The following is a 57,671-nucleotide window of genomic DNA, read 5'->3' as shown; positions in this document are numbered from 1 at the left end:
TCAATTGAAAGACGTCAAAAAAAGTTTTGGCCGGTTGAACGATGAAATCCTGGCGGTGGATAATGTTTCCCTTACGATCCAAGAGGGTGAAATCTTCGGTATCATCGGTTATAGCGGTGCAGGAAAAAGTACGTTGATCCGCCTTTTGAATGGGCTTGAAACTCCGACGACGGGAACAATAAAAATTGGAAACCGTGAAATATCGGCATTCACTGGCAAAGAACTGCGTGAAGCAAGGCAAAAGATCAGTATGATTTTTCAACATTTCAATTTACTTTGGTCCCGTACGGTCAAGCAGAACATAGCATTTCCTCTTGAAATCGCGGGAGTGAAAAAAGCGGAGCGAGAACGGAAAGTGGCCGAACTAATCGATCTCGTCGGACTAAGTGGCAGGGAGAATGCATATCCATCCGAGCTTTCCGGCGGCCAAAAGCAACGTGTCGGAATCGCGCGGGCGCTTGCAAATGATCCAGAAGTGCTTCTATGCGATGAGGCGACTTCCGCACTTGATCCGGAAACGACAGATGCCATCCTTGATCTGTTGACAAGTATCAATGAACGGCTCGGGTTGACGATTGTCCTGATTACACATGAAATGCATGTCATCCGGAAGATCTGCCATCGTGTGGCGGTCATGGAAGCCGGGAAAGTCGTGGAAATCGGTCCTGTACTGGACGTGTTCCAGTCACCGAAAGCTCCGATTACGAAGCGATTCGTAACCCAAGTGACGGAACCCTTGGGAACTGAACAGGCACTTGCCCATTTACCGGGGGGCACACTCATAAAGCTTATCTTTGTCGGGGAACGGACTGAACAGCCCGTCTTGGCGAGCTTGATCCGACAATTTGAAATCGATGTGAATATTGTCCAAGGGAATATATCCCACACGAAAGGCGGCGCTTATGGCTCGCTCATTTTACAGCTTGTCGGTATAGAGAAAGATATTGACGGGGCGATTGCCTATCTACATGAACAAGGTGTACAGACAGAGGTGATCGGCAATGATTGAGAATTTATTACCACATGTAAATTGGGATAAGATGTGGGAGGCAACTATTGAAACGTTATATATGACAGGGCTATCCACTCTATATACATTCGTATTCGGACTGGTTCTTGGCATACTTTTATTCTTATCAAGCCCCGGCCAGCTATGGAGAAATAGATTGGTATACGGCGTCACTGGAGCATTCGTTAATATATTCCGCTCCATTCCTTTCATAATATTAATTATCCTAATTATCCCGTTCACTACGTTGCTCGTTGGAACGATCCGTGGTCCGGAAGCGGCCATCCCGGCCCTTGTCATTGGAGCAGCACCGTTTTATGCGAGAATGGTCATGATCGGCCTTCGTGAAATAGACAGAGGTGTTATCGAAGCTGCAAGATCGATGGGTGCTAAAACAAGTACGATCATCTTCAAAGTATTGCTGCCCGAATCGATGCCTGCCCTTATTTCAGGGCTTACAGTAACTTCAATCGCACTTGTCGGATATACGGCAATGGCCGGAGTCATCGGTGCTGGAGGGCTCGGAAACCTCGCGTACTATGAAGGATTCCAACGAAGCCGGACTGACGTGATGATTGTCGCCACTATTATTATTTTGATTATCGTATTTGCAATCCAGATCATCGGGGACTTTGCGGTGAAGAAATTGGACAAGCGATAATTTAATTCAGCGTAAGTCTGCTGAATTTTAATTATAAATATCATCTAAGAATGGGGAGAGAAATCATGAAGAAGGTATTATCTGCACTACTATTGACGGTTCTCGTGCTTGCTTTGGCAGCATGCGGGACAAAAGATAAAGAAGATGGAGCTAGCGGAAGCAAGAATGCTGATGGCGGCAATAAGCAAACGACGAAAATCGTAGTCGGCGCTTCCAATACACCGCATGCCGTCATTTTAGAAAAAGTGAAGCCGTTGTTGAAGGAAAAAGGAATCGACTTGGAGATAGAAACATACCAGGAATATATATTGCCTAACAAGGACTTGGAATCAGGCCTATTGGATGCGAACTATTTCCAGACCATCCCTTACTTGGAAAGTCAAATTGCTGATTTCGGCTACGACTTTGTCAATGCGGGAGGAATCCATATCGAACCGATGGGTGTTTATTCGAAGGAATATAAATCATTAGATGAATTGCCGGACGGTGCAACAGTCCTTATGAGCAATTCGGTTTCGGATCATGGTCGTGTACTTGAAATGCTTGAGGAAAATGGTTTGATCACACTTGCTGAGGGTGTTGATAAAGTGAAAGCGGAACTTACAGATATTGTGGACAATCCGAAAAACCTGAAGTTTGAACCGGATTACGAAGCAGCACTGCTTCCAACTCTTTACAATAATAATGAAGGCGACGCAGTATTAATCAACTCTAACTATGCAATCGATGCGGGCTTGAACCCACTTGAAGATTCAATCGCGATTGAAAAAACGGATTCTCCTTATGTAAACGTCATTACGGTCCGTTCTGGAGATGAAAACAACGAAGCGATCAAAGCGCTTGTAGAAGTATTGACTTCCGAAGAAATCCAGGAATTCATTTTGAATGAATGGGGCGGCTCTGTCGTTCCTGTTAACTAATTGAGTAAAGCCGTCTGTTTCCGCTTCATCGGAGACAGGCGTTTTTTGTTTTTTGTCCTCCAGAAAGTAGTAAAATCGATAAAGGTGTTCCCATTTTTTCTTCGCTATGGTAAAGTGGGTTTATTGTTTTTGTAAACATTTGTACTTTTGAGGAGGACATTTTATGAAGAGGAAGATAGGCCTCATATGGCGAATCATTATCGCCATAGGGCTTGCGGTGGGCATAGGTTTGTTGCTCCCAGAAATACATGAAGGTTTTGCGCAATGGTTCACTAGGTTATTTGCGACGTTTAATATGATTTTCGGCGGTTTTCTAAACTTTGTTGTACCGTTTATTATCATTGCATTTATAGCACCTGGAATAGCGAAACTTGGTAGCGGTTCTGGAAAATTATTAGGAATGGCTACTGTGCTTGCATATGCATCTACCATTGCAGCGGGAATTTTAGCATACTTTGCTGCAACGACAATTTTGCCGAATTTCATTAACGGCATCGGCTCTCAATCTGTTGAAAATGCAGGGAAATCCCCAGCGGTAACGTTTTTTGAACTTGAAATGACACCGGTGATGGGCGTAATGTCGGCATTACTTCTCGCTTTCATTTTCGGTATCGGAATGGCATCCATCAACAGCAAAACGATGCTGTCATTCTTTGGAGAATTGAATACCCTTATTGAAAAAGTTATTTCATTCGTCATCATTCCGTTATTACCATTTCATATCTTTGGTATTTTCCTTAACATGACGTACAGCGGACAAGTGGCGAAAGTGTTGTCGGTCTTCTCACTCGTATTCGTCATGGTCATCGCCCTTCATATAATCATGTTGACGATTCAATATACAATCGCCGGAACGCTTTCGAAGAAAAATCCGTTCTTCCTCATGAAAACGATGGCGCCTGCCTATATGACGGCACTCGGTACGCAATCATCGGCTGCTACAATTCCCGTAACGCTGCAACAAGCGAAGAAGACAGGGGCCTCTGAGAAAGTGACGGACTTCACGGTACCGTTATTCGCGACGATCCACTTATCCGGAAGTACGATTACGCTAGTGTCCTGCTCCATCGGCGTCCTGCTCATGAACGGCATGCCATTCAGCTTCTCGGACTATCTGCCATTCATCCTCATGCTCGGCGTAACGATGATCGCAGCACCTGGAGTTCCAGGAGGGGCAGTTATGGCGGCAGTAGGCTTGCTCAGCACAATGCTAGGATTCGACGAATCAATGGTCGCATTGATGATCGCACTATATATGGCACAGGACAGCTTCGGCACTGCCACGAACGTAACCGGCGACGGAGCCCTAGCCATGATTGTTGACCGCCTCACTCCAAAAGTGAAAGGCGTAGAAACGGAATAACGTAAAAAGTAGAAGGAGGAATATTACAATTCCCTGCCTTCTATTTTTTATTTATAAATAAAGCTATATTCATTGATTCTCAGTAAGCAGTCGATAATTGAAAATGGGTTTCATTTCAAACAAACTAACAAAACGTTGTAATACTCATATTTTCCCCATAAAACGATAATAATTCTTAATGATTTGCAACAACGTGCAGAATGAGCTAAAATTAGAATGATACTAAATAGAGAATGGTTTATCCCGTTCATCTTTATCATATTGGAGGTATTGGAATGGCAACTTTGGAAATCAAAGACCTTCACGTAGAAATTGAAGGTAAGGAAATATTGAAAGGCGTCAACCTAACAATCAATACAGGTGAGATCCATGCGATTATGGGACCTAACGGAACCGGTAAATCGACACTTGCATCAGCAATCATGGGCCACCCAAAATATGAGGTGACTTCCGGATCTGTCTTGCTTGATGGCGAAGATGTCCTTGAAATGGAAGTGGATGAGCGCGCTAAAGCGGGACTTTTCCTTGCAATGCAATACCCGAGTGAAATTAATGGAGTGACGAACGCGGACTTCATGCGCTCTGCAATCAACGCGCGCCGTGAAGAAGGCGATGAAATATCCCTTATGAAATTCATCCGTGAATTGGACAGCAAGATGGACGTCCTTGAAATGGATCAAGATATGGCGACTCGTTATTTGAACGAAGGATTCTCCGGCGGAGAGAAAAAACGCAATGAAATCCTTCAATTGATGATGCTGCAGCCGAAATTTGCAGTACTTGATGAAATTGACTCCGGACTCGACATCGATGCATTGAAAGTCGTTTCAAAAGGAATCAATGAAATGCGCGGAGAAGGATTCGGATGCCTGATCATCACTCACTACCAACGCCTTCTCGACTACATCACGCCTGACTTTGTACACGTTATGATGCAGGGCAGAGTTGTTAAATCCGGCGGAGCAGAGCTTGCGAAACAGCTTGAAGAGGCTGGTTATGATTGGATTAAGGAAGAATTAGGAATCGAAGATGAAACAGTAGGACAAGAAGCATAAGAAAGGGGACGATTCAAAATGACGGTTGAAACAAAAATGGCATTGACCGAACAGGACGTCCGCTCTTTCTCCGCAAGCATGAATGAAGCCGATTGGATGGCAGATTTCCGCGCAGATGCGTTAGCTAAAGTGGAACAGCTTCCGATGCCAACACCAGATAAAACAAAAATCGACAAATGGAACTTTGTTGAGTTCCCGGTACATGCAGTCGAAAGTTCGACATTCGCGACGCTGGCAGACCTGCCTGCAGAAGCGAAGGAGTTGGTCAACGATGATCAACAGAACATTTATGTGCAGCATAATAATACACCTGCATTCCTTTCCCTTTCAGAGGATTTGAAAGCGAAGGGTGTTATCATGACTGATATTTTCACTGCTTCACGTGAGCATGCCGATCTAATGAAGAAATATTTCATGACGGATGGCGTGAAAGTTGATGAACATAAACTAACAGCGTTGCATGCGGCACTTATAAATGGCGGCGTATTCGTCTATGTGCCGAAAGGCGTCGAAATCGCAGAACCGCTTCAAGTTCTGTTTTTACACGACGACGCACAAGCATCCCTCTTCAACCATGTCATCGTCGTAGCTGAGGCGAACAGCTCTTTGACATACGTGGAAAACTATCTGTCTACAGTCGAAGAGGCTGCAGGACAAGCCAATATCGTTGCGGAAGTATTCGCAGGCGATAACGCGAAAGTCATCTATGGCGCAGTAGACGTCCTTGCAAAAGGATTCACGACATACGTCAACCGCCGCGGAGTAGCTGGAGCGCAGAGCCGTATCGAATGGGCGTTAGGATTGATGAACGACAGCGATACGATTTCTGAAAACATTACGCATCTCGTCGGAAACGGCTCTTCAAGTGATATGAAGACTGTCGTTGTCGGCCGAGGAAACCAAAGGCAGAACTTCACATCTGAAATCGTCCACTGGGGACTTGATACAGATGCATTCATCTTGAAACACGGTGTAATGAAGGAGTCGGCTTCATCTATCTTTAACGGCATCGGCAGAATTGCAAAAGGCGCTACAAGATCGAACGCTGTCCAAGAATCACGGATTTTGATGCTAAGTGAAAAAGCCCGTGGTGATGCGAATCCGATCCTGTTGATCGACGAAGACGATGTTACTGCCGGTCACGCAGCTTCTGTAGGCCGTGTAGATCCGCTTCAATTGTTCTACTTGATGAGCCGCGGAATTTCGCAACAGGAAGCAGAACGCCTTGTCATCCATGGTTTCCTTGCACCTGTAGTTAGCAAATTGCCGATCGAAGGTGTCAAGAAGCAATTGACGGAGGTTATTGAAAGGAAAGTGCGCTAATGCTCAGCAAAGACATCCGCAAACATTTCCCAATACTTGACCAGGAAATCAACGGGCACCCGCTCGTCTATTTAGACAGTGCCGCGACTTCACAAAAGCCGCGGCAAGTCATTGAGGCAATCAATGACTATTACGCGTACGATAATGCGAACGTCCACCGAGGTGTCCATACACTTGGCAATAGGGCAACCGATCATTATGAAGGAGCTCGTGAAAAGGTCCGCAAGTTCATCAATGCGAAATCCACGCAGGAAGTGATTTTCACTCGCGGAACGACAACAGCCCTCAACATGGTAGCCCAAAGCTATGGACGTGCGAATGTCGAAGAAGGCGATGAAATCGTCATCACCCATATGGAACACCATTCCAATATTATTCCGTGGCAGCAATTGGCGAAGGAAAAAGGCGCGGTCTTGAAGTATGTCATTTTAGAAGAAGATGGCACACTCTCTCTTGATAAAGTTCGTGAAGCTGTAACTGATCGCACGAAGATCGTCTCGATCATGTATGTATCCAATGTGCTTGGTACGATGAACCCGATCAAAGAAATTACAGAGATTGCGCATGCTCATGGCGCTGTCATGGTCGTCGATGGTGCGCAGGCTGCTCCGCACTTGAAATTGGATGTCCAGTCATTGAACTGCGATTTCCTCGCTTTTTCAGGCCATAAAATGTGCGGTCCTACGGGGATTGGTGTCCTTTATGGAAAGAAAGAGTTATTGAACGAAATGGAGCCAGTTGAATTCGGTGGTGAAATGATCGATTTTGTCGGTCTATACGAATCAACGTGGAAAGAGCTTCCGTGGAAATTCGAAGGAGGCACGCCGATTATTGCAGGAGCGATTGGGCTCGGCGCTGCCATCGACTTTTTGGAAGAAATCGGTTTAGATCAAATTGAAAAGCATGAACACGAGCTTGCAGGTTATGCGATGGAGAAAATGTCATCCATGGACGGTCTGACGATCTATGGACCGCGTGATCCTGATAAACGTGCGGGCATCGTTACATTTAATCTGGATAATGTCCACCCTCATGATCTTGCCACGGTACTAGATATGAACGGAATCGCAGTGCGGGCAGGTCATCATTGTGCACAGCCGCTTATGAAATGGCTCGAATGCTCTGCGACAGCCCGTGCAAGCTTCTATGTGTACAACACGGAAGAAGATGTTGACCGTCTCGTAGAAGGACTCCAGATTGCAAAGGAGTATTTCCAATAATGCCTACAAATAAATTAGACCAGCTATATCGTTCAGTCATCATGGATCATTATAAAAATCCACGGAATAAAGGTGTGCTGGAAGAGAACAATATCACAATCGACATGAACAATCCGACGTGCGGAGATGTCATCCATCTGACCCTCAATGTCGAAGATGGGATTGTGCAAGATGCCAAGTTCGAAGGGGAAGGCTGTTCAATCTCCATGGCATCCGCGTCAATGATGACACAAATGATCAAAAACAAAGACATCGACACGGCTGTAAAATACGCCCATGTGTTTTCGGACATTATGCTTGGTAAAGAAATTGATGAATCCATCGATTTGGGTGATCTCGAAGCCCTTTCCGGAGTCGCCAAATTCCCTGCGCGCATCAAGTGTGCAACACTTGCATGGAAGGCGATGGAAAAAGGCCTCGGGTCAGAAACCGAGCAATAATCCGAAAACGGTTCCCGGCGATAAGTTGCATGCCGGGCAACTGGGGTAAAGCAATACAAATGTTAGAACGGAGGAATAATGATGGCTAAGAAAATGCCTGATATTGGCGATTACAAATATGGTTTCGCGGATAAAGACGTATCTGTTTTCCGTTCGGAGCGTGGGTTGACACGTGAAATAGTTGAAGAAATTTCGGGTATGAAAAATGAACCTCAATGGATGCTGGACTACCGTCTGAAATCCCTTGAAATCTTCTACAGCAAACCGATGCCTCAATGGGGCGGAGATTTAGGTTCACTGAACTTCGATGAAATCACATATTACGTAAAACCTTCCGAAGCGACAGAGCGTTCGTGGGATGAAGTGCCTGAAGAGATCAAGCGCACATTCGACAAATTAGGTATTCCTGAAGCTGAGCAAAAATACCTTGCTGGTGTTTCTGCACAGTACGAATCCGAAGTTGTTTACCACAACATGAAGGAAGAGCTCACAGATATGGGCATCGTCTTCAAAGATACAGACTCAGCATTGCGTGAAAACGAAGAGTTGTTCAAAAAATATTGGGGAACAGTCATTCCGAACACAGATAACAAGTTCGCTGCACTGAATTCCGCTGTATGGTCTGGTGGTTCATTCATCTATGTACCGCCTGGCATCAAACTGGACACACCGCTTCAAGCTTACTTCCGTATTAACTCGGAAAACATGGGGCAATTCGAACGTACGCTTATCGTTGTAGACGAAGGCGCAAGCGTCCACTATGTTGAAGGATGTACTGCACCTGTTTACACTACGAACTCACTCCATAGTGCGGTCGTTGAAATTATCATTAAAAAAGATGCGTACTGCCGTTACACAACGATTCAAAACTGGGCAAACAACGTTTACAACCTAGTTACGAAGCGTGCAATATGTGAAGCGAACGCAACAATGGAATGGATCGACGGCAACATCGGTTCGAAGCTGACGATGAAATACCCTGCATGTATCCTTAAAGGTGAAGGTGCACGTGGTATGACATTGTCCATCGCTTTGGCTGGTAAAGGGCAGCACCAAGATGCAGGAGCAAAAATGATGCACTTGGCGCCGAACACGTCATCCACAATCGTTTCTAAATCGATTTCCCAACACGGTGGTAAAGTTACGTACCGTGGGATCGTCCACTTCGGCCGCCGTGCAGACGGTGCACGTGCGAATATCGAATGTGACACGCTCATCATGGATAAACTATCGACATCTGATACGATTCCATACAACGAAATCTTTAACGACAACATTTCACTCGAGCACGAAGCGAAAGTTTCGAAAGTCTCGGAAGAGCAGCTCTTCTACTTGATGAGCCGCGGAATTCCTGAGCTTGAAGCGACTGAAATGATCGTTATGGGCTTCATCGAGCCATTCACAAAAGAATTGCCGATGGAATACGCAGTAGAAATGAACCGCTTGATTCGCTTCGAAATGGAAGGCTCAATCGGTTAATATAGCAACTAGAAAAACCGCCTCATTGCAGGCGGTTTTTTCTGTTTTCAAATCCTGCGCTCATAACATGCTGCATCGCGCTCATAACATGCGGGATCGCGCTCATAACATGCCGCATCGCGCTCATAACATGCTGCATCGCGCTCATAACATGCCGCATCGCGCTCATAAACACGGCCCCTGCGCTCAAAGCCATGATGCAAAATGGCGGAATCCCCGCATTGACATATGATATGATGAAAATATTCATCTACGAACGGAAAAGAGGGATCATATGATACACGTCGGATTGACAGGATGGGGTGACCATCCGGATGTCTATTCCACAACCTCCAAAAAAAACGAAAAATTGATTGATTACAGCTCCCACTTCCCAATAGTTGAGCTGGACGCATCCTTTTATGCAATCCAGCCGGAGCGTAATATCCAAAAGTGGATTGCCGAAACACCAGATGACTTTCAATTCATCGTAAAAGCGTATCAAGGAATGACAGGCCATCAACGAGGAAAGCTGCCGTATTCATCTCCTGAAGAAATGTTCCAGCAGTTCAAGCTTTCTGTCGATCCGATGCGGACCGCCGGGAAGCTTGCTATGATTCTCGTTCAATTTCCGCCTTGGTTTGATTGCAAAAAGGAAAACGTGGACCAAATCAGATATATAAGAAGTCAACTCGATGGCTATGACGTGGCAATCGAGTTCCGCCATCAATCCTGGTACGTTCCCTCTATGCAGGAAAAGACACTGTCATTTCTCAAGGAGCTGAATTTCATTCACACCGTCTGTGACGAGCCGCAAGCTGGCGCAGGAAGTGTCCCGCTCGTTGCTGAAACAACCCGAAGCGATAAGGTGTTTGTCCGCCTGCACGGTAGGAATGTAAATGGCTGGCGAAATACGACTGGTGACAATGAAGCATGGCGCAAAGTACGGTACCTCTATAATTATTCAGACGGAGAACTAGAAGAAATCCGTCAAACGACCCGAAAATTGGAGAGCGAAGCGGAGAACGTATTTGTCATTTTTAATAATAATTCTGGTGGCCATGCAGCTGAGAACGCAAAACGCTTTCAAAAAATGATGGGCATTGACTTCCAGGCACTCGCACCTAAGCAGCTTGATTTTTTTGAGGAGGAATAAGAATGGCGTTTCTGTTGTTAGCAATAATCGGTGCAATATCCGGCGTTATGGGGTCCATCGTCGGACTCGGAGGCGGAACAATTCTCGTACCGCTGACGCTATTGGTTGGCATCAATTTTGGGTGGATTCCAGGCATCACTCCCCAAAGTGTAGTAGGGATTTCCGTCATCATGATGATCTTTAACGGCCTATCTTCCACTATTTCGCATATGAAAGTGAAAACCGTGGACTACCGAACCGGATGGATTTTCTTCGCAGGCTCCATACCAGGAATGATTCTCGGGGCATTTGTGAATAAAGGGATGGATTTACCATCATTTAATTTATATTTCGGCATACTACTCATTGTCCTTTCCATCCTTTTGCTTGCACGCAAGTACTTAAAACCGATCCAATGGTTTGTTGAGCACGGCAAGACGAGGACATTTGTAGATACGCATGGAGAGTCGCATGTATATGGCTATCCGGTATGGTTTGCGCTCATATTGACATTCGTCATCGGATTCACTTCCGGTCTTTTCGGAATCGGAGGAGGAACAATGATTGTACCGGCATTAATTTTGCTGTTCCTATTTCCGCCGCATGTTGCTGTCGGTACATCGATGTTCATCGTATTTCTATCCGCCATCGTCAATTCGATCACGCATATCTCATTAGGGCATGTACCTTGGCTTTATGCACTTTCCGTCATTCCTGGCGCCTATATCGGCGGCATGATCGGAACGACGCTAAATAAAAAGATGAGCTCGGAGACATTGGTCCTCGTACTACGGATCATGCTGTTATTATTCGGAATAAGGTCAATCATTGAGGGGATTTGGGGTTGAGCCATGCAACGTAATCTAGAAGCAATCCATATCTATCATACGAATGATATCCATAGCCATTTCGACAGTTGGCCGAAGATCAGCAGATATCTCCACTCACAGAGACAGCTGCATAATTCCACACAGGAAGCCTGCTTCATTTTTGACATCGGTGACCATGTCGACCGCTCCCATCCTTTCACAGAAGGGACATCCGGCAAGGGCAATGTCGCATTGTTGAACAGGGCAGGATATGATGCAGTGACAATCGGCAATAATGAAGGAATCACTATGTCCAAAAGAGCATTGAGTACCCTGTATGAAGGTGCTGATTTCGATGTTATCCTTTGCAATTTATCGGAGACGGATGGTTCACTCCCAAAATGGCTCAAGCCTTACCAGATTTACAAAACGGCTAATGGGCTTACCGTTGGGGTTATAGGAGCTACGGCGATGTACACGGACTTTTATGCGAACCTAGGTTGGCATATCGAAGAGCCGAGGCGGTTAGTGGAAAGTGTGGCCGAACAAATCCGGCATAGCGCGGACGTCATTGTCTGCCTTTCGCATTTAGGTGTGAATGAAGACAGGCGTCTTGCAGAAGAAAGTAATCTGATCGACGTCATTTTAGGTGCGCATACCCATCATTTATTCCCGGAAGGCGAAATGGTGAATGACACCCTATTAGCAGCCACAGGAAAGTTCGGGGAGTATGTCGGACATGTTGAAATCCAGTTCGATGTGGACGAGAAAAAGGTCATAGGAAAAAAAGCGGGAGTTGTCCATGTGAGCGGGCTGGAAAGCCGGGAAGAGGACATACAGGAAGTGAATGACCTGATCCAAGCAGGGAATGAATCGTTGGAGGAAAACGTCTTCTATACAAAGATGCCGTTAAAGCAACAGCTCTTCATGGATAGCCCGATGTCCTCATTCTTCGGAAGGGCGATGATTGAGTACACGGGTGCCGACTGTGCCATGTTCAATGCCGGGATATTCCTAGGGAGTCTTGAAAAAGGTTGGGTGACAAAACGCATGGTGCATGCCTTACTGCCACACCCGATCAATCCTTGTACGGTCACATTGGATGGGGCGGAATTGTTGGAGATTTATAGGTTATCCAGTAACGAATCATGGCCGGAAACGGAAATCAGAGGGCTCGGTTTTCGTGGGACGTTCATGGGCAAAATGATTTTTGAAAGGCTCTTTCGGACAGATGATGGGGAATTGTATGCCGGGAATCGAAAAGTGGAAGTTGGAAAAACGTACAAGGTGGCAACTCTGGATATGTTCACATTCGGCTTCTTTTTCCCGTCATTGGAACAAGCGGAGAAAGAATACCATATGCCCGAACTGATTCGGGACGTCTTTATCTGGTATGGAATGAAACGAGGCAGCCGAACCGATCCGGGTGTGAGCAATGAACGTTATAAACAAGAATGAACGGCCCCGTTCCTGCATAATATTAAGCAGGAGGGGTCGTTTTGAGATTTTATGGGCAACCGTCTCGAAATTATAAAAAAAGGAATCGGCATCGCGATTCCAATCATAATGGCAGACCTCGCCGAAAGCGTCGTTTATTGCCGCTCATCTTCCCGGCGATTTTAGTGACAATCGCTCTTTTTCTATATTTTGTCAACTCAAAGCTCACTCCGATTTATCTTTCCTATGCGGAAGTTGAAACGGAGAGGATTGCAGCGCATGTCATCACACAGGCAATCAAATCAAGATCTACCGAAATATATGATGTAAATGATATCATCGAAAATGTGCCAAGTGGTTCACCTGGAATGGTTACAAATACGATGAATGCTGAAATCATCAATAAGACAAGGGCGGAAATCCATAGTCTCATAGAGGCATATCTTAAAATGGCTGAAAGCGGGAACTTGGAAATGCTTCCGCTCAGCGAAGATATCGAATATGATCCCGAAGCGATGGAAAAAGGAGGGGGCGTCGTCTTCTTCGTGCCGATGGGGCAAGCGACGGGTCTTCCATTAATCGGGAACTTCGGCCCTAAAATTCCGATACGTTTCCACGTTATCGGGGAAGCGCAGACGACTGTCGAGACAGGCATCACGGAGTTCGGCATTAATAACGCGATGATTGAAGTGAATATATTGGTGACGGTCAATGTCCAGATCATCGTCCCGCTTGCGACACAGAGAAGCGTCGTAGAACAGCGGATACCTGTAGCTATCGGATTGATCCAGAGCCCAATTCCTCAAATCTATAACGGGGGCGGAAACAATCCTCCGCAAATTGAAGTTCCATTCAATCCTGGCAATCATTAAATAGCCCTTGAAATATAGAGAAATTGTGTTATGCTAGGATAACAAAGAGGAACACCGATTAGGTAGAGGCTGCAAGGCTTATTAGTAATGGACGCGAGATTGGCATCGTAGACCGCCCGTGAAAGGAAGTTTTGCCGAAGCTTGGAATGGAACGCCAACCATCCATGCTGGGGTCATTCCGAATAGGAATGACACTGTCATGCAATTAGCGCATGATGAGCTACAGATCGTACGTAGATAAAACATCTCAGATTATCTTACAAACGACCGTAGAATAAGCCGACACCTGATGCACATCATAGTGCAATGGGTGTCGGTTTTTTTCCTTTCTACATCTAGCTCCGGTCGCCAGAGGCTCGGGGTCATAAGTCGAAGCTGCTCTGTGGCAAAAAGCGCCACGCCGCATCTTCACCTTATGCCTGTCGCCTCTAAACAGGCGCCCTTCGCTTTTGTTTTCACCTATAGTTCTTCAATCAAAAATTGGAGGAATGTTTTTATGATAGGCACTTGGGTTTCAATTTTGCCGCCGATCGTGGCAATTGTTATGGTGTTAGCGACAAAGAGGGTACTATTATCACTTGGATCGGGAATTGTGACGGCTGCATTATTGGTGGCGAGTTTTTCACCGGTCGACACGTTGCAAAATCTTTGGACAGGCATGATCGTCTCCTTCTGGTCTGAAGGGGAATTGAATACGTATAATATTTTCATCATGATATTCATTTTATTATTGGGTGTCATTACGGCTCTTGTCAGTTTATCCGGCGGAAGCAGGGCTTTTGCGGAGTGGGCGGTAACGCGCATTAAAACGAGACGCGGCGCTAAGCTGTTGACCGTATTGCTCGGAATCCTCATTTTTGTGGATGATTACTTCAATTCATTGGCTGTCGGGCAAATTGCACGGCCGATTACGGACCAGCATCGTATTTCCAGGGCGAAATTGGCATATTTCATCGACTCAACATCAGCTCCGATTTGCGTTGTGTCGCCTATTTCGAGCTGGGGCGCATTTCTCATCGGACAATTGGCTCTCATTTTTGGCACGTCCGCCGCAATCAGCTACTCGCCATTATCCGCATTTCTCATGATGGCGCCGATGAACTTTTATGTCATTACGACATTGGCTATGGTATTTTTCTTTGCTTGGACGAATATCGATTATTTTGAAATGAAAAGACATGAAACACGTGCTCAAGAAACAGGGGAACTTTTCGATCCGAATAAAGAGATACCGGGCCAATTGAAAGAGGATTTCCCGATTCACTCCTATGGCCGTGTCATTGATTTGATTGCGCCGATCATTACACTTGTCATCGTTACATTAGGGATGATGATTTGGACGGGCTATCGCATCGGCGGCTCGGCGAGCATTTGGACCATTTTCGAAAACACGGATGTTCCAATGTCATTGATGGTAGGCGGTCTAGCAGGAACAGTATTGGCTGCGGTCCTTTATATTTCACAAATGGGCAAAAACGAGACTGCTTCGTATAACCTTGTAGGCAAAGCATTCATCAGTGGTGTCAGCGCAATGATGCCGGCGATTCTCATCTTGATTTTTGCATGGGGGTTGACGCATTTGATCGGTGTCCTGGAAACAGGGCCGTTCCTTTCAAGTGTCGTGGAACAGTCAAATGTACCTGTCAACTTCCTTCCGGTCATTATGTTTGTCCTCGCAGGTTTGATGGCATTTTCGACAGGGACATCTTGGGGCTCTTTCGGAATCCTTCTTCCGATTGCAGGAACGATTATGATCAATGCCGAGCCTGAACTTCTGCTTCCTGCATTGTCAGCAGTATTGGCAGGGGCTGTTTTCGGGGATCACTGCTCACCGATTTCCGATACGACGATACTATCATCGACCGGTGCGGGATCCAATCACATTGATCACGTATCGACGCAGCTCCCTTATGCATTGATTTCAGCAGGTATTGCGACGATCGGCTATATCATCCTTGGGCTTACAGGATCGGTTTGGATCGGACTTGCAGCAGTCATCGTTCTAATTGCTGGCTTGTTTTCAGTATGGACTTCAAAACGGAATAAAGCAGAAGTGAGGGCAACTTCCTACTGACTTATATGAACTGTCACATCTGCCGGGTACCCGGCAGATGTGGCTTTTTTTATTGGGATGTAGCATAAAGCGGGCTCTACATTCATAGATTTTCACTACCGGCACACTTCCAGATTCCTGTGATGAAGAGTAAAACCCGATCGATAAAATGGATATTTATTCAATAAAAAACATTTTGACAATAGATACTAAGACGGATATACTAGTTTTAAGATTATATAATAATCTGAAAATGGTAAATTATTAACAGAGTAAAGGGAAGGGGAATTTTAATGGAACAGCGTTCGCAATGGGGGACCCGCGCCGGCTTTATAATGGCGGCTGTCGGATCTGCTGTCGGTCTAGGAAACATCTGGCGTTTTCCATACGTCGCGTATGAAAACGGCGGAGGGGCATTTTTCATTCCATACTTATTTGCACTTCTGACAGCGGGGATTCCAATTCTCATCATGGAATTCACGATAGGTCATAAGTACCGCGGTTCTGCGCCGCTATCTTTCTTTCGTATGAAAGGAAAAGGGGCAGAATGGTTAGGTTGGTGGGGCATATTCGTCTCTTTCGTTATTTCGACGTATTATGCAGTCATCATCGCTTGGGCGATGAAGTACACAATCTATTCCTTGAATATGGCATGGGGGGATGATACAGGAGGATTCCTGTTCGGAAGCGTACTGAACTTGGCGGATACTCCAGGGGAGGTCGGTGGGCTGGTACCGGGAGTACTCATTCCGCTTATCCTTGTCTGGGCAATCGCCTTCATCATTCTATTGGCTGGAGTTAAACGAGGAATTGAATTGGCGAACAGAATTTTCATTCCGACGCTTGTCGTTGTGTTCCTTCTTGTCGTCATTCGGGCAGTTACTCTTGACGGGGCGTTGCTCGGTCTGGATGCATTCTTCAAACCGGATTTGAGCAAGTTGGCAAATTCACAGGTGTGGGTAGCGGCATATGGACATATTTTCTTCAGTCTATCAATAGCCTTTGCCATCATGATCACTTATTCAAGTTACTTGCCGAAGAAGTCGGATATTACAAATAACGCATTCATCACAGGATTTGCGAACTCAGGATTCGAATTGCTTGCGGGTATCGGAGTATTCGCTGCGCTTGGCTTCATGGCGGCACAAGCAAACACATCCGTTGCAGAAGTTGCTTCAGCAGGAGTAGGACTCGCATTTGTCGTATTCCCGAAAATCATCAATGAAATGCCGGGGATGAATGGACTATTCGGAGTATTGTTCTTCCTGTCGCTTGTCTTGGCGGGTCTCACATCGCTCATCTCGATCTGTGAGACGTATATCGCGGGGATTTCAGAGAAATTCAACATCTCGCGTACGAAGTCCGTCCTTTTCGGAGTTGGTCTTGCAGCAGTCATTTCCTTGCTGTTCGCTACACGCGGCGGCTTGTATTTCCTAGACGTTGCCGACTACTTCATTAACCAGTTCGGAGTAGCCGCAATCGGTTTGGTCGAAGTCTTCCTTATTGTATGGGTCTTCAAGAAACTTCGTGTATTCGAAGACCATGCGAATGAAATTTCTGATATCCAAGTCGGCCCACTTTGGAGAATTTGTTTGAGATTCATTACACCGGTCGTCCTTGGCTATATGATGTTCGACTTGTTGCGCATCAATATTTTCAAATTGCATGAGACAGACAATGGAAACTACGAAGGGTATTCGGACGCGTTCATCATGTCTACAGGTTGGATGGTCGCATTGTTCGCCATCGTCATGGCAATCATCTTTACAGTAATGAAATGGAACAAGAAAACAACTGACTCAACAGACTTTGATAATCGATAAGGAGGATTCGCTATGAGCGGTGGAGCTATTTTTATGATGATTCTCGGAATCCTCGTCATTTGGGGTGGACTTGCGGGAAGTATATTTTGGGCAGTATCTAAATCGAAAAGCAGAGCCTGACTCTGTTTGAATAAAATGATATAGAAAGAAAGCGCATTTATCCTGGCGCTTTCTTTTCTTATTTTCGTAGTAATCTCTATGCCATCAATAGTTGTTGGATGTCAGAATATATGATACATTGACAGAAGTGATATACTGCAAAACAAGCAAATAGGAATGGAGTCGGTTATCGTGTCATGTAGACCAGAAATAGGGAAAAAGACAGAACATGTTCGAAAGCCCGATTGGCTGAAAATAAAATTGAACACGAATGAAAACTATACAGACCTGAAAAAATTGATGCGTGAAAAGAACTTACATACCGTTTGTGAAGAAGCCCGCTGCCCGAACATCCATGAATGTTGGGGAGAACGCCGCACAGCTACATTCATGATCCTTGGTGCCGTTTGTACACGTGCTTGTCGTTTCTGTGCAGTGAAAACCGGGTTGCCGAACGAGCTTGACTTAGCAGAGCCGGAACGCGTTGCGGATTCCGTGGCACTCATGAACTTGAAACATGTCGTTGTTACAGCTGTTGCAAGAGATGACTTGAAAGATGGAGGATCCACGGTGTTTGCTGAAACAATCCGTGCCATCCGCCGTAAAAACCCGTTTACGACAGTTGAAGTATTGCCGTCCGACATGGGAGGCGAGTATGATAACTTGGAGCGCTTGATGGATGCAAAACCTGATATTCTGAATCATAACATCGAAACGGTCCGCAGATTGACACCGAGGGTCCGGGCACGTGCGACCTACGATCGTTCCTTGGAGCTTCTTCTACGGGCAAAGGAAATGTACCCGGAAATTCCGACGAAGTCCTCCTTGATGCTTGGGCTTGGCGAGACAGTTGAGGAAATCATCGAAACGATGGATGATTTACGTGCTCATAAAGTGGATATCATGACAATTGGCCAATATTTACAACCAACAAAAAAACATCTCAAAGTCCAAAAATACTATACGCCCCAAGAATTTGGAGAGTTGCGCGAAATCGCAATGTCAAAAGGATTTTCCCACTGCGAAGCGGGTCCATTGGTACGTTCAAGCTATCATGCTGATGAACAGGTCAATGCCGCTGCAAAAGAAAAACAGCGTATTGGTGACGCAATGTTAGAAACAACGGTACAAAGCTGAAGATGGAAGTGATTAGTTTGGTAACGATAAATAACTTTGAATATGAAATACAGATAGACTATCGGGATGGTTTCAACGAGGAAGCATTGGACGCCAGGTTCAGTGACGTGCTATCCAAATACGATTATATTTTAGGTGACTGGGGATACGGTCAGCTGCGGCTGAAAGGCTTTTATGAGGATCGCAATTCCAAGGCTACGTATGAAACGAAAATCAGCACCTTGCAGGATTACCTTTATGAATACTGCAATTTCGGATGCGCCTATTTTGTCCTTCGGAAAGTCGGCAAGGTGAAGATCCAGCCAGTCGAACAGGAACTGGAGCAGGAGCAGGAATAGGATTGATAGAACCGCCTAGTGCGCAGGATGCTGTGTGCAAGGCGGTTCATTCATGTGCCCGTTATGATATGATGAAATGGAGTTAAGACAACCGGGAGGGAACAATTTTGTACTTTATCGATCGTCAAAAAATCAATGAAACACTTGCTTATATGGAAAGTCTTCTGGCTTTATTTGAAGGACATCAAAAATGGAATGAAAGTAAAATCAACGCCTTGGCACTCGAAAGGATTGCTCATACAATCGTCGAGTCCATCATTGATGTCGGCAATTCCATGATTGACGGCTTCATTATGCGTGATCCAGGAAGCTATGACGATATCATCGACATTATGGAAGATGAGAAAGTGATTTCCCCGGAAATGGCTGATCCTTTGAAAAAAGTGATCGGGCTTCGAAAAATGATCGTCCGTGAGTTTGTCGACGTGGACAGCGAGGAAATCGAAGCGGTTTTGAACGAAACGAAAGACGAGATTAAGACTTTTCCAGTGAAGGTCAGACATTACTTGGAGAATGAACTTGGTCCTGTTTCCGCCTTCAGCCCGCTGGAGCAATAAAAATGGACAACTATAAAGCGGTCTGTTTTGACTTGGATGGGACTGTCTACCGGGGGAATGAAGTGATCCCTGAAGCTGCCGAATTGATTGATGGACTTCAGCGTAGCGGCATCGAACCTTATTTTGTAACGAATAATTCATCTAAAACGGCAAAACAATTTCAAACGAAGCTACATCGAATGGGAATCAGGACGGAACCGGAACAGATCATGACGTCGGCAATTGCATCCGCGAAATATTGCAAAGAGCATTTTGATGGTGCGTCCGTCATGATGATAGGTGAAGAAGGGCTTGAACAAGCACTTGTTTCTGAAGGGTTTGAGCTGACTTCACAAAATCCGGACGTCGTCATCATTGGAATCGACCGCAGCATTACATATGAAAAACTCTCAGCTGCCAGTTTGGCAATACGCGCAGGCGCAGTATTTTTAGCGACGAATGGGGATCGGGCATTTCCGACTGAGAGAGGGCTCGTCCCGGGGAATGGTTCATTTGTTAAGCTCTTGGAATCGACAACGGATTGCAATGCCATCCATATCGGTAAGCCTGAGCCGTATATGCTGCATTTCATTCAACAAAAAGGGTATAGGAAAGATGAAATGATCATGATTGGTGATAATTACGAGACTGATATTCAGGCAGGAATCCGCTTCGGCATTGACACGGTTTATGTAGAGGGCGGCGTGACAAGATTAGAAACGGTGAAGGAGCAGTTGAAGCTTCCGACATATCTGTACAAGAGCTTAGTAGATTGGAATAAAAAAGAACCGCAATGAAATGCGGTTCTTTGCTGTCTTCGTCACTCACTTTTGATCTTAGAAAAGTGGATTTTCTTCAATGAATTGCTGAATTCGTTCCGTCAATTCATCAGGTGTGTCAGCTTCGACCACCTCACCATTAACGAGCGCATATAATCCTTCGGCACATTTTGTGCAATAACTGAGACAGCCATATTCCAACACATCTATGTTTGGATCCCTTTCCAACGCTTCCAATGTCTTCTGTGAACCGTTAGCAAGATTGCTCATACAGAATTCTACGATCGGATTCACAACGATCACCTCACCTACTTGGCATGCTACTCTTATTTTCATCTGTCGTCAAATAGGATGTCTTATTGTGAAACATCTCACAAACTGATATAATCATTGTGGGAATAAATCGGAAAATCGATTGACAAAGGAGAAAACTATGAGAAAACTAGTATTATTAGGTGCAGGCTACGGTAATATGCGCATTTTGCTTCGTCTACTCAATAAAGAATTGCCCACCGATCTGGAAATCACGTTGATTGACAGGACACCTTTCCATAGTCTTAAAACAGAATTTTATGCATTAGCAGCAGGAACAGCTCCGGATTCGGATATCCGTGTCGCACTGCCGGCACATGAAAAACTGAAGGTAGTTGAAGGGGAAATCGCGAAAATCAAGTTGGAAGAGAAAGCGATTCAGCTTCGGAATGGTGAAGAGATCGCGTATGACGACCTAGTCATCGGACTCGGCTGCGAGGATAATTACCACGATGTTCCGGGAGCGGCGGAATACACGAGCAGCATCCAGACAATCGGCCAGTCGAGAGCCACATACAATCTGTTGCAAGGGCTTGGCGGGGGAGCTACAGTCGGCATCGTCGGCGCAGGCTTAAGCGGCATTGAACTCGCAAGTGAATTGCGTGAAAGCCGGCCGGACCTGAAAATCAAATTATTCGACAGGGGACCTCGCATTCTGAAGGATTTCCCAGAGCGACTCAGTAACTACGTCAAAGATTGGTTCGACAAGCACGAAGTGGAAGTCGTCTCCAACTCGAACATTACAAAAGTAGAAAAGAACGTCCTTTACAATCACGAGGACGAAATCCATGTCGACGCCGTCGTATGGACTGCCGGAATCCAGCCGGTCTCTATCGCACGTGAATTGGACGTAGAAATGAACAGAGGCCGAATCGTGCTAAACCAATATCATCAAATTCCTGGCCATGAGAATGCATATGTCGTCGGTGACATCGCCGACCTTCCTCACGCTCCGAGCGCCCAGCTTGCAGAGGAACAGGCTGAACAAATCGTCAAAGTGCTCCGCCACGTATGGAATAATGAACCATTGCCGCAAGAGATGCCTGAAATCAAGCTCAAAGGTTTCATGGGCTCCTTAGGAAAGAAACAAGGCTTCGCCTACTTGGCAGACCGTACTGTTACAGGGCGGATTGCAAGATTGCTGAAGTCAGGTGTCCTTTGGATGTACAAATGGCATAATGGCTGATAGTAAAAACCTTTTCCACGACAAGCGGAAAAGGTTTTTTGGTTCTCAGTTATCTGGTTTTATTATCAATAATAACATTACGCTGGAATAAATCCGTGCTTTTCCAGCTCATTGAATACCGGCTTCAATTGGATATAACCTTCGCCAATCACTTCATCCTCGATGATGACAAGCGGATAGAAATATTCATCATTCCTCACTTGCTCCGCAATGCTATTCTGTCTTGGATCGATGATGTCGGATTCGATGTCGATATATTCAATGTCAAAAGATTGACCCGGATATTTCCTGCCAATTGCTGCCTGCAGCCACTCGTATGTATCCTTTGAAGAGGGCGCATTCACACAGCTCGCGCAAATAATATCCGCACCATATATCTCTATTTTCACTTTATTCTTTTCCACATTTACAACCCCTTCCGATTCTCTATTGGATTTTTTCTTCAATCCAGTTTATAATAAGTATAATGAAAGGAGAGAAATAATACAATGACAGATACAGCTATGATGGAACCCGTACAAGAAGTTTTAAATAAATTGCGCCCATTCCTCCTGCGCGACGGAGGAGACTGTGAGTTAGTCGATATCGAAGAGGGAGTTGTTAAGCTTCGCCTTTTAGGTGCATGCGGTACATGCCCGAGTTCGACAATCACGTTGAAAGCAGGTATCGAAAGAGCTTTGCTTGAAGAAGTACCTGGAGTAGTGGAAGTTGAACAAGTATTCTAATTGAAAGAGAGACTGTCCAGAATGAATTTCTGTGACAGTCTCTTTTTGTTTACATTAATTAGAGGCAAGCGTCCAAAGTCGGTCGTTCCGCGTCCAAAGTGAAGCGTTCCGCGTCCAAAGTGAGTCGTTCCGCGTCCAAAGTCGGCCGTTCCGCGTCCAAAGCGAGTCGTTCCGCGTCCAAAGTGAAGCGTTCCGCGTCCACAGTAAGGCGTTCCGCGTCCAAAGCGAGTCGTTCCGCGTCCAAAGCGAGTCATTCCTCGTCCAAAGCACTCTACCTCAATTATAAGGAAGCGCTATTCTCCCGTTGCTCTCTGATTTCCTGCCACCTTTCTTTAGCCGTCTTGATAATTTGCGGGTCGGTCGATGTCCTTTGGCTTTCGATGACCTTTGAAAAATTCCGGATTGCCTCTTCCTTATCACCAATTTGATGGGAAAGCTCGGCCATCAGATACAAAACCCTTGTCTCGGACATTTGTGTTCCTGCATGGTCTCCCGCCGAATACGCCTCTGTATATAAATTTCGTGATACCTTCCTGAACCGCAACCCCGAATCGATGTCATCCATATCATCATATAGCCAGGCGATCCGCAGCATGATGCCCGCCATCGTCAACGCCTTTTCCTTCTTTAGACTTGCACTTATGTAAGCGAGTTTATAAGTTTCTATTGCCTCTTCAATCGTCCGTTCATCCCCGAAGGACCTACCACTCCAAAGGGACGTGATCTTTTGAGCAATTTCCTCTTTCACACCAGGTGCAAAATAACTGGAAAACTCATCGGTGAAGGCAAATCCACAGTTGGGGCATACGGCAACATTATATAAAATCGGATTGACGTTTGAATCCGAATATACAGGTTTAAAGTCACTTTCATGCTTGGAGACACGGACGAAGCGTGAAAGGATCTTTGTTGTAGTGAATTTCTCCTTACAGTTCTTGCAATCCATTTTCTTGGCATAAGTCGCACTTACTTCCATTCATCATCATCCTTTCGCACTATATATTTCATTATACATCATCTTCTTCCAATTGGAGTGAAGATGATTGCGTAAATGGTGAAATCATTGATATGATAGAGGAAAAGCGGGAAGGTGGATGTAAATGAAACAATACGTTGAAGTTACTGAAGCTGCAGCATTTCATGTGAAAGAAATGATGGCTCATAATGGTGAAGAAGGATCGTTCCTTCGCGTTGCAGTAAACGGCGGAGGCTGCAGTGGATTGACATATGGTTTAGGATTTGAAGAAGCCGCGTCCGAGGATGATTATCTTTTATCCCAGCATGGCATTCAGATCGTCGTTTCAAAAGAAGATGCGGGAATCCTTGAAGGGACCAAGGTCGATTACAAAGAGTCCTTGATGGGCGGCGGCTTCACAATTGAGAATCCGAACGCCATCGCATCATGTGGCTGCGGTACTTCATTCAGGACTGCCAAGAAGGTCGGTACCCCGGAAGTCTGTGAATAAGATCTCTTACTTACTGCAAATGAGGACATATTGCTTATGATCCCTTTCCCAACCAGAGGCTCCTAACGGATTCAATTGGTCGGGGAGGGTTTTATTGTTATATTCGAATTAATGATTTTTATCATTAAGATGTTGAAAAGGCTTAGTAAAAAGGCTACTATTGAATAGTAGAAGTTTGTCGAATAAAGGCAAATGCCAGGACTGGGCAAATCGTCTCATATACCGATTTTAAACGGACCCGGCACATAATAAAATAAAGGTGGTTTCGATTTTCGTGAAAAGACCGACAATCTTAGTATTAGGTGCGGGTTACGGCGGTTTATCCACAGTCGTCAACTTGCAGAAATCAATTGGCACTGACGAGGCTGATATTGTGCTGATTAACAAAAATGAATATCATTACGAGTCGACTTGGCTACATGAAGCGGCTGCAGGAACATTATCGCCTGAACAAGTTCGTTACGATATCAAAGATGTCGTTAACGAAGGAAAAGTTAAATTTGTTCAAGCTGAAGTTCAAGCAATCGATATTCAAGGTAAAGTCGTCACTACTAATGTCGGTACGCATACTTACGACTATTTAGTCATTGCACTCGGCTTCGAAGGAGAAACGTTCGGCATTCCTGGATTGGACAAGTATGCTTTGTCTATCGCTAACGTCAAAGCTGCACGTCAAATCCGTGAACATATTGAATATCAATTTGCCACATGGTCGCTAGAAGAAGAAAAGGACGATAGCCGTTTGACGATCATCGTCGGCGGAGCAGGCTTCACAGGAATTGAATTCCTTGGGGAACTTGGAAACCGTGTACCTGAACTTTGCAAAGAGTTCGATGTACCACAGGAAAAAGTTCGTGTCATCTGTGTAGAAGCAGCTCCAATGGTGCTTCCAGGATTCGATCCGGAATTGGTTGACTATGCGGTAAGACAATTGAAGTCTAAAGGAATTGAATTCTCAATCGGTACTCCGGTAGTAGAAGCGACTCCTGAAGGCGTTAACGTTAAAAAAGGCGAAGATGAGTTTGAATTCATCAAAGCCGGTACTGTCGTATGGGCTGCTGGAGTTCGAGGCAACCGCTTGATCGAACAAACTGGCATCGAAAACATGCGTGCACGTGTTAAAGTTGAAAAAGATCTTCGTGCTCCTGGCCATGATGACGTATTCATCGTTGGTGACTGCGCATTGATGATCAATGAAGAAACAAACCGTCCATATCCACCAACAGCTCAAATTGCTATGCAGCAAGGTGATATGTGTGCGAACAACTTGATCGCATTGATGAAGGGCAACCCGACATCCGAATTCGTGCCGGATATTAAAGGTGCTATCGCTTCCCTTGGTGATGACGATGCAATCGGTGTCGCTTTCGGTAAGAAACTGATGGGTAAAAAAGCATCATTCATGAAGAAGATGGTTGATAACCGTTCCCTTTATATGATCGGTGGATTAGGCCTTACTATTAAAAAAGGTAAGTTCAACTTACTTAAATAAGAGCTGCAATCATAAGATACTAAACACCCGCCTATTCAGTGGCGGGTGTTTTTTTAGGGGGGATAGTGTGGCGAATAAAAAACGCGGAAATGTATGGCTCGGTGCAGCGGGTATTGTCATGAACAGTAAGGGCGAATGGCTCGTCGTCAAAAAAACATATAGCGGGTTAAAAGGAATGTGGTCGTTGCCAGCGGGTTTCGTGGAAGGGAATGAAACGGCGGATCAGGCGGCGATCCGGGAAGTGAAAGAAGAAACTGGGCTTGATTGTAAACTGGAAGGGATGGTTGGATTCCGTACCGGTATCCTGAAAGGGGAAGTCAGTGATAATTTGGCGTTATTCCTGTTGCGTCCTGAACAGGAAGATCAGCTATTGACGCCCCAGGAGAATGAAATTTCTGAAGTCGCATGGAAAACCCCTTTTGAACTGAAAGATGATCCAAATGTATCGGCAATGATCCATGAGATTGCGGAAAGGGCGATTGAATCGGGGCTATTGCAAATGGAGCAGATGGAACCGGGAGAGTGGTTTGGTTACACGACCTATAAGCTGTTTTATAAAAAATGAATAAAATAGTGTTCAAATTTCGACAAATCATTGAATAGACGTCATTTTATTGAAAGCATACATCCGTTCCTGTAAAATGGTGAATGGAAAGCGGAGGTAGACAATTTGGGAACAATTTCATTGACACATGTCGTTTTATCCATAATTATTTTCATGGTCATGTTTTTCGGAATAGGCTTTTTGCTGAATATGCTGCTCCGTATGACGTGGTTGATGGCGATCGTCTATCCGATCGTCGTCATTTTGATAATCGATGAAGTCGGATTCTTTGAGTATTTCACAAACCCCGGCCATTCATTCGGGTTGCTCGGTGATAAAATCGTCTCTCTTCATGCAGCCGATATTATCATTCTTGCAAGTGGGCTCGTAGGCGCCATCATTTCCGGCTTTGTCATTAAGCTCCTGAGGAAACAAGGGTATCAAATGTTCTAATCGCTTCAGCCGAAAAGCACGACTGAAGCAAATCCTCCGGAGGATGTCACAGATTTTGAAAGGAGTTAATTGCGCAAGCGCAATTCAAAATCTGGACGCACTTACGCCGAGGCGTAATTGATCTAACTAACTAACAAAGAAGAAGGTGTCCCCTCGGGGAGCACCTTCTTCTTTGTTTACAATAAAATAAATGTATAAATGACGGCGGATATGAAAATGCCCGTCATTGAGCCTGCAAAGACTTCGCTAGGCTTATGGCCAAGAAGGGTTTTCAGTTCCAAGATCTTTTGCGGTCCATCTTTCTGTGGCCATCCTTTCACCTCTGTCACGAAAGTTTGAAAGTCCACTCTCATTTGGTTGATGATCAAAGCCTGTTGCCCCGCCTGGTAACGGATTCCTGTTGCATCAAACATGACGATGACCGCGAAGATTGCAGACACCGCGAATAAAGGAGATCCAAGGCCGACTTCGTAACCGATGGCAGTCGTCAGCGCAGATACCGCGGCTGAATGGGAGCTTGGCATGCCGCCGGTGGACGTCATTAATTTCCAGTCCAATTTCTTCGTCAATAAAAAATGGATCGGAATCTTAACGAATTGAGCGAATAGAATCGCAAATAATGCCGCGAGGAGCGGAGTGTTTTGCAATATGGACATGATTCCACTCCTTTACTAATGAAAAATCTACACATAGTATACCATATCGTCAGTCAGTGAAAATCAGAAGTCCGATTTTTTCGAATGATTATTTTGGTTCGACTGTGTGTTGGTATATAATAGAGGATGTAGGAAAAGTGGGAGGTAGTCAAATGAAAACATCATTTATTGAACCTGAATTCGGTAATGTAAACTCTGAAGTGCTAGTCGTAGGGGTTCCTGAGCATCCGGAAAATATCGAAGGGTGGAAAACATTCGCCGACTCAATCAGTCCGCGTCTAATGGATTGGATCAAAGCCGGTGACATTAAGACTGATTTCAAGAAAATAAGTAAGATGCCAGCACTGGAACCGCGTGGATATGAGCGTATCGTTTTCGTCGGACTAGGGGCATCAAAAAAACTGACTGAAGACCGTCTACGCCAAGTATTCGCGGCTTTAGGCCAAGTATTGAAATTATCTAAAGCGTCATCTGTGGCCATTTGGACTGCTCCGTTCACAAATGAGGACCTGACTTGTGAAGATGTCGTCTTCGCCGCTGCGGAAGGGATTGGCTTGGGCTCTTATCAATTTGAAGGGTATAGGACTGATTCGAATGAAAAGGATGTCGCGTTGGAAACAGTGACATTTTTAACAGCTGCGGAAAAAGATGAATTGAAGGCGGCATTTGAAGTGGGACGTACATATGCAAACGCGGTGAATGAGGCGCGTACGCTTGTCAATACACCGCCGAATATTCTAACTGCAACGAAAATGGCGGACTATGCCAACGAGCTAGCAGAGAAGTATGATTTTGAAATTGAAATACTAGGTAAGAAAGAGATGGAAGAACTCGGCATGGGTGCAATCTTGGCGGTCAACAAAGGCTCCGTCGAAGAACCACGGCTCATTGTGCTGAAATATGCCGGGACGGAGCAATGGGAAGACGTCATTGGTCTCGTTGGCAAGGGCGTGACGTACGATACAGGCGGCTACTCCTTGAAACCCCGCGAAGGGATGGTCGGCATGAAAGGCGACATGGGCGGTGCAGCAGCAGTGCTTGGTGCGATGAGCATCATCGGCGAACTGCGTCCGGCAAAAAACGTCATCGCGGTCATCGGTGCGACGGACAATATGGTTTCAGGCGAAGCGTTCAAGCCAGATGACGTCATTACGTCTCTAAGCGGAAAGACGATTGAGGTGTTGAACACCGATGCGGAAGGAAGACTTGTTCTAGCTGATGCGGTCACGTACGCGAAACAATCAGGCGCTAACTATCTGGTCGATGTGGCAACGCTGACAGGAGGCGTCATCGTCGCGTTAGGAAATGATAAAACCGGCGCTTTGACAAATGATGAAGCATTCTTTGAAGAGTTCATGCAGGCTTCATTGGAAACTGGTGAATTTGTATGGAGACTGCCGCTTACGGAAAACGATAAGAAACGTATTCGGAAAAGCGACGTCGCTGATTTGAACAACTCTCCGGGCCGTGACGGCCATATGATCTTCGGTGGAGGGTTTGTCGGTGAATTCGCGGAAGGCACTCCATGGATCCATCTAGACATCGCAGGCACGTCTGACGCATCTGCAGCCCATGACCTTGGTCCAAAAGGGGCTACAGGTGTCATGGTCCGCACACTTGCTACACTTGTTGAACGTATGGCGGATGCAGAGCCGACGCAATAAAAATAATTTCTATTAACCTAGATGCTATAATCAGGCGTTATTGATCCGGTTCATAGGCATCCGTCCCTCCTCACTTAGCCCGTCACGAATAGGATAAGTGAGAAAGGGGGATATAAATGGTTCGTTTTGATAATAGGCATGGCGGTTTCAACAGAGGATTTAGACGTTTTGACAGACGGCATGACGGGTTTGGATTTGGGGTAGGGGGGCCTTTTCTAGGAGGCTTGGTTGGCAGCTTTCTTGGGAATGCTTTATTCCCGCCTTATTATCCTTATAACTATCAGTATGGATATCCATACAATTACTACCCTTATGGTTATGGGTATCCTCCGTACTACAATTATCCACCATACAGATACCCTTATTAAAAAAACACACTCGGATTCCTCATTGGAATGCCGAGTGTGTTTTTTAGTCTTTTAGCCTTTTCATATTTTGCTCTCTCGCCTCTTTGACAGCTTCCTTCAAATCATCCCCCACAGTCAAATCAGTTGGCTTGACTCCTGACATATAGGCGGCCCGGCCCATCAAATGGCCTCCGATTGGTGAAGTGATGAATAGGAAAACGATTCCAAGAAGCAGGGAGATGCTGAAATGGTCTTCTTTCAACCAGAAATGAAAGAATACGCCAAGCAAAATACTTAGAACGCCGAGTGTGGCACTTTTCGATGCTGCGTGTGCACGCGTATAAACGTCGGGCAGTCGTAAAATACCGATCATCGTCACGATGGTGAAAATGAGACCTACAAGAATCGACGTTACAATTAAGATATTAGCGATTACGGTCACGTTCAATGATCTCTCCTTTCTCAATGAACTTGGAGAATGACACGGTACCGATGAACGACATGATGGCAATCAGTAAAATGACATCAATGAAAAACGCGGTGTCGAATAGAATCGAAATAAGCGCGATTGCCGAAATGAGCATGACACCTATTCCGTCAAGTGCGATGAGCCGATCAGGCACAGAAGGTCCGCGGAATACACGGAACATGATGCCGATCATCGACAATACGACAAGGACCAATGATACCCATATGAACGTCATCATGCTCGGCTCACCTCCATAATCGCTTTTTCAAATGAATTTTTTATCGAATCAATCGCCTCATCTACATCATCCACATCGATTGCGTGGATGTATAAAGTCCGTTGATCGTCGGATACATGAAGTACGATCGTTCCAGGCGTCAATGTGATCAAACTCGATAAAAGTGTAATTTCCCAATCTTGCTCTAGCTCGGTCGGCATGGCGAAAATCATCGGCTGGAGCTTTAGTTTAGGACGAATGACAAGCATCAGAACAGAAATATTTGAAAGCGTCAATTCTTTGAAGAACAGGAGCGTCAATTTAATGGCCGCCCAAAGTCGCCAAACATATAGCCTGGAGTTGAAAAATCTTCTCGTTATGATAATTAGGATCAAACCGATTAAATAACCAATGATGAAAGTTGACGCAGTCACTGAGGAATTCATAAACATCCAAATGACGGCGATAAAAAAGTTCAATAGTATTTGAAATGCCATCGACATCTACTCCTTACTTTAACACCGCATCAATATAGATGGATGGTTGTAGTAATACGTCCGTGGCGTCTGTCACGTATGGAATGAGCCATTCTGTGCCGACCCCGTAAAGGACCGATAGGACGACTAGCACGATTGTCGGAAGCATCATGCGCGCGTAAGGCTTCCTTTTCGTTTTAGGCAGTTCCATTGGCTCTCCCCAGAACGCGTAGATGAAAATACGGATCACAGAGAGCAGCACGATCAAGCTGGACGCGAGGATAATGATGCTTCCCCAAACATTGCCCGCTTCAAATGCACCTTGTGCAATGAGCAATTTGCCGATGAAACCACTTAACGGCGGAATGCCTGCCAACCCGAAGGCTGCAATCAAGTAGAACCATCCAAGCGGAGCATGGGTTTTCATCAATCCACCCATTTTCCGCAAATTCGACGTACCGGTGACATAAATGATGATGCCGATTAAAAGGAATAATGCCCCTTTTATAAGCATGTCGTGCACCAAGTAGAAAATGGCGCCTGAAATGCCGGCTTCATTCATTTGAGCGGCTCCGAATAGGATGACTCCGACCGCAATGACGATGTTATAAATGATAATCTGCTTCAAGTCGAAGTACGCCAATGCTCCAACGCAGCCGACGATAACCGTCAGGACAGATACAACCATTAAGATTTCATGGGTGACTCCGACATTGTGGGTGAAAAACAATGTATATGTCCTCATAATTGCGTACACACCGACTTTTGTCAGCAACGCACCAAATAGGGCGAGCACTGGGACAGGCGGTGCTGCGTATGATCCAGGCAACCAGAAGTAGAGGGGGAATATCGCTCCTTTTACCCCAAATACGATCAGCATGAGAACTGCAATCACCGTAATGATTCCCGGTTGGCCGACCTCCGCAATCTTTACAGAAATATCAGCCATGTTCAACGTACCGACGACTGAATAAAGATAAGCAACTGTAATAACGAATAGCGCTGAAGAAACGACATTGACAAGTATGTACTTGATCGATTCACGCAACTGCTTCTTTTCGCCGCCAAGGACGATCAATAAGTAAGATGCAATCAGCAACACTTCAAAAAAGACAAACATATTGAATATATCGCCTGTCGTGAAAGCGCCGTTCACACCCGTCACCATGAACAGGATGGCAGGATAGTAGAAGAACTTTTCCCGCTCTTCGCCTATTGCGGTGAAGCTGTAGACAACTACGAACAATGTTATCAATAGAGTTGTCGTCACTAGCAATGCGGAGAACATGTCCGAAACCATCGATATTCCGAACGGGGCAGGCCAACTGCCGAGCGTGACAGCTAGAACCCCTTCCGACTTGACGGTTACTAGCAAGTAGAACGAAGCGATCAGGCTGATGATGACACCGACCAATGACAGCGCTCGTTGGATTCGGACATTCTCTTTAAAGAACAGCATCAGAATCGCAAAAAGGAAAGGGAGGATGATCGGTAATAAAGGTAAGTTAATCATGTTCATCATTTCCTTTCAGTTGATTCATGTCATCGGTTTTATGAACAGCATAAGCACGGTAAGCCATGACGAGCATGAAGGCTGTCACACCGAAGCTGATGACAATTGCTGTTAAAATGAGCGCTTGCGGCAGTGGATCTGCAAAGTCCGTAACGCCTTCCGAAATGACCGGCGGAGCAAGCCCTCCAAGCCCACCCATCGTCAGGAGGAGCAAATGGGCGCCATGGCTTAACAAACCCGTGCCGATGATAATTTTCAATAGACTTCTCGATAAGATCAAGTAAACTGCAGCGGTGAACAACACACCGATTAAAATAGCCACTACCAATTCCATTACGAATCCCCTCCAATTGACTGGATGATTGTAATAGCCGCACCGACGACGACGAGGAAGACACCCGCGTCAAACACCATCGCCGTGTGAAGGGAAGTCACCCCGAATAATGGCAAGGAAAAGTCATCGAAAGCATGTGTGAAGAACGGGACATTAAAGAAGATCGAACCAGCTGCTGTCCCGAGCGCCAATAGCAACCCGATCGCAGTCATGATCGTGAAATTGAATGGCAATGCTTTCTGCACGGTATTCAAATCAAAGGCTAACAATAGGAGGACGATTGCCCCTGTTGTCAGTAAGCCGCCGACGAAACCTCCACCCGGTGTATAATGCCCTGCAAAGAAAATATGGATGGAAAAAAGGAAAATGATGAAAAATATAACTTTTGTCGTCGTCTGTAAAATGACGTCATTTGTTTTCATCTGTACTCTCCTTTCTCGCCAAACGAAGTTTAATCATTCCTAGAACGCCGATTCCGGCAATCGCCAAGACAGCGATTTCAAATAAAGTATCGAATCCACGGTAGTCCACGAGGATAACGTTAACGATATTCCCTCCACCGGCTTCCGTTTCGACAGTGTCTTTGTAATATTGGGAAATGGAAGCGACAAGTTTCTGTGAATGGGAAGACAATGCAACTAGCGTCACAGTCACGCCGACTCCGAGAGCAATAATGCCGTTAACCAGCTTATTGCTTTTCGTTTCTCCATGATCGGATAACTTTGGCAAACGTTGGAATGCCAATAGGAACAGAGCAACCGATACTGTTTCAATGACCAATTGTGTAAGTGCTAAATCTGGTGCTTTGAAAATGACGAAGAACAGTGCGACCGAGTAGCCTACTGCGCCGAGCGAAATAATCGCCCCGAGCCTCGTTTTGGAAAGCAAAACGAAAGCGACTGCTAGTAGAAGAATGACGGCATTAATTACACCGTACACACTTATTTTTGAAAAGCTGGACATGTCCACGACAAATGCATCTTGTAGGAAGAGCATCGCTATCGTCGTAATGGAAAAGAAAGCGAAGATGTACAGTAGGTACGTACGGATAAGCCCCGTCATGTATAAGCGGGATATCCTGTTCATTCCTTTTTCACTGAACGTCATTGTTGCGTCATATAATCCATTCAAGGACAGTGACTCAGGTTGAATACCGTAGAATTTCTGCCATTTCGACAGCGACAAGTAAAGAAGGCCGCCGATAAGAATGATTCCAACCGTCATCCACAGTTCTACAGATGCGAAGCCGTGCCACGCTGAAACATGAACTTCTACTTCCGAAGGATGGGAATATTGGTAAGGCTGGATTGCCATGACAGCAGGCTTAACGAGCCACTTCCCGACAACATTCGGAATGAAGAAGATCCCGACGACAAGCATTGCTAGAATCACCGGGGATATGAGCATCCCGACAGGTGCTTCATGAGGCTCGAGCGGCAACGTTTCAAATTTCCGTTTTCCGGTGAATGTCTTGAACACAAAGTAAACGCTGTAAATGAATGTGAATACACTTGCTATCCACGCAACGACAGGGAAGACGATCCCCCATGTGGCGAAATTGAATAGTTCAAAATGACGGATTGCAAGCATCGATTGTAAGAACATCTCTTTACTCAGGAATCCATTGAATGGCGGCAAGCCCGCCATCGACATGGAACCGATGAATGCAACAGTGAAACTGACAGGCATGATGCTCATCAGACCGCCAAGTTTCCGGATATCTCGGGTCCCTGTTTCATGGTCGACGATTCCAGCAATCATGAATAAGCTGCCTTTGAATGTTGCATGGTTGATCAGATGGAAAATGGCAGCGAACATTGCAAAGGAGAATAACGCTTCATCCACGTGGAACGTAATCGCACCGGCACCTAGAAGAGACATGATCAAACCGAGCTGACTGACCGTTGAAAACGCGAGAATTGCCTTTAGATCCGTTTGTTTCACCGCGAAGAGTGAGCCCCAGAACAACGTCAGCAATCCAATACCTGTTACGAGCCAGATCCACACTTCCGATACTGCGAAAATCGGAGTGAATCGGGCAACAAGATATAATCCCGCCTTGACCATTGTCGCTGAGTGCAAGTATGCACTGACAGGTGTAGGCGCTTCCATTGCATCGGGCAACCAAATGTAAAAAGGAAATTGTGCGGATTTCGTGAAAGCTCCTAGCAAAATAAGCACAAGAGCCAAAGTGAAGTATTCATGTCCCGCAAATGAGGAGGATCCGGCAATCAATTCCCGAATGGAGAACGTGCCTCCCATAATTCCTAGAAGGACGAACCCTCCAAGCATCATCAGACCGCCGAATACAGTTACCATCATCGATTTCAATGCACCGAATCTGGAACCGTCACGGGTGAACCAATAACCGATCAATAAAAATGATGAAATGGATGTCAGCTCCCAAAACAGATAGAGCGAAATAACATTATCCGATTGGACGACCCCGAGCATTGCGCTCATAAAAAGAAGAAGATAGACGTAGAAGTTGCCTAGCTTCTCTTTGTTCCTATCCAAGTAAAAGATTGAATACAATACAACGAGTGCCCCGATCCCTGTAATCAGCAGGGAGAATAAAATACTCAACCCATCCAAATAGGATACGAATGAGATGCCAAGCGTTGGAATCCATTGTAGTTCAGATAAGGCATGTCCACCGTCCATCGTCGTTTTGATGAACGTTGTATAATAAATGAATAAAACAACGGGGACGATTAATACGAACCAACCAGTATGTATACCTTTTATCTTTCTGAATAGGAATGGTATGAACAAGGCCGCCACGATCGGCAGGAAAATCAGTAATACGAATTCCAAAGTAATCCTCCTTCCAATGAGTGAATCATTATTATTTACATTGTTTTAAAGTATAACGTAAATTGCAAGGGCTTGCATAGGGAACAATTAGACAATCGTTGCGAAATTGGTTTCTCTTCCTATATTATAGGGAAAGATAAAATATTTGCGTTCGGGGTGTCAGATTGAGAAATCCTTATCTTTATGGCTATTTGCCGTTTTTGACGATTATTCTTTTCAGTTTAACGTTCGGTGTCTATATGGTGAGTGCATCGATTGTTTTCTTCGGCCAGATCGGTCTTTATGCAGGCATGCGGGAATTTCTGACGGATACACAGCTGCGCCTTTTTCTTCTTGTCATTTATTCGCTTGCTTTTTTTATGATGTTTTCGGCGTTGAAGCTAATTGCGGAAACAATTCATGAAACAGCGATGTTGTTCTTTTCGATTGATGCAGTAGGGGAGTCGTATAGTGAAGCGAAAAGCGGTAATCTCATCTATTTTATCGGTGCGCTCGCTTCGGTAGGCGGGATACAGTCGGTGAAGATTCTGCTGGCGGTTTTCCTGTTGACGACATTTGTCTACTTTATCTTTACTATGTTCAAGTTGAGCAAGTTCATGACGATGCCAAGCATGGTAGGTTTGTTGGTTTTTGAAATTCTTGTTTGGGGCATCTTTTTAACTGGGATCATTTACATAGTATTGAAGCTTTATAACGGGGTTCTTGCGAGTCTTCCGGTGGTGTGATTTTGTTGATTCACTATTAAAAAAAGTCGTTGAAATGGCCACTAAGCATGGCGTTTCAACGACTTTTTTCACTTTGGGATATACAGCAATTCATTAAAAGCCCGCAGGTGTATTTTCTGGTTGCTTAGGCGTTGGAGGGAGGCGGGTTTGTCGTATCCGATCCATACGGCTGTTGTGTACTGATCGTTCATTCCAGCAACCCACAAGTCTTTGTAGTGGTCTGTCGTTCCTGTTTTAGCGCCTGTATACGTTGTCGTGTAGCGGATTCCTTTCCCGGTCCCATTCAATATGACGTCTTCCATTAAATTACGGACTGTCGTGACGGTCGAGGGGGACCATGCTCTCACCGGTTCGTCTTTCCATTCGTAAAGTGTCTTCCCTTCCCGGTCCTTCACAGCTCTGATTGCATGGGGAGTTGAATACATGCCATTGAAGAAACTGGAATAGGCGGAAGCGAGTTCGAGAGGTGTTACTCCTCTATGGAATCCTCCGAGAGCGGCGGGGTAGGTGTAATCCTCTTCGGTTACATTTTTGAAACCGAAGATTGTTAAATGACTAAAAGCTTCTTCAATTCCCACTTTACGGAACAAACGCACTGCCGCTGTGTTATGACTACGTCGGAATGCTTCCTTCACGGTTGTCATCCCGAATGTATAGCCGCCAATATTCGTGGGGCAGTATGAGCCGATGCAAATATTGCTGCTGTCGATTGGTGTACTCTCCTTGTAAGGTCCGCTCTCAAGATAAGGGGCGTAGACAAGCAATGGCTTTATAGCAGAGCCGGGCTGTCTGACAGCCTGGTAGGACCTGTTGAAGTCCCCTTTGCGAAAACCATTGCCCCCATAGATGCTCACGATTTCTTTTTTCGTATTATCAATCACGGCTGCCCCCGCCTGTAAATCCCTCATTCTCAATAGGGAAGACAGGGAGGCTTCATCATGTTTTTGCTTTACGGGATCCAGGGCCGTTTCAATTTGGATTCCGTCCGCGATTACATCCGCAGTCCGTTTTTTCAGAGCTTCGATTTTCGATTGCCTTTCACTTTGTGTAGTTGAAGCTGCGATTGATGCCGTGAACCCTTCAGAATGACCGATCAATTCTTCCAGCTCGGCTAATACGTATGAGCTATACATGTTGAATTTATTTGCCTTGGCCTTCACATTCAGGACGATCTCTTCCTGCTTCCACGTTTCGGATTCCTGTTCCGTAATGACGCCGTTCGCTGATAGGACGGATAAGAGAAGCTCTTGCCGCTTTTTTGTCAGGTCGAAATGACGCAGTGGGTCGTATTTGGAAGGGTTGTTCGGAATTGCAGCAATGAATGCCATTTCCGCAGGACTTAGTTGATCAAGCGGACGATTGAAATAATAAGTGGCGGCCGCTCCGACCCCATATACTTGATTGCCGAAAAACATTTCATTCAAATACATACTGAGGATGTCATCTTTTGTCGACTGTTTTTCAAGTTCCGCTGCGTATAGCAACTCTTTGAATTTACGTTCATATGTCTTTTCGGTCGTCAGGAACCGCATCCTGACAACTTGCTGAGTGATTGTCGAGGCTCCCTGGCTCATGTCTTCACTTCTCGCATTGACGGCGAAGGCACGAACAATTGCCGCGACATCATACCCTTTATGCTCAAAAAATCCTTGGTCCTCACTAATTAGGAATAGTTGCTGAATAAAAACGGGAATCGAATCCAACGGGAGCGGTTGTCTCCATTCCACATACTCCTCGGCAAAGATCTTGCCGTTCCGATCAGTCATCGATATTGGGATGCTGATGGATGGTTCGGTAAGTTCAATCGTTTCACCGATTGTATTTTTCAAGACCTGCGCTTCCGACCATTCTTTTGCAACGCCTTGCTGAATGAAATAGAGCAGGGGAATCATCATTAGTATTAATAAAAAGCTCGTGAGCCTTTTCACAATAGCCCCCCTTCCTATGAAAAAATAATAGCACATTTCCTATTTGGAAATGTGCTGAACTCAAATATTCGCTTGTCTGTTCTCCTCCGCTAGAAAATCTTCAAAGTCCTGTACGGGCTTTCTTTTTGCATAATAGAGGAAACCAAATCCTAGTAGGAAAAGGACTCCCGTCAAAATGAACACGGACGAAATGCCGATAAACCCACTGACAATCCCGCCGAACATCGGTCCGATAATATTGCCGAGGAAACGAAAGCTGGTATTATAACCCATCACTTCCCCTTGGATATGCACAGGAGCTTCCCTCCTGACGAGGGCAGTCGTGATAGGAATCATCCCGCCGATCGCAATCCCGAACAGAAGCCGGCAAATCATCAACTGCCAGATGGACGTGACAAAAGCCTGCGGAATGATGAAGATGAAGGATAGGAGAAGCAGAGCACCGAGCACTTTCTCATATCCGATATCATCCCCCATTTTCCCCCATTTCCGGGCAAAAAGGAGATTGCCGACCCCTGCGGCACTAAACGTCAGACCCGCCAGAAATGCGACATTTTTTGAATCCGTTAGACCGGCCACGTAAAGCGAAAGAAGCGGTTGGATGCTGAAGTTCCCGATTTGGATCAACGCTGTTACGATCATGACATTCAGCATCAATCGGTGATGAAGCAAACCGCCAAGTATCGTTTTCCTAGAGTAGTTGATCGCCTTTTCATTTTTCACTTTCTTTTGCTCTTTAATCCCAAACAAAACAATCAGGGCCGCCACAACGACTGAAAGCGAAGTGATGATGAATGTATATTGGAATCCGAATGCATCTGCCATTAATCCGCCTAACACGGGTCCAAAAAGAGTCCCCGTCACACTCCCCATTTGCAACGTCCCGAGCTTTTTACCGGCTTCTTCCCTTGCCGTCTGGGATGAAACAAACGCGAGTGATGTCGGTATGAAGCCGGTGACGACTCCGTTGAATAACCGCAGGATGAAGAATGTTTCGACAGAATTGACGAATCCCATCATAAAGACGGATATTGCAATTCCGAAGCCATTAATAATCAATATCGGTTTAAATCCGTATTTATCGGCAATCCGTCCCCAAATCGGTGACATGATTAATGCCGTTATGAACGTCGCCCCGAAAATCAATCCCGCCCATTTTTGGACGTACGCATCCGAATGATTTCCGAATGTTTCTATGTATAAAGATAGGAAAGGCATGATCATCGTCATTGTGCCGGCAACGAGGAAGTTTGCGACCCAGATGATGATGAAATTCCGTTTTTGTACATTCATGTTAGTGACCCGCTTTCGTATGACCCGCCGAATTTGAAACGCTACGGCGATTAGTTAATTGGAAATCCTTTATCAAAGTAAAGATTCCCTTTGCTAGATGGCAGTAAACGTTTCTATGATTCATCAATTATAGAACAATTCGAAACCCGAAGGAAATTTCATGCTTATCAATCGAAAAAAATATAGGGTTATGGTAAACTGTTTCAGGGTGAATGATTATGAAAAAGATGTCGCTACCTTTCCTGTCGATCTTTCTAGTATTGCTGCTTGCGGCTTGTGGTCAAGGTGATCAAAAAGAGCAAGAAAAAGCAACGAATGGATCGGCGACTACGCAAAATGAAGACGAAGTACAAGACCAACTATCTGATGACAAGTCATCAGATGAAGCGACCAATGAGGAGGCCACTACTATGTATCCACAATTATCGAATGAAGTTGCAGCGAACGAAGCTCTTGTCGTCATGAATACGACAATGGGTCCGATTAAAATTAAACTATTTCCAGAACAAGCGCCAAAAACAGTCGAGAACTTTTTGAAACATGCAGAGAACGGTTACTATGACGGAATCATTTTCCACCGTGTCATTAAAGATTTCATGATCCAAGGCGGCGACCCGACAGGTACAGGTATGGGTGGGGAAAGCATCTACGGTGATTCATTCGAGGATGAATTCACGATGGATCTATTCAATTTAAGAGGGGCATTGTCGATGGCGAATGCTGGTCCGAACACGAACGGCAGCCAATTCTTCATCGTGCAAGCTTCAACTCCACCGGGAACAGCAACACAACTTACTGAACGTGGCTGGCCAGAAGAAATCGCCAAAGCGTATGAAGAGAATGGCGGAACTCCTCACCTTGATCAGAAGCATACGGTTTTCGGTCAAGTGATCGAAGGAATGGATATTGTTGATAAGATTGCATCTGCTAAGACAGGAAGAGCAGACAAGCCGGTTGAAGAAATTTCAATCGAGTCAATCGAAATCCTTCAGAAATAAGACAAGTTAGGAAGTGTACGTAAATGAACGTTTTCCTTATGCCGTTCCTTTACTTTCCAGAAGATAAATCAGAATATATTCCAGCAGCAATTTCCTTTTTCTTTTTCATGATTCTTCTTGTGATCACGTTTATGTGGATCAAGCGGAACTCGAAAAAGCAGGAAGAGGAAACACGTGAACTGGAAGAACGAATCTTGCGCGAACGCCGCGAAGCAAGAGAAAACCAAGAACTATAACAAAAAAATGCATGATCCGATTTAATGGATCATGCATTTTTTATAGGGCGCGCTCAATAGGAGTGGAATCGCGCTCAAAAAGAGTGGCACCGCGCTCAATAAGAGTGGTACCGCGCTCAAAAAGAGTGGAATCGCGCTCAATAAGAGCGGCATCGCGCTCAAAAAGAGTGGAATCGCGTCAAAGCATTCGCGCACTTCTATAAAAAAACGGAATCCTCTTAGGATCCCGTCTACTCCATAACTCTTATTGCATAGCTTTAATAAATCTTGCCACTCCATCTTCAACAATCAACCGGGGAGCAGCAACGTTCATGCGAAGGAATCCATGGCCGGCCTTGCCATACTTCGACCCTGGCTCGAGCGCGAGCTTTCCTTTATTCAAAAGCCTGTCCATCATCTCTTCTTCAGAAAGTCCGGTTCCTCGGTAATCAATCCACAATAAGTACGTCGCTTGCGGTTTTTGAATCTGGATTCCAGGAACGGCCTCCGTTACTGTACTGATGACATAATCCATATTGGATGAAATAGTCTCGAGCAAGTTTTCCAACCATTCTTCACATTCCGTGTATGCGGAAATAAGGGCTGAAGCGGCAAATGCATTCAATTCCATTTGACCGTGAGCCAACGCACTTTGCTGCAATGCTTCCCGAAGGTCGTCCTCTTTTGTAATCATGACTGCAGCCTGTACACCCGCCAAATTGAATGTTTTTGTAGGGGCGACACAAGTGATGACGCGTCCGCCTTCCTCTTCGGCTAACACAGCTAAAGGAATATGCTTAGATCCAGGAAGGACAAGGTCTGCATGGATTTCATCGGATAGGATCAACACATCATATTGTTTACAAAGGCGAAGGATATTCCGCAATTCCTCTTCTGTCCAAACAACGCCCCCTGGGTTGTGCGGATGGCATAAGATGAATAGCTTAACACCTTGCTGCAAGCTTTTTTCAAAAGCATCGAAGTCGATCGAGTAGTTGCCGTTTTCTTCGCGTAGTCTGCACTCAACAATATTCCGCTTCTGATGCCCTGGCACATTGAAGAATGGCGGATACACAGGCGATGTAATTAAGATATTATCTCCGGCACTCGTGAACGTCTCCACAACCGTAGCGATTGCAGGAACGACGCCATGATGGAAGAGCATCCAATCATTTTCAGTTTCCCATCCATGGCGTGATGAAAGCCAAGTCCGGACGGAGTCTTTACACTTTGCACATATATAGGAATATCCGAAAACGCCGTGATCCAGGCGTTCCTGCATGGCTGCAAGGATTGGCTGAGGTGCCTTGAAATCCATATCGGCAATCCACATCGGTAGAACTTCTGAAGCGTCTTCCACGCCGTAAATTGCTTCCATATTGCCCCATTTCACAGAACGGGTATTTTTTCGATCAATAACTAGTTCGAATTCATTCATGCTAATATCCCTCATTTCCTTTTTTCTTTTCCATTACTATGCTATCATAAATGCAAGAAAAGAAAAAAATAAGGTGACTTATCGTGCAAACAATCGAAATGAATAAAAAAGCAATCTTGCTGCTCGAAGAATGGGATCCTTTTAATGTCGGCAGAAAAGCATATGAACTAGAAATTGCCGATGTTGTTGCAGAGCTTCAAGTTCTTGATCATCCGACCGATCTTGCAAAACGGATCCGTGAGATCTATGAACATTCGTATGAACTATGGATTCCGATAGAGAAATGCATGCAAATAGCTTATAAGTTAGTGGCTATAAAATACGAAGCAAAATGTATAGTCTAAAATTATTCCGCATCTACGAAAATGTAGATGCGTTTTTTTATTTGAAACATTTAAGGAACTCCTTTCGTATCATCATCAGAGGGGATAGGGAGTGAGGGGGCAGTATGGAAGAGTCCGATTTGATCATACGTGCGCAAAACGGGGAAAGAGAGGCATTTGCGCAATTGATGGATCTGCACTATAGAACTGTCGAGAGGTTTTCATATCAATGCGGTGTTCGCATTGATGATATACCGGATGTGACACAGGAAGTATTTATCAAGCTATACAGGTTCCTGCCGCAATTCAACCAGCAGAGGTTCACGACTTGGTTATATAAAATTACGTTAAATACAGCACGGGATTACTACCGGAAAGAGGGAAGGGAAACAGCGAAAGAGGAGCGGATGAAAAATGCCGATCAAGCATCATCACAACAATCTACCGAATTTCAAGTTCTCCTTTTCGAAGAAGATCGTGAATTGCATGAATCAATTCTGCAACTGGATGAAAAATATAGGATCCCACTTATCTTGTTTTATTTTCAAGACTTAACGTATCACCAAATTGCGGATGTCATGAATATTACATTGGCAACAGTGAAAACCCGTATTTTCAGGGCAAAAGACAACTTGAAAAAAGTGATGGACATGAAGGGAGGGGTAACACATGGCCAATGACAATTTTGAGAAACGGATGGGGTTTTTGAAAAAGTCGTATGAACGTGTTCCCACCTCATTTGATCCGGAAGAAGTATTTCGGAAGATTGATGAGGAAGCCAGCTCCCGTAAGAATGAACAGAAAAAGCCGACCAAACATGGAGTGAGGCAGCAAATCACAGTTTGGGCGATGAGTATAGCGAGCATTTTTATTATCGGGTTTATTGGAACCGGATATATTATCGAACAGAAGCAGAAATCCGAAGAGGGAACTATCGAAACTACGGTGACTGATCAAGTAATTGAGGATCTACTTATGCAATATGAGGAAGAACGTGAAAAACGCCGTGAAATGCTGAAGTTGGATGAAGTCTATTTTAAACATTACGCGAGTCGTGCAGATTCAACGATGAATTTATTGAAGAATAAAAGTTTCTTGAAAATGGTGAGGGATGGAAAAGACCAAACGGACCTACAGGAGATTTATATTCGAGCAATAGAAGAATTGAAGCTTCCGTCCGAAATGCTTTTGGACTTAAAACAACATAATCTTGGGGAAGATGAAAAAGGCAGCATTCGTTTTTTAGCAGAATACCGCGAAAAGATCCAGATGCTCATTGAAATTTACAACCAAATAATAAAAGAGAACAAAGAGGCCGTAGCCGCATATGAAGTGGATCATTCTGTCGATAAGGCCGAAATCATGATGCTGAGTACCAAAGGTTTCCCGGAGCAGCTACAGAATATAATCGGTACAATGCGTGAACACTCAATCCGACTGTATACCGAGAAATATTCAGGGGAAATAAAGACAAGATATTTCAACCATTTTATTTATAAAGACTTAAATTCACGGTTGCACCCTAATACGAGTGCATATACCACGATGATTTCAGAAGAACCATACATGTTTGGACCAATTCTTGAATACCCTGTGCTCCAATCGAGCTCGGCCGTTACCGGTATGGAGTATACTCTCCTGGAAGGGGAACAGAATTCAAGTTTGTATCCAGTGTTAAAATCTTATTACATTACATTGTTCAATGAAATTATGAAAGGCAGTGAACACACGAAAATCTTTGACGCGGACGGTGTACTGCTTCCCGAATATCAAGAGGCATGGAGGAATATGGCGGGAGGGGGAGAGGCAACTCCATTGCGGTACATCCTGAATCCGATTATCAAAGAGATGGAGGCTTCGGACTGGCGAAAATCAGCGAGTTGGGACGCGCTAACCTATTATGATTTGGAGGAAGCGCTTGTACTGTACCGAGAAGGAGTACTTGAGGAATATATGTATGGGGAACGGCCGGATTTTCAGGATGTTACCATTCAGCTACCGAATGATTCATTCGAAAAGGAAGTTCAAGCTATATATACCGATTTCAAAAAGACATACTCCAAGTCCATTTTGAAAGGCGTCTCGCCTGTTCACGTTCTCGGAGTATTCGATTACGCCAACGAAATGGATGACCCTCGAACAATGTATTATTTGTTCAATGAAAACACGTTGAAGCACAACGAATCCGGAATTGATTATACCGTAGATTATTACGTTGATAATTGGCGCAAAGGGCTTCCGTTCCTCCGCAATGCAACGGAGGTTAAGTTTTACAAAGACAAGGCTTACCGCCATGATTCGTCGTTCCACACCACCCTTGAATTTATAGGGGTCGATCGTGCAGTATCGATGGTTTATAGTGAAGAAGGAATTTGGGAACTGGGGACGCTATGGATGGATAGATTGCCTAAGTACCATATGAGCCCCGAAATGGATTTCCAAACTGAAGTGATGGATATGAGCGCTTTTAACTATGAAATATTAATTGGCACCGACAATGTTGATAACTCTTTGGATGTCCTTGGCTTGTATTTCTATGCAGGTAGTAATGGTTTCTATGAAAAGCAGTATGAGCTATTCTATCAAGGAGTTGGCTCGGAAGTTGTTGATAAAGAAACGTATTTGGAAAATCCCAAGAAGTATTTCCTTCCTTACGACGACAAGATGTATAGGAAAGCCTCCTTCCAAGGCCTGGAACAAGACGAGGACGGAAACTGGCCTGGCATCGCAACACTTACTGTCGATACAGAGCTGTTTCCTGATCTGCCATCCGAAAGGAAATTCCATATGGTTTGGACGGAAGATGGATGGCGAGTGAAATTCAACCCGCTAGAGCATTAACAAAAGTTTAAAAGACGAAAGACTGCCGAAATATGGCGGTCTTTTTTCTGTCTATTTGGTATAGTTGAAGTAGGTGTAGTTTTGCAACAGAGGGGGATTGGATTGGAAGATGTAGAGAAAAGAATCCTTCAAGGGGATCAGGAAGCTTTCAAGGAATGGCTGGACATGCATATCTGGAAAATTGAGCGATTTGCCATACAATATGGAGTCTCATTAGAACAGTCTGCGACAGTGGCGGAAACTGTATTTAGAAATAGATTTGAAAGTAGTAACGAGTTAACAGAGGACGATTTAAAAGAGAGTTCGCTTTTAACAAGTACGTTGAAAATGTTGGATGGCATGCAACCGGCAGACTTTTCAGATGGTTTATTCCTATTTGAAGAGGATGATGAACTGCACCGCAGGCTGGTTGCATTGCCAAAGAAATGCCGGGTACCTTTCATTCTCAATCGCTTCTATAATAAATCAAGTAAAGAAATTGCGGAAATAACAGGAATGACAGTGCAGCTAGCCGAACAGGCTGTTGCCGAAGCCATTGTGATATTGGAAGAGCCTAACTTGGATAAAAAACTGGAGTTTTTGAATAGATCCTATGAAAGATTTCCACGATCCTATAATGAGGCGAATATATTTCACGCATTAGTAGAGGAATCGCCATTGAGTGAAACGAAGAGAGAAACAATTAAAAGAAAGAGGCCGTACTTGTTTTGGGGAATGGGTGCGAGCATCCTGTTGGTCTTGTTGTTACTTATCACTTATACAAATAGTGAGGCCTATCAAAAGAAATCTGCTGAAAAATTCATTGAGAAGGCCAGAGCTTCATTCCAGAAAGAATTGGAGCGTAATTCATATCTGGCCGGTATTTCCATTAAAGATAAGAAAGAGAACCTTTACACGGAATGGTATGGAGAAGAAACAATTAGGAAGTTCGATGTATTCATTAACCGCCTAGAGGGGCAAGTGGATAGAAGTGGAAGGGTTGACAAGAAAAAAGCTGAAGAAGAGTATGGCGTGATTGTCAAAGAGTTGGAAGTGCCTTCCGAAATGGTGAAGAAGCTATTAAAAAAGCCTTTAGTGGATGACGAAGAGAAAAGTATGGATTTCATGAATGAGTACTTAGGGAAGGTTAATAAGCTTTACCAATCTTATATGAATGTACTCTATGAGAATGAAAAAGCAATACAGGGTGCTGAGTGGAATGAGGAGGGAGGTTTTGATTATGAGTCTTTTACCAAGAGCAAATCGAAGTACCCTCAGGAGTTCCGGCAAGCGATTGATGGAATGATGGAGCAAGGATATTCACTAAAGAGTGGACCCTATGATAACTATGTGTATCCTGAATTCGGACAACCCGAACTGACTGTTGTCCTACGTGAAAACCTGCATCCTACTATGGATATTTATATATCCTATTTGACGGGATCTTTAGTTGACTTCCATCTCAGTCCAATTGAGGAGCAGGTTGACCTTCTATTGCAAACTGAAAAGGCGGCATTAAGGGCTGAAGGACACCAGGAGCTCTATTCAAGTATATTTAACTCCTACACTTGGATGTTGTATTCAGTGACAGGAATGGTTGGTCAACTGGAGATCCGTGATTCTACTGGAACTATCAAAGAGGAATATAAAGAGGCGTGGACGCGCATTGCCTTCAATGGGAAAAATTCACCTTCAGGTCACGTAATGAGGGAAGTTATAGTAGAAATGGAGGACTCAGGCTGGACTACATCGCCTTATCTCGATAGTCTGGAATATTTCTTCATCGAAGGAGAATTGAAGCAATTCATAAGGGAGATGAAGAAATGAGGAAATGATTGAATCTTTACAATTTACCCGTCAAATCTTTTGATTGGAAAGGGCTCACTATGGTATAATTGCGGATGGCCGTATAGGCAGATTCGATACCAAAAAGATTGGGAGCTGTTTCACATGGGTAAAAAATATGAAGTGGGGGAAGAGTTGACTGGCAAGGTGACAGGCATCCAGCCATATGGAGCGTTTGTCGCACTTGATGAAGAGACGCAAGGTCTCGTCCATATTTCGGAAATCACATATGGGTTTGTCAGAGATATCAATGACTATCTAGCTGTAGGCGATGAAGTGGAAGTGAAAGTGTTGGAGGTCGATCGTAACGCAGGAAAAATCAGCCTTTCCATCCGCGCACTCCAAGAGGCGCCAATTAACCACCAAAAACCAGGCCGACCTCGCAAATCGCTGCAAGATAAAGTGAAAGAGCAGGATGCAGAAGGCTTCAATTCATTAAAAGACAAATTGAAAGACTGGATAGACCGTTCGGGGTACTAACAAAAGCGGAGTCTAGACGGTACAACAATCTAAAAACGGGAGATGGCATTTTGGCCTATCTCCCGTTTTTTAATTTCCTCAATCGATATTGAAGGTTCTGCCTGCTCATGCCGAGTGCATTTGCCGTTTTTGTAATATTATCATCGTGAAGCTTCATCGCTTTTTGTAAATAATATTCTTCCGCTTCCTTTAAGTAACGGTCTAGCGGAAGAAGCCCTTTTTCAGGATTCACGATGAAATCGACCGCCTGTGTAGGTGTATCACCCATTCCATCGCATTTTAATCGGAAATGAAGAGGCAGCATTTCATACGTGATTTCCGTCTCGGTAGTGGCGAGGGAAGATATTTCATCAAGAAGAAATTCAAGTTCCCGCATATTCCCTGGCCAATCATAGCTAAGGAATAGTTCTTCCACTTCCTTCGTGATTCCGACGAGGGAAGTCCCGAACCTTTCCCTTCGTCTCGCTAAATAGGTAATGACAAACGGTACGATATCCTCTTTTCGTTTCCGTAATGGGGAAATCCGTATTGTAAAAGAAGCGAAGTAATAATAGAGATCCTTCAATAGACTTCCTTTCGCAATCAATTCGACAGGGTCGTCGCCGATGCTTGCGATAAATTGGCGGCCGTTTTGATTTGAATTTTTTAAGAATGTAAAGAGTTTCTGCTGAAGAGAAATGGATAATAAATCGATGCGTTCACAGAATAACGTGAACGGTTCCGATATAGTCAAGTCATCGTCGAGCCGATTGATCAGTTCGGCGTCAGATTGGTGACAATGAAGCGTAAGAAAGCGTCCATTGGCAGGTGACGCTTCGTAATGAATGCTTTCAGCTAGTAAATCTTTCCCTGTACCTGACTCGCCGATGAGGAGCACGGGCAATTTTGTGCCCGATGCTTTGCGTGCTGTCGATACGACCGTCTTCATTTCGTCCGAAGCGGCGACGATCTGATTAAATGTGACAGGATCACTGTTTTTCCGCATTGGATGAAGGACGAACCTCTCAAGTGCAGTGACGTCCCTTGCAATCTCCACTGCGCCAACGAGCTCACCTTCATGGAACACCGGATATGTATCGTTGATTGTTGTAATTTCGTGTCCTTTCCGATTCCAATACGTCTGCTTTACATTCAATTTGTCCATGCCGCTTTGAAGTACCTTCAATAATGTACTTTCTTCCTGATCAAAATTGAATAGTTCCAAGATGGAGCGGTCGCCGACTTCTTCAAGCTCCAACCCTTCTATCGCTTTCATCTTATCGTTATAGATAACGGTTCTGCCGGAACGATCCACTGCATGGATACCGACACCGGCTCGATTCACTGCGAATTCATATAAGGGAAAAAGGTTCTTTTCTGTTTTATTCACGAATCAACACCGTCCGTTTACGTTATTTTTGCAAAATAAACAAAAACACTTGAATTATGCAACAATCTCTTGCATTATTATATATGGAACTATCGATTAAATGCAAATATATTTTGCGGCTAACTAACTGAGGAGGAGTAACATGATCCCATACAAACACGAACCATTCACAGACTTTACACTAGCTGAAAACAAAAAAGCATATGAGGAAGCATTGAAAACCGTCGATGGCTATCTAGGACAAGACTACCCGTTAATCATCGGCGGCGAACGCATAATGACAGAAGACAAACTCGTTTCGACGAACCCTGCCAATAAAGAAGAAGTGATCGGACGCGTTTCAAAGGCGAGCCGAGATCTTGCTGAAAAAGCGATGAACGTTGCTGACGAAACGTTCAAAACTTGGAGCAAAGTGAAGCCGGAATTCCGTGCGGATGTATTGTTCAAAGCCGCGGCGATTATTCGTCGTCGTAAACATGAGTTTTCAGCGCTTTTGACAAAGGAAGCGGGTAAGCCATGGAACGAGGCGGATGCAGATACTGCTGAAGCGATAGACTTCTTGGAATACTACGGGCGTCAAATGCTTACATTGAAAAATGGCATGCCAGTTGAAAGCCGTCCTGGCGAATTCAACCGCTTCGATTACATCCCTCTAGGAGTCGGTGTTGTTATTTCGCCTTGGAACTTCGCATTGGCAATTATGGCAGGTACAACTGTAGCTGCATTGGTTACAGGAAACACGGTTCTATTGAAGCCTGCCTCCACAACAACTGTCGTTGCATATAAATTCATGGAAGTGCTCGAAGAAGCGGGAATGCCTGCTGGAGTTGTCAACTACATCCCGGGTTCAGGAGCTGAAGTCGGCGACTACCTCGTTGACCATCCAAGAACACGTTTTGTCTCCTTCACAGGTTCACGTGAAATCGGAACACGTATTTACGAGCGTGCTGCAAAAGTGAACGAAGGCCAAATCTGGTTGAAACGTGTAATCGCTGAAATGGGCGGTAAAGATACAATCGTTGTAGACAACAATGCAGATCTTGAATTGGCGGCTCAATCCATCGTCAAGTCAGCATTCGGTTTCAGCGGACAGAAATGTTCTGCATGTTCACGTGCAGTCATCCATGAAGAAGTATATGATCAAGTGGTGGCACGCGTTGAAGAATTAACGAAAGAATTGACGTACGGAGATCCTACGAAACAATCGAATTTCGCTGGACCGGTTATCGACCAGGCTTCATTTGATAAAATCATGAGCTACATTGAAATCGGAAAAGAAGAAGGACGCCTCGTTGCAGGTGGAGAAGGGGACAGCTCGAAAGGCTTCTTCGTCGCACCGACTGTATTTGCAGACGTCGATCCAAAAGCGCGCATTATGCAGGAAGAGATTTTTGGACCTGTCGTTGCCATTACTAAAGCGAAAAGCTTCGACGAAGCAATTGAGATCGCGAACAATACGGACTATGGCTTAACTGGCGCAGTCATCACGAACAACCGTGAGCATATCGAACAGGCACGTCAAGATTTCCACGTAGGAAACTTGTACTTTAACCGCGGCTGTACGGGCGCTATCGTAGGCTACCAGCCATTCGGCGGATTCAATATGTCCGGAACCGACTCCAAAGCGGGCGGCCCAGACTACTTGCAATTACACATGCAAGGGAAGACAACATCGGAAACACTATAATTAAATAGGAAGCAGTTCCCTGAACTGCTTCCAGCTATACATACAAATGGGGAGGGGAAATACATGTCGGTTTCTGAAAAGATCATTTCACAAACGAATAAATACGGGGCGAACAACTACCATCCACTGCCAATCGTTATTTCTGAAGCAGAAGGTGTTTGGGTCAAGGATCCCGAGGGGAATAAATACATGGATATGCTTTCCGCGTATTCAGCAGTGAACCAAGGACACCGCCACCCGAGAATCATCCAGGCATTGAAGGATCAGGCGGATAAGGTAACGTTGACTTCACGCGCATTCCACAACGACCAACTTGGCCCGTGGTATGAATTGATATGCAAACTATCTGGGAAAGACATGACATTGCCGATGAATACTGGGGCGGAGGCTGTTGAAACAGCTATTAAAGCGGCTCGTCGCTGGGCGTATGATGTTAAAGGCGTTGAGGAGAACAAGGCTGAGATCATCGGTTGCAACGGGAATTTCCACGGGCGCACAATGACGGCGGTCTCCCTCTCATCCGAAGCGGAATATAAGCGCGGTTTCGGTCCGATGCTTCCAGGCATCAAATTGGTGGATTTCGGTGATTTGAAAGCATTGGAAGAAGCGATCACTCCGAATACAGCAGCATTCATCATCGAGCCGATCCAAGGGGAAGCGGGTATTCTCATTCCACCTGCGGGCTATATGAAGGCAGCTTACGAACTTTGTAAAAAACATAACGTCCTATTTATTGCCGATGAAATCCAGGCAGGTCTTTGCCGTACAGGTAAAATGTTTGCTTGTGAGTGGGAAGGCTTCGAACCAGATATGTATATTCTAGGGAAAGCATTAGGCGGCGGAGTGTTCCCGATTTCTTGCGTCGCAGCGAATAAAGATATCCTCGGAGTGTTCAATCCAGGTTCCCACGGCTCGACATTCGGTGGAAATCCAATGGCGTGTGCTGTCTCAATCGCTTCTTTGGAAGTTTTGCAGGATGAGAATCTAGCAGACAAATCACTTGAACTCGGAAATTACTTCATTGAACAATTAAAGAAAATCAACCATCCGTCGATCAAGGAAGTACGAGGACGAGGTCTGTTCATCGGTGTCGAACTGACGGAAGCAGCACGTCCTTATTGCGAACAACTGAAGGAACTCGGGTTGCTGTGCAAAGAGACGCACGATACTGTCATTCGTTTCGCACCGCCTTTAATCATCTCAAAAGAAGAACTTGATTGGGCATTGGAAAAAATAAATAAAGTTTTTGCAAGTTAAATAAGTTTTACCCAAAATTCTCCCGGTGTATGGTACAATATGTGCGGTAGAAAAATACATTATGAAATCAAAGAGGCGAACTTTTACATGACTGAAAACCTGAATCTGTTTACGTCTACACAAGTTGTCATTAAGGAAGCACTTGATAAACTAGGCTATGATGAAGGAATGTACGATCTTCTGAAAGAACCAATCCGTATGGTGGAGGTTAGAATTCCTGTCCGCATGGATGATGGGAAAGTGAAAGTATTCACTGGTTTCCGCGGTCAACATAATGATGCGGTCGGTCCAACGAAAGGCGGCGTCCGTTTCCATCCTGGAGTAACTGCTGATGAAGTACGAGCGTTGTCAATGTGGATGACATTGAAAGCAGGAATTGTCGATTTGCCATATGGCGGCGGTAAAGGTGGAATCATCTGCGACCCGAGAGAAATGTCCATGGGTGAACTGGAGCGTTTGAGCCGTGGTTATGTACGCGCGTTGAGCCAGGTGATGGGACCGACTAAGGATATTCCAGCACCGGACGTTTTCACGAATGCTCAAATTATGGCTTGGATGATGGATGAATATAGTAGAATCGATGAATTCAACTCTCCTGGTTTCATTACAGGCAAGCCGATTGTTCTTGGCGGTTCTCAAGGACGTGACCGTGCAACAGCTGAAGGTGTAACGATCATTATTAACGAAGCGGCGAAAAAACGTGGAATCGATATGAAAGGTGCACGGATTGTCATCCAAGGATTCGGAAACGCAGGAAGCTTCCTATCCAAATTCCTTCATGATGCTGGGGCAAAAGTTATCGGTATTTCCGATGCGTACGGCGCACTTCATGATCCGAATGGCTTGGACATCGACTATCTATTGGATCGTCGGGATAGCTTCGGAACGGTTACAACACTTTTCGACAACACGATCACGAATAGTGAACTATTGGAATTGGATTGTGATATCCTCGTTCCAGCAGCTATTGAAAATCAAATTACCGAAAAGAACGCTCATGATATTAAGGCGACAATCGTTGTTGAAGCTGCAAATGGTCCAACGACATCTGAAGCTACGAAAATTCTTACAGATCGAGGGATCCTCCTTGTGCCTGACGTTCTAGCAAGTGCTGGCGGCGTAACAGTTTCCTACTTCGAATGGGTTCAGAACAATATGGGTTATTACTGGACAGAAGAAGAAGTTCGCGAAAAAATGACGAAGAAAATGGTTGACGCGTTCGAAAACGTTTATAATGTTGCATCAACAAGAAATATAGACATGCGTCTAGCTGCATATATGATCGGAATCCGCAAAACTGCAGAAGCATCAAGATTCCGTGGTTGGGCATAAACAATAGCGTAGGGCGCCTGCCTAGAGGCGAAGATGCGGCGTGGCGTTCTTTGCCACAGAGCAGATTTGACTTATGACCCCGAGCCTCTGGCGCTCGGAGCTGGATGATAACAAAAGCTAGATATAAGAAAGCATCTCCTGGTTAAACGGGAGATGCTTTTTTATATTTCTTCCGGCTCCGCAACAGCGACGTGTTCCACCTCATTCTCTCGCAATGTATCAAAAAGCAATCCTAAAGAAATGAGTCCAGAAATACCGACGACAATATAAAAGAAACGTGCAAACGGTTGAGCGTGTCCATCGGCAAATTGGGCAACGACATCAAAGCTGAACAGACCGACGACCCCCCAATTCAATGCACCTATAATAGTAATGGCCAGCGCTAATTTTTGAACCAAAATATCACCTCCTAAGGATAGGATTCCCAAGTCAAACCGATCCATACTTGCATCGCTTAATTCATTCTTGGATAATATACAGTAGAAATAGGAGGTTGTTTATATGAAGGAATTTGTTTTTCAAAACCCTGTTAAATTGATTTTTGGTAAAAACTCCATTACAAAGCTCGCGAAGGAATTATCTGCTTATGGCAATAGGATCCTCGTTGTCTATGGTGGAGGGAGCATAAAGAGGAATGGTCTTTACGATGAGTTGATGGAAATCCTGAAGGAAGAACAAAAGGAAGTGTTTGAACTTGCGGGCGTGGAGCCGAATCCGCGTGTCAGCACAGCTAGAAAAGGGGCAGCCATTTGTAAAGAGCATAATATTGATTTTATATTGGCGGTCGGAGGTGGTTCTGTCATTGACTGTACAAAGTTAATTGCGACAGCTGCAAAATATGACGGTGACCCGTGGGATTTTGTCATTAAAAAAGATTCACCAAAAGATGCAATTCCGTTTGGGACGATTTTGACGTTGGCGGCAACTGGTTCTGAAATGAATGCAGGCTCCGTTATAACAAATGAAGAAACAGAAGAAAAGTACGGGTGGGGAGGACCATTCAACTTCCCAAAATTCTCTATACTCGATCCGACTTACACGCTTTCATTGCCAAAAGACCAAACCGTTTACGGCATTGTTGACATGATGTCACACATCTTTGAGCAGTATTTCCATAGTGCAACGAATACACCGCTTCAGGATGAGTTATGTGAAGGGGCTTTGCGCGCAATCATGGCCGCAGGTGAAGAACTCGTTGATGACCTGCAGAACTATGAGTTGCGTGAAACAATCCTATTAGGCGGAACTTGGGGATTAAATGGCTTCTTAGGTATGGGGAACAATGGCGGTGACTGGGGGACGCATGATATCGAACATGCCGTGTCAGCAGTTTACGATATTCCTCACGCGGGAGGATTGGCAATTCTATTCCCACACTGGATGAGGCATACGCTAAAGATGAATCCGGCTCGTTATGCAAAATTGGCCGTCAAAGTATTTGGAGTGGATCCAGAGGGTAAAACGGATGAGGTTATTGCGAATGAGGGGATTGACAAACTGAGGGCGTATTGGACAGCTATTGGTGCGCCGGAAAGATTAGCATATTACGGCATCGATGACTCAAAGATCGACATCATGGCGAAGAAGGCTGCAATCAATGGACCTCTAGGCAGATACGCGCAATTGAGTGAGGAAGAAGTGAAGTCCATATTGGTGGCTTCGTTATAATGAAAGAAGGCAGAGGGGGAATTTATTCATTCCACCCTCTGCTTTTTGATTTCCGGCAGTTTCCTTCGTGTCTCTTCAGACATAGTTGTCTCGTTCACCCCTTGCCAAGTTTTGATGCCGTCGTCTTCATCGAAAGATATCAATGCCTCCCGCACGCCTTTCTGCTTCAGCACTAAAGCCATTAGCCTGTCCCTTACATCATCGATATATGCGACAGTTTCTGTAGGATCCACCTCGGCAATCACTTCGACATGAAGGTATTCACCTTCTTTAATTACTTCGACTTTTTGGATATCCTTTATATCGGGATCCTCAGCAATAATTTGCGCAATATGGTTCAACATCTCTTCATCGGTCTCGCCGATTGCCCCTCTGGCATTCTCTAGGAACACCCTGCCGACGACGTAAAACATCATAATTCCAATCATCACGGATGCAATCCCTTCTGCTTGAAGGAATCCAACGAAATGGGCAATCAAGACCGCCATGAATGCCAATAAACCGCCTATAGTTGCAACCATGTCTTCCATGAAGACCAATTTAGTAGCGGGCTTGGCTTTATTCAAATGAGTTAAGCTGAAGGTGAATGCTTTCATTCCGGATAGTTCATTCCCGGTCTCATGCGCAATCTCCTTGGAAGCCTTCAATAGGACGAAGAACTCCAGTAAAGTGGCCAAGCCGAGGACACTTAAATTGATAACGAGTCCTTTTGTTTCGGCCGGATTCAATATATGATGCCAGCCTTCCTTCACTGCTTCATATGACATGATGCCGACGATGATGACGGCACCCAAACAGACAAGATTGACAACCCTGCCGAAGCCATTCGGGAATTTCGGGGTTGGCGCCTTCTTGGACAAGGCGGAACCGATATATACAAAGAATTGATTTGCCGCATCTCCCAAGGAGTGCAGCATTTCCGCAAACATCGCTACGTTTCCAGTTAACATATAGGCGATTGCTTTAAGGATGGCAATACCGGCGTTGACTGTGCCTGCCAGCAGTGATGGCTTATTGCCATCCTTCAGTAGTCTTAAAATATCTCTCATATACATAAGCCTCCATTAAGGAAAGATTTCTATTTCGACCGATTCAATATAAGGGAGCTCGGTCAGTTCGGTGTATAATTGTGTAGTTCCCTTTCTGGGGAGAGCGTTTAGACGAAAATCGACTTCATGCACTGAAGGTTTAGTGTCAGAGTGCAATTTGCGGATACGCAGGTTTTCTACTTTCATATTTTCGGCATTCAAAATCCCGATGAGGTCATCGATTTTACTTTTATCCGACACGACGACAATGCATGCTGCCTCCTTCGATCGGATTCTTTTTGGGCCGAACTTGGCTAGAAGAGGTGCAATCACCTCAATAACAAAGAGTATGCTCACTACAGCAAATGCAGCTTCGATGTAAAAGCCTGCGCCGACTGCAATTCCGATGCTTGCTGCTCCCCATATCATTGCAGCTGTCGTTAGACCCGTAATATTATCGTTATCTCTTCTTAAAATAGCACCTGCACCGAGGAATCCAATCCCGCTTACGATTTGTGCAGCAAGTCGCAACGGATCCATCGTCACATTAATATCATTCCTAGCAGGAACTAGATAAGCTGCTTCTATTGAGACAATCGTCAATAGGCAACTGAAGGTCGAGATGACTGCGCTCGTTTTTAAACCGATTGGCTTCTTCTTAATTTCCCTCTCTACTCCGATAATTAAACTTAAACCTAGAGCAATTGCGATTTTAATCAATACCTCCGGATACATTGAATTATTGATGATCCATTCCATTGACCTTTCCCCCCACTATCATCATCTTGACGTAGATATGCTATACTCTTTATATTGTCTTTAGCCCAAAAAGGTTACAAACTAACCTGTACTCCCTTTGAAAGAGAAGTGTGCATCTTGGAAAAACCTACTATTCACCCTTATATCCCGATTATCATCGGCGTCATATCCGTGGCGCTCTCAGCAATCTTCGTAAAACTAGCAACTGCTGATGCCGGAGTCATAGCCTTCTATCGTATGTTGTTCACGGTTGTTCTCATGCTTCCGTTATTCCTTGCAAAATATAGGAAGGAAGTTTTTCTTCTGACGAAAAAAGACTGGATCTTTTCGGCAGTCGCCGGAGTATTTCTGGCCTTTCATTTCATTCTATGGTTCGAATCGTTGAATTACACATCTGTTGCAAGCTCAACCGTACTCGTTACGTTGCAGCCGATCTTTGCATTTGTCGGCACATATTTCTTCTTTAAAGAAAAGCTGTCGTTTAAAACGATCTTGTCGGCAGTAATTGCAATCGCCGGCAGTGTCATCATCAGTTGGAGTGACTTCCAATTAAGCGGAACCGCTTTTTTCGGTGATATGCTTGCCTTAGCCGCCTGTGCGCTTATTACTGCGTATTTGCTCTTCGGACAAGAAGTGCGTAAACGGCTGTCTCTTATTACGTATACGTTTCTTCTATACTCAATCAGTACAGTTACACTCTTTTTTTATGTTCTGATAAAAGGGGAGTCATTCGGTCCGCATTCAACTTCAAATTGGTTCTGGTTCTTCATGCTCGCACTCATACCCAATCTGCTAGGGCACTCGTTATTCAATTGGGCAGTTAAGTGGGTGAGTACTAACGTCATCTCAATCGCCATTCTTTTTGAACCGGTAGGCGCTTCTCTTCTTGCATTCTATATTCTCCATGAGAAGCTTTCTGCAGCTCAAATAACCGGTGGAATCGTTGTCATAGCTGGCATTCTGTTGTTTATTATCGATGTGAAAAAGATCCGTGATAAATTCTTTTTAAAAAAGGCTTGATTTTATATTTGGTTATGAGGTATAGTATTACTTGTCCTTAAGAGACAACAACGACAACAACATCTTCGAAAAAAGATTTGAAAAAGTTGTTGACTCGAGAGTGACAGTGTGTTATGATAGAGAAGTCGCTGTGAAAGACGGCGAAACAATGAACCTTGAAAACTGAACAGCAAAACGTCAACAAATAAAGTTCTGGAGCCGACCTCGTCGGTGAAAAGAATAAACGAATCTTCGGATTCAAATTGACATCTTAATTGATGCCAGCAAGAAACTCGAGCTACTCGAATTTCTCTATTATGGAGAGTTTGATCCTGGCTCAGGACGAACGCTGGCGGCGTGCCTAATACA

At 44.8% G+C, this 57,671-nt stretch carries 60 protein-coding genes and 1 riboswitch (1 of these 61 running past the window's edge); of the genes, 40 read left to right on the top strand and 20 right to left on the bottom strand.

Annotated features, from left to right (window positions below; genetic code table 11):
• The 9 genes from M3191_RS13875 to sufB all read left to right on the top strand — a co-directional run.
• Positions 1-1,009, top strand: partial view of a methionine ABC transporter ATP-binding protein gene (locus M3191_RS13875; RefSeq protein ID WP_251700972.1) — the 3' portion only. It extends 5 nt beyond the left edge of the window; only the last 1,009 of its 1,014 coding nucleotides appear in the window; its start codon lies off the left edge, out of view; it ends in the stop codon at positions 1,007-1,009.
• Entirely contained in the window at positions 1,002-1,670 is a 669-nt protein-coding gene (locus M3191_RS13870; RefSeq protein ID WP_251700971.1) for a methionine ABC transporter permease, read from the top strand. The genes M3191_RS13875 and M3191_RS13870 overlap by 8 nt, the downstream gene beginning before the upstream one ends.
• A 65-nt stretch (positions 1,671-1,735) precedes the next feature.
• On the top strand, positions 1,736-2,590 hold the full coding sequence (locus tag M3191_RS13865; protein WP_251700970.1) for a MetQ/NlpA family ABC transporter substrate-binding protein: 855 nt from the start codon (positions 1,736-1,738) through the stop codon (positions 2,588-2,590).
• A gap of 163 nt (positions 2,591-2,753) precedes the next feature.
• A complete protein-coding gene (locus M3191_RS13860; RefSeq protein WP_251700969.1) occupies positions 2,754-3,953 on the top strand; it encodes a dicarboxylate/amino acid:cation symporter in 1,200 nt (399 codons plus the stop codon).
• Positions 3,954-4,228: 275 nt separating this feature from the next.
• Entirely contained in the window at positions 4,229-5,008 is a 780-nt protein-coding gene (gene sufC, locus M3191_RS13855; RefSeq protein ID WP_251696732.1) for a Fe-S cluster assembly ATPase SufC, read from the top strand.
• An 18-nt stretch (positions 5,009-5,026) separates the two neighbouring features.
• Positions 5,027-6,331: a Fe-S cluster assembly protein SufD gene (gene sufD / locus M3191_RS13850; RefSeq protein ID WP_251700968.1), complete on the top strand. Its 1,305-nt coding sequence runs from the start codon at positions 5,027-5,029 to the stop codon at positions 6,329-6,331.
• The gene (locus M3191_RS13845) at positions 6,331-7,551 is read left to right on the top strand and encodes a cysteine desulfurase (protein ID WP_251700967.1); all 1,221 of its coding nucleotides are present in this window, start codon (positions 6,331-6,333) and stop codon (positions 7,549-7,551) included. The genes sufD and M3191_RS13845 overlap by 1 nt, the downstream gene beginning before the upstream one ends.
• Entirely contained in the window at positions 7,551-7,991 is a 441-nt protein-coding gene (sufU, locus tag M3191_RS13840; protein ID WP_251700966.1) for a Fe-S cluster assembly sulfur transfer protein SufU, read from the top strand. The genes M3191_RS13845 and sufU overlap by 1 nt, the downstream gene beginning before the upstream one ends.
• Positions 7,992-8,072: 81 nt before the next feature.
• Positions 8,073-9,470, top strand: a complete 1,398-nt coding sequence (sufB, locus tag M3191_RS13835; protein WP_251700965.1) for a Fe-S cluster assembly protein SufB — start codon at positions 8,073-8,075, stop codon at positions 9,468-9,470.
• Between the two features lie 22 nt (positions 9,471-9,492).
• On the opposite strand, the gene M3191_RS13830 is transcribed toward sufB, so the two are convergent.
• The gene (locus M3191_RS13830; RefSeq protein ID WP_251700964.1) at positions 9,493-9,639 is read right to left on the bottom strand and encodes a hypothetical protein; all 147 of its coding nucleotides are present in this window, start codon (positions 9,637-9,639) and stop codon (positions 9,493-9,495) included.
• Between the two features lie 105 nt (positions 9,640-9,744).
• On the opposite strand from M3191_RS13830, the gene M3191_RS13825 reads away from it, so the two are divergent.
• The 11 genes from M3191_RS13825 (at position 9,745) to M3191_RS13775 (ending at position 20,485) form a co-directional block, all read left to right on the top strand.
• Positions 9,745-10,605, top strand: a complete 861-nt coding sequence (locus tag M3191_RS13825; protein ID WP_251700963.1) for a DUF72 domain-containing protein — start codon at positions 9,745-9,747, stop codon at positions 10,603-10,605.
• Between the two features lie 2 nt (positions 10,606-10,607).
• Positions 10,608-11,432, top strand: a complete 825-nt coding sequence (locus M3191_RS13820; protein ID WP_251700962.1) for a sulfite exporter TauE/SafE family protein — start codon at positions 10,608-10,610, stop codon at positions 11,430-11,432.
• A 3-nt stretch (positions 11,433-11,435) separates the two neighbouring features.
• The gene (locus M3191_RS13815) at positions 11,436-12,851 is read left to right on the top strand and encodes a bifunctional metallophosphatase/5'-nucleotidase (protein WP_251700961.1); all 1,416 of its coding nucleotides are present in this window, start codon (positions 11,436-11,438) and stop codon (positions 12,849-12,851) included.
• Between the two features lie 41 nt (positions 12,852-12,892).
• The gene (yunB, locus tag M3191_RS13810; protein WP_251700960.1) at positions 12,893-13,702 is read left to right on the top strand and encodes a sporulation protein YunB; all 810 of its coding nucleotides are present in this window, start codon (positions 12,893-12,895) and stop codon (positions 13,700-13,702) included.
• A gap of 55 nt (positions 13,703-13,757) precedes the next feature.
• Positions 13,758-13,933: riboswitch (Lysine riboswitch) on the top strand.
• A 265-nt stretch (positions 13,934-14,198) separates the two neighbouring features.
• Positions 14,199-15,776 carry a Na+/H+ antiporter NhaC family protein gene (locus M3191_RS13805; RefSeq protein ID WP_251700959.1) on the top strand — a complete coding sequence of 526 codons (1,578 nt, stop codon included), beginning with the start codon at positions 14,199-14,201 and terminating at the stop codon, positions 15,774-15,776.
• A 272-nt stretch (positions 15,777-16,048) separates the two neighbouring features.
• Entirely contained in the window at positions 16,049-17,578 is a 1,530-nt protein-coding gene (locus M3191_RS13800) for a sodium-dependent transporter (protein WP_251700958.1), read from the top strand.
• 12 nt (positions 17,579-17,590) lie between these two features.
• Positions 17,591-17,698 (top strand): methionine/alanine import family NSS transporter small subunit, encoded by a 108-nt coding sequence (locus M3191_RS13795; RefSeq protein WP_147057075.1) that lies wholly within the window; start codon positions 17,591-17,593, stop codon positions 17,696-17,698.
• Positions 17,699-17,854: 156 nt separating this feature from the next.
• Positions 17,855-18,814 (top strand): lipoyl synthase, encoded by a 960-nt coding sequence (lipA, locus tag M3191_RS13790; RefSeq protein ID WP_251700957.1) that lies wholly within the window; start codon positions 17,855-17,857, stop codon positions 18,812-18,814.
• A gap of 17 nt (positions 18,815-18,831) precedes the next feature.
• Entirely contained in the window at positions 18,832-19,152 is a 321-nt protein-coding gene (locus M3191_RS13785; RefSeq protein WP_251700956.1) for a YutD family protein, read from the top strand.
• Positions 19,153-19,259: 107 nt separating this feature from the next.
• On the top strand, positions 19,260-19,709 hold the full coding sequence (locus M3191_RS13780) for a DUF86 domain-containing protein (RefSeq protein ID WP_251700955.1): 450 nt from the start codon (positions 19,260-19,262) through the stop codon (positions 19,707-19,709).
• 2 nt (positions 19,710-19,711) lie between these two features.
• Positions 19,712-20,485, top strand: coding sequence for a TIGR01457 family HAD-type hydrolase (locus M3191_RS13775; RefSeq protein WP_251700954.1), 774 nt, complete (start codon positions 19,712-19,714; stop codon positions 20,483-20,485).
• Between the two features lie 39 nt (positions 20,486-20,524).
• On the opposite strand, the gene M3191_RS13770 is transcribed toward M3191_RS13775, so the two are convergent.
• Positions 20,525-20,761 (bottom strand): YuzB family protein, encoded by a 237-nt coding sequence (locus M3191_RS13770; RefSeq protein WP_251700953.1) that lies wholly within the window; start codon positions 20,759-20,761, stop codon positions 20,525-20,527.
• Between the two features lie 139 nt (positions 20,762-20,900).
• On the opposite strand from M3191_RS13770, the gene M3191_RS13765 reads away from it, so the two are divergent.
• Entirely contained in the window at positions 20,901-21,965 is a 1,065-nt protein-coding gene (locus tag M3191_RS13765) for an NAD(P)/FAD-dependent oxidoreductase (protein WP_251700952.1), read from the top strand.
• 77 nt (positions 21,966-22,042) lie between these two features.
• On the opposite strand, the gene M3191_RS13760 is transcribed toward M3191_RS13765, so the two are convergent.
• Positions 22,043-22,369 carry a YuzD family protein gene (locus M3191_RS13760; protein WP_251700951.1) on the bottom strand — a complete coding sequence of 109 codons (327 nt, stop codon included), beginning with the start codon at positions 22,367-22,369 and terminating at the stop codon, positions 22,043-22,045.
• 84 nt (positions 22,370-22,453) lie between these two features.
• Here M3191_RS13760 and M3191_RS13755 point away from each other — a divergent pair, with 84 nt between their 5' ends.
• Entirely contained in the window at positions 22,454-22,690 is a 237-nt protein-coding gene (locus tag M3191_RS13755) for a NifU family protein (protein WP_060210554.1), read from the top strand.
• Between the two features lie 58 nt (positions 22,691-22,748).
• Here the strand turns inward: M3191_RS13755 and M3191_RS13750 are convergent, their stop codons facing one another.
• Together M3191_RS13750 and M3191_RS13745 are read right to left on the bottom strand one after the other, a co-directional pair.
• Positions 22,749-22,934: a hypothetical protein gene (locus tag M3191_RS13750; RefSeq protein WP_251700950.1), complete on the bottom strand. Its 186-nt coding sequence runs from the start codon at positions 22,932-22,934 to the stop codon at positions 22,749-22,751.
• Positions 22,935-22,970: 36 nt separating this feature from the next.
• Complete coding sequence (locus tag M3191_RS13745) at positions 22,971-23,666, bottom strand: DUF2225 domain-containing protein (protein ID WP_251700949.1); 696 nt, start codon at positions 23,664-23,666, stop codon at positions 22,971-22,973.
• A 124-nt stretch (positions 23,667-23,790) separates the two neighbouring features.
• Here M3191_RS13745 and M3191_RS13740 point away from each other — a divergent pair, with 124 nt between their 5' ends.
• The 4 genes from M3191_RS13740 to M3191_RS13725 all read left to right on the top strand — a co-directional run bounded on the left by M3191_RS13740 (position 23,791) and on the right by M3191_RS13725 (position 26,645).
• Complete coding sequence (locus M3191_RS13740) at positions 23,791-24,156, top strand: HesB/IscA family protein (RefSeq protein ID WP_251700948.1); 366 nt, start codon at positions 23,791-23,793, stop codon at positions 24,154-24,156.
• A 274-nt stretch (positions 24,157-24,430) separates the two neighbouring features.
• A complete protein-coding gene (locus tag M3191_RS13735) occupies positions 24,431-25,648 on the top strand; it encodes an NAD(P)/FAD-dependent oxidoreductase (RefSeq protein ID WP_251700947.1) in 1,218 nt (405 codons plus the stop codon).
• A 67-nt stretch (positions 25,649-25,715) separates the two neighbouring features.
• Positions 25,716-26,213 carry an NUDIX domain-containing protein gene (locus tag M3191_RS13730; protein ID WP_251700946.1) on the top strand — a complete coding sequence of 166 codons (498 nt, stop codon included), beginning with the start codon at positions 25,716-25,718 and terminating at the stop codon, positions 26,211-26,213.
• 105 nt (positions 26,214-26,318) lie between these two features.
• A complete protein-coding gene (locus tag M3191_RS13725) occupies positions 26,319-26,645 on the top strand; it encodes a YuiB family protein (RefSeq protein ID WP_285853376.1) in 327 nt (108 codons plus the stop codon).
• Positions 26,646-26,821: 176 nt separating this feature from the next.
• Here the strand turns inward: M3191_RS13725 and M3191_RS13720 are convergent, their stop codons facing one another.
• Positions 26,822-27,301 carry a divergent PAP2 family protein gene (locus tag M3191_RS13720; protein ID WP_251700945.1) on the bottom strand — a complete coding sequence of 160 codons (480 nt, stop codon included), beginning with the start codon at positions 27,299-27,301 and terminating at the stop codon, positions 26,822-26,824.
• A gap of 152 nt (positions 27,302-27,453) precedes the next feature.
• Between M3191_RS13720 and M3191_RS13715 the strand changes: the two genes are divergently transcribed.
• Positions 27,454-28,965, top strand: a complete 1,512-nt coding sequence (locus M3191_RS13715) for a leucyl aminopeptidase (protein WP_251700944.1) — start codon at positions 27,454-27,456, stop codon at positions 28,963-28,965.
• A 411-nt stretch (positions 28,966-29,376) separates the two neighbouring features.
• Here the strand turns inward: M3191_RS13715 and mnhG are convergent, their stop codons facing one another.
• Genes mnhG through M3191_RS13680 form a run of 7 tightly spaced genes read right to left on the bottom strand, consistent with a single transcriptional unit; the run spans position 29,377 to position 35,138 of the window.
• Positions 29,377-29,754, bottom strand: coding sequence for a monovalent cation/H(+) antiporter subunit G (gene mnhG, locus M3191_RS13710; protein ID WP_251701000.1), 378 nt, complete (start codon positions 29,752-29,754; stop codon positions 29,377-29,379).
• A complete protein-coding gene (locus M3191_RS13705; RefSeq protein WP_251700943.1) occupies positions 29,738-30,019 on the bottom strand; it encodes a Na(+)/H(+) antiporter subunit F1 in 282 nt (93 codons plus the stop codon). Before M3191_RS13705 ends, mnhG begins: the two co-directional genes overlap by 17 nt.
• Positions 30,016-30,495, bottom strand: coding sequence for a Na+/H+ antiporter subunit E (locus tag M3191_RS13700; RefSeq protein WP_251700942.1), 480 nt, complete (start codon positions 30,493-30,495; stop codon positions 30,016-30,018). Before M3191_RS13700 ends, M3191_RS13705 begins: the two co-directional genes overlap by 4 nt.
• A 13-nt stretch (positions 30,496-30,508) precedes the next feature.
• Positions 30,509-31,987, bottom strand: coding sequence for a Na+/H+ antiporter subunit D (locus M3191_RS13695; protein WP_251700941.1), 1,479 nt, complete (start codon positions 31,985-31,987; stop codon positions 30,509-30,511).
• Positions 31,980-32,321 (bottom strand): Na(+)/H(+) antiporter subunit C, encoded by a 342-nt coding sequence (locus M3191_RS13690; RefSeq protein WP_251700940.1) that lies wholly within the window; start codon positions 32,319-32,321, stop codon positions 31,980-31,982. The genes M3191_RS13695 and M3191_RS13690 overlap by 8 nt, the downstream gene beginning before the upstream one ends.
• Positions 32,321-32,743 (bottom strand): Na(+)/H(+) antiporter subunit B, encoded by a 423-nt coding sequence (locus tag M3191_RS13685; protein ID WP_251700939.1) that lies wholly within the window; start codon positions 32,741-32,743, stop codon positions 32,321-32,323. Before M3191_RS13685 ends, M3191_RS13690 begins: the two co-directional genes overlap by 1 nt.
• Positions 32,730-35,138, bottom strand: a complete 2,409-nt coding sequence (locus M3191_RS13680) for a Na+/H+ antiporter subunit A (RefSeq protein ID WP_285853374.1) — start codon at positions 35,136-35,138, stop codon at positions 32,730-32,732. The genes M3191_RS13685 and M3191_RS13680 overlap by 14 nt, the downstream gene beginning before the upstream one ends.
• 164 nt (positions 35,139-35,302) lie before the next feature.
• Between M3191_RS13680 and M3191_RS13675 the strand changes: the two genes are divergently transcribed.
• The gene (locus M3191_RS13675; protein WP_251696691.1) at positions 35,303-35,863 is read left to right on the top strand and encodes a DUF5366 family protein; all 561 of its coding nucleotides are present in this window, start codon (positions 35,303-35,305) and stop codon (positions 35,861-35,863) included.
• 68 nt (positions 35,864-35,931) lie between these two features.
• Here the strand turns inward: M3191_RS13675 and M3191_RS13670 are convergent, their stop codons facing one another.
• A complete protein-coding gene (locus tag M3191_RS13670; RefSeq protein WP_251700938.1) occupies positions 35,932-37,791 on the bottom strand; it encodes a transglycosylase domain-containing protein in 1,860 nt (619 codons plus the stop codon).
• A 60-nt stretch (positions 37,792-37,851) separates the two neighbouring features.
• A complete protein-coding gene (locus tag M3191_RS13665; RefSeq protein ID WP_251700937.1) occupies positions 37,852-39,084 on the bottom strand; it encodes an MFS transporter in 1,233 nt (410 codons plus the stop codon).
• A 218-nt stretch (positions 39,085-39,302) separates the two neighbouring features.
• On the opposite strand from M3191_RS13665, the gene M3191_RS13660 reads away from it, so the two are divergent.
• Positions 39,303-40,082 (top strand): peptidylprolyl isomerase, encoded by a 780-nt coding sequence (locus tag M3191_RS13660; protein ID WP_251700936.1) that lies wholly within the window; start codon positions 39,303-39,305, stop codon positions 40,080-40,082.
• A 23-nt stretch (positions 40,083-40,105) separates the two neighbouring features.
• Positions 40,106-40,318, top strand: coding sequence for a hypothetical protein (locus M3191_RS13655; protein WP_251700935.1), 213 nt, complete (start codon positions 40,106-40,108; stop codon positions 40,316-40,318).
• Positions 40,319-40,562: 244 nt separating this feature from the next.
• On the opposite strand, the gene M3191_RS13650 is transcribed toward M3191_RS13655, so the two are convergent.
• On the bottom strand, positions 40,563-41,735 hold the full coding sequence (locus M3191_RS13650) for a MalY/PatB family protein (RefSeq protein WP_251700934.1): 1,173 nt from the start codon (positions 41,733-41,735) through the stop codon (positions 40,563-40,565).
• An 83-nt stretch (positions 41,736-41,818) separates the two neighbouring features.
• Between M3191_RS13650 and M3191_RS13645 the strand changes: the two genes are divergently transcribed.
• From M3191_RS13645 to yugI, 5 genes are all read left to right on the top strand, one after another.
• Positions 41,819-42,079 (top strand): DUF1871 family protein, encoded by a 261-nt coding sequence (locus tag M3191_RS13645; RefSeq protein ID WP_251629402.1) that lies wholly within the window; start codon positions 41,819-41,821, stop codon positions 42,077-42,079.
• 104 nt (positions 42,080-42,183) lie between these two features.
• Complete coding sequence (locus M3191_RS13640) at positions 42,184-42,738, top strand: RNA polymerase sigma factor (RefSeq protein ID WP_251700933.1); 555 nt, start codon at positions 42,184-42,186, stop codon at positions 42,736-42,738.
• Positions 42,728-44,899, top strand: coding sequence for a hypothetical protein (locus tag M3191_RS13635; protein ID WP_251700932.1), 2,172 nt, complete (start codon positions 42,728-42,730; stop codon positions 44,897-44,899). The genes M3191_RS13640 and M3191_RS13635 overlap by 11 nt, the downstream gene beginning before the upstream one ends.
• A 102-nt stretch (positions 44,900-45,001) precedes the next feature.
• The gene (locus M3191_RS13630; protein ID WP_251700931.1) at positions 45,002-46,705 is read left to right on the top strand and encodes an RNA polymerase sigma factor; all 1,704 of its coding nucleotides are present in this window, start codon (positions 45,002-45,004) and stop codon (positions 46,703-46,705) included.
• Between the two features lie 123 nt (positions 46,706-46,828).
• Complete coding sequence (gene yugI / locus M3191_RS13625) at positions 46,829-47,203, top strand: S1 domain-containing post-transcriptional regulator GSP13 (protein ID WP_251700930.1); 375 nt, start codon at positions 46,829-46,831, stop codon at positions 47,201-47,203.
• 55 nt (positions 47,204-47,258) lie between these two features.
• Here yugI and M3191_RS13620 read toward each other — a convergent pair whose 3' ends face one another.
• Positions 47,259-48,572 (bottom strand): sigma 54-interacting transcriptional regulator, encoded by a 1,314-nt coding sequence (locus tag M3191_RS13620; protein WP_251700929.1) that lies wholly within the window; start codon positions 48,570-48,572, stop codon positions 47,259-47,261.
• Between the two features lie 142 nt (positions 48,573-48,714).
• Between M3191_RS13620 and pruA the strand changes: the two genes are divergently transcribed.
• The 3 genes from pruA to M3191_RS13605 all read left to right on the top strand — a co-directional run bounded on the left by pruA (position 48,715) and on the right by M3191_RS13605 (position 52,848).
• Positions 48,715-50,259, top strand: coding sequence for an L-glutamate gamma-semialdehyde dehydrogenase (gene pruA / locus M3191_RS13615; protein ID WP_251700928.1), 1,545 nt, complete (start codon positions 48,715-48,717; stop codon positions 50,257-50,259).
• A 63-nt stretch (positions 50,260-50,322) separates the two neighbouring features.
• A complete protein-coding gene (locus M3191_RS13610; RefSeq protein ID WP_251700927.1) occupies positions 50,323-51,516 on the top strand; it encodes an ornithine--oxo-acid transaminase in 1,194 nt (397 codons plus the stop codon).
• A gap of 87 nt (positions 51,517-51,603) precedes the next feature.
• The gene (locus M3191_RS13605) at positions 51,604-52,848 is read left to right on the top strand and encodes a Glu/Leu/Phe/Val family dehydrogenase (protein WP_251700926.1); all 1,245 of its coding nucleotides are present in this window, start codon (positions 51,604-51,606) and stop codon (positions 52,846-52,848) included.
• A gap of 161 nt (positions 52,849-53,009) precedes the next feature.
• Here the strand turns inward: M3191_RS13605 and M3191_RS13600 are convergent, their stop codons facing one another.
• Complete coding sequence (locus M3191_RS13600) at positions 53,010-53,246, bottom strand: DUF378 domain-containing protein (protein ID WP_251700925.1); 237 nt, start codon at positions 53,244-53,246, stop codon at positions 53,010-53,012.
• Between the two features lie 103 nt (positions 53,247-53,349).
• Between M3191_RS13600 and M3191_RS13595 the strand changes: the two genes are divergently transcribed.
• Complete coding sequence (locus M3191_RS13595) at positions 53,350-54,516, top strand: iron-containing alcohol dehydrogenase (RefSeq protein WP_251700924.1); 1,167 nt, start codon at positions 53,350-53,352, stop codon at positions 54,514-54,516.
• A gap of 26 nt (positions 54,517-54,542) precedes the next feature.
• Here the strand turns inward: M3191_RS13595 and M3191_RS13590 are convergent, their stop codons facing one another.
• Both M3191_RS13590 and M3191_RS13585 read right to left on the bottom strand, forming a co-directional pair.
• Positions 54,543-55,565, bottom strand: a complete 1,023-nt coding sequence (locus M3191_RS13590) for a cation diffusion facilitator family transporter (protein ID WP_251700923.1) — start codon at positions 55,563-55,565, stop codon at positions 54,543-54,545.
• Positions 55,566-55,580: 15 nt separating this feature from the next.
• A complete protein-coding gene (locus tag M3191_RS13585) occupies positions 55,581-56,303 on the bottom strand; it encodes an MgtC/SapB family protein (RefSeq protein ID WP_251700922.1) in 723 nt (240 codons plus the stop codon).
• A 117-nt stretch (positions 56,304-56,420) separates the two neighbouring features.
• Between M3191_RS13585 and M3191_RS13580 the strand changes: the two genes are divergently transcribed.
• Entirely contained in the window at positions 56,421-57,323 is a 903-nt protein-coding gene (locus tag M3191_RS13580; protein WP_251700921.1) for a DMT family transporter, read from the top strand.
• Positions 57,324-57,671 lie beyond the last annotated feature (348 nt).

The organism is Sporosarcina luteola (assembly GCF_023715535.1).
Lineage (GTDB): Bacteria > Bacillota > Bacilli > Bacillales_A > Planococcaceae > Sporosarcina > Sporosarcina luteola_B.
This window is presented reverse-complemented; position numbering and strand designations above follow the sequence as displayed.

Bases quoted from the DNA above. Each gene is read 5' to 3' on its own strand.
- M3191_RS13610 (WP_251700927.1), top strand. From the start codon at position 50,323: ATGTCGGTTTCTGAAAAGATCATTTCACAAACGAATAAATACGGGGCG.
- M3191_RS13665 (WP_251700937.1), bottom strand. From the start codon at position 39,084: ATGAATGTACAAAAACGGAATTTCATCATCATCTGGGTCGCAAACTTC.
- M3191_RS13800 (WP_251700958.1), top strand. From the start codon at position 16,049: ATGGAACAGCGTTCGCAATGGGGGACCCGCGCCGGCTTTATAATGGCG.
- sufU (WP_251700966.1), top strand. From the start codon at position 7,551: ATGCCTACAAATAAATTAGACCAGCTATATCGTTCAGTCATCATGGAT.
- M3191_RS13650 (WP_251700934.1), bottom strand. From the start codon at position 41,735: ATGAATGAATTCGAACTAGTTATTGATCGAAAAAATACCCGTTCTGTG.
- M3191_RS13845 (WP_251700967.1), top strand. From the start codon at position 6,331: ATGCTCAGCAAAGACATCCGCAAACATTTCCCAATACTTGACCAGGAA.
- M3191_RS13715 (WP_251700944.1), top strand. From the start codon at position 27,454: ATGAAAACATCATTTATTGAACCTGAATTCGGTAATGTAAACTCTGAA.
- yugI (WP_251700930.1), top strand. From the start codon at position 46,829: ATGGGTAAAAAATATGAAGTGGGGGAAGAGTTGACTGGCAAGGTGACA.
- M3191_RS13755 (WP_060210554.1), top strand. From the start codon at position 22,454: ATGACAGATACAGCTATGATGGAACCCGTACAAGAAGTTTTAAATAAA.
- M3191_RS13635 (WP_251700932.1), top strand. From the start codon at position 42,728: ATGGCCAATGACAATTTTGAGAAACGGATGGGGTTTTTGAAAAAGTCG.
- M3191_RS13585 (WP_251700922.1), bottom strand. From the start codon at position 56,303: ATGGAATGGATCATCAATAATTCAATGTATCCGGAGGTATTGATTAAA.
- M3191_RS13660 (WP_251700936.1), top strand. From the start codon at position 39,303: ATGAAAAAGATGTCGCTACCTTTCCTGTCGATCTTTCTAGTATTGCTG.
- M3191_RS13805 (WP_251700959.1), top strand. From the start codon at position 14,199: ATGATAGGCACTTGGGTTTCAATTTTGCCGCCGATCGTGGCAATTGTT.
- M3191_RS13685 (WP_251700939.1), bottom strand. From the start codon at position 32,743: ATGAAAACAAATGACGTCATTTTACAGACGACGACAAAAGTTATATTT.
- M3191_RS13590 (WP_251700923.1), bottom strand. From the start codon at position 55,565: ATGAGAGATATTTTAAGACTACTGAAGGATGGCAATAAGCCATCACTG.
- pruA (WP_251700928.1), top strand. From the start codon at position 48,715: ATGATCCCATACAAACACGAACCATTCACAGACTTTACACTAGCTGAA.
- M3191_RS13690 (WP_251700940.1), bottom strand. From the start codon at position 32,321: ATGGAATTGGTAGTGGCTATTTTAATCGGTGTGTTGTTCACCGCTGCA.
- sufD (WP_251700968.1), top strand. From the start codon at position 5,027: ATGACGGTTGAAACAAAAATGGCATTGACCGAACAGGACGTCCGCTCT.
- M3191_RS13740 (WP_251700948.1), top strand. From the start codon at position 23,791: ATGAAACAATACGTTGAAGTTACTGAAGCTGCAGCATTTCATGTGAAA.
- M3191_RS13765 (WP_251700952.1), top strand. From the start codon at position 20,901: ATGAGAAAACTAGTATTATTAGGTGCAGGCTACGGTAATATGCGCATT.
- M3191_RS13860 (WP_251700969.1), top strand. From the start codon at position 2,754: ATGAAGAGGAAGATAGGCCTCATATGGCGAATCATTATCGCCATAGGG.
- sufB (WP_251700965.1), top strand. From the start codon at position 8,073: ATGGCTAAGAAAATGCCTGATATTGGCGATTACAAATATGGTTTCGCG.
- M3191_RS13595 (WP_251700924.1), top strand. From the start codon at position 53,350: ATGAAGGAATTTGTTTTTCAAAACCCTGTTAAATTGATTTTTGGTAAA.
- M3191_RS13870 (WP_251700971.1), top strand. From the start codon at position 1,002: ATGATTGAGAATTTATTACCACATGTAAATTGGGATAAGATGTGGGAG.
- lipA (WP_251700957.1), top strand. From the start codon at position 17,855: ATGGAGTCGGTTATCGTGTCATGTAGACCAGAAATAGGGAAAAAGACA.
- sufC (WP_251696732.1), top strand. From the start codon at position 4,229: ATGGCAACTTTGGAAATCAAAGACCTTCACGTAGAAATTGAAGGTAAG.
- M3191_RS13830 (WP_251700964.1), bottom strand. From the start codon at position 9,639: ATGAGCGCGATGCGGCATGTTATGAGCGCGATGCAGCATGTTATGAGC.
- M3191_RS13775 (WP_251700954.1), top strand. From the start codon at position 19,712: ATGGACAACTATAAAGCGGTCTGTTTTGACTTGGATGGGACTGTCTAC.
- M3191_RS13815 (WP_251700961.1), top strand. From the start codon at position 11,436: ATGCAACGTAATCTAGAAGCAATCCATATCTATCATACGAATGATATC.
- M3191_RS13795 (WP_147057075.1), top strand. From the start codon at position 17,591: ATGAGCGGTGGAGCTATTTTTATGATGATTCTCGGAATCCTCGTCATT.
- M3191_RS13820 (WP_251700962.1), top strand. From the start codon at position 10,608: ATGGCGTTTCTGTTGTTAGCAATAATCGGTGCAATATCCGGCGTTATG.
- M3191_RS13745 (WP_251700949.1), bottom strand. From the start codon at position 23,666: ATGGAAGTAAGTGCGACTTATGCCAAGAAAATGGATTGCAAGAACTGT.
- M3191_RS13865 (WP_251700970.1), top strand. From the start codon at position 1,736: ATGAAGAAGGTATTATCTGCACTACTATTGACGGTTCTCGTGCTTGCT.
- M3191_RS13700 (WP_251700942.1), bottom strand. From the start codon at position 30,495: ATGGCATTTCAAATACTATTGAACTTTTTTATCGCCGTCATTTGGATG.
- M3191_RS13655 (WP_251700935.1), top strand. From the start codon at position 40,106: ATGAACGTTTTCCTTATGCCGTTCCTTTACTTTCCAGAAGATAAATCA.
- M3191_RS13825 (WP_251700963.1), top strand. From the start codon at position 9,745: ATGATACACGTCGGATTGACAGGATGGGGTGACCATCCGGATGTCTAT.
- M3191_RS13605 (WP_251700926.1), top strand. From the start codon at position 51,604: ATGACTGAAAACCTGAATCTGTTTACGTCTACACAAGTTGTCATTAAG.
- M3191_RS13640 (WP_251700933.1), top strand. From the start codon at position 42,184: ATGGAAGAGTCCGATTTGATCATACGTGCGCAAAACGGGGAAAGAGAG.
- M3191_RS13695 (WP_251700941.1), bottom strand. From the start codon at position 31,987: ATGATTAACTTACCTTTATTACCGATCATCCTCCCTTTCCTTTTTGCG.
- M3191_RS13720 (WP_251700945.1), bottom strand. From the start codon at position 27,301: ATGTCCATATTGCAAAACACTCCGCTCCTCGCGGCATTATTTGCGATT.
- M3191_RS13705 (WP_251700943.1), bottom strand. From the start codon at position 30,019: ATGATGACGTTCATATGGGTATCATTGGTCCTTGTCGTATTGTCGATG.